General features: G+C 54.0%; 82 protein-coding genes, 1 tRNA gene and 1 pseudogene (1 of these 84 running past the window's edge). 48 read left to right on the top strand and 36 right to left on the bottom strand.

All coding sequences use genetic code 11. The features are described from left to right. The 3 genes from NITSA_RS09255 to NITSA_RS09245 form a co-directional block, all read left to right on the top strand. Window positions 1-297 carry the 3' portion of an Mrp/NBP35 family ATP-binding protein gene (locus NITSA_RS09255; protein WP_013554764.1) on the top strand. Its footprint begins 783 nt before the window's first position, so 297 of the gene's 1080 nt are visible here — the last part of the coding sequence; the start codon falls outside the window, past its left edge; it ends in the stop codon at window positions 295-297. A 216-nt stretch (window positions 298-513) separates the two neighbouring features. Then, window positions 514-765, top strand: a complete 252-nt coding sequence (locus tag NITSA_RS09250) for a type II toxin-antitoxin system CcdA family antitoxin (protein WP_013554763.1) — start codon at window positions 514-516, stop codon at window positions 763-765. Next, window positions 762-1037 (top strand): type II toxin-antitoxin system YafQ family toxin, encoded by a 276-nt coding sequence (locus tag NITSA_RS09245; protein ID WP_013554762.1) that lies wholly within the window; start codon window positions 762-764, stop codon window positions 1035-1037. Before NITSA_RS09250 ends, NITSA_RS09245 begins: the two co-directional genes overlap by 4 nt. Window positions 1038-1137: 100 nt before the next feature. On the opposite strand, the gene NITSA_RS09240 is transcribed toward NITSA_RS09245, so the two are convergent. Beyond that, window positions 1138-1551: a NifB/NifX family molybdenum-iron cluster-binding protein gene (locus NITSA_RS09240; RefSeq protein ID WP_013554761.1), complete on the bottom strand. Its 414-nt coding sequence runs from the start codon at window positions 1549-1551 to the stop codon at window positions 1138-1140. 228 nt (window positions 1552-1779) lie between these two features. Between NITSA_RS09240 and yedF the strand changes: the two genes are divergently transcribed. From yedF to selB, 5 genes are read left to right on the top strand one after another with little or no spacing between them, the layout of a single operon-like run. Continuing rightward, complete coding sequence (yedF, locus tag NITSA_RS09235; RefSeq protein WP_013554760.1) at window positions 1780-2373, top strand: sulfurtransferase-like selenium metabolism protein YedF; 594 nt, start codon at window positions 1780-1782, stop codon at window positions 2371-2373. Between the two features lie 11 nt (window positions 2374-2384). Next, window positions 2385-2741 carry a DsrE/DsrF/TusD sulfur relay family protein gene (locus NITSA_RS09230; protein WP_013554759.1) on the top strand — a complete coding sequence of 119 codons (357 nt, stop codon included), beginning with the start codon at window positions 2385-2387 and terminating at the stop codon, window positions 2739-2741. Window positions 2742-2753: 12 nt separating this feature from the next. Beyond that, window positions 2754-4088 carry an L-seryl-tRNA(Sec) selenium transferase gene (gene selA, locus NITSA_RS09225; protein ID WP_013554758.1) on the top strand — a complete coding sequence of 445 codons (1335 nt, stop codon included), beginning with the start codon at window positions 2754-2756 and terminating at the stop codon, window positions 4086-4088. Beyond that, a complete protein-coding gene (locus tag NITSA_RS11455) occupies window positions 4085-4240 on the top strand; it encodes a hypothetical protein (protein WP_169308541.1) in 156 nt (51 codons plus the stop codon). Before selA ends, NITSA_RS11455 begins: the two co-directional genes overlap by 4 nt. Then, window positions 4237-6063, top strand: coding sequence for a selenocysteine-specific translation elongation factor (gene selB / locus NITSA_RS09220; RefSeq protein WP_013554757.1), 1827 nt, complete (start codon window positions 4237-4239; stop codon window positions 6061-6063). The genes NITSA_RS11455 and selB overlap by 4 nt, the downstream gene beginning before the upstream one ends. 214 nt (window positions 6064-6277) lie before the next feature. Here selB and NITSA_RS09215 read toward each other — a convergent pair whose 3' ends face one another. The 23 genes and pseudogenes from NITSA_RS09215 to NITSA_RS10960 all read right to left on the bottom strand — a co-directional run bounded on the left by NITSA_RS09215 (window position 6278) and on the right by NITSA_RS10960 (window position 16945). Then, the gene (locus tag NITSA_RS09215; protein WP_013554756.1) at window positions 6278-6478 is read right to left on the bottom strand and encodes a helix-turn-helix transcriptional regulator; all 201 of its coding nucleotides are present in this window, start codon (window positions 6476-6478) and stop codon (window positions 6278-6280) included. Then, window positions 6479-6604: a hypothetical protein gene (locus NITSA_RS11730; protein ID WP_281031598.1), complete on the bottom strand. Its 126-nt coding sequence runs from the start codon at window positions 6602-6604 to the stop codon at window positions 6479-6481. It lies immediately after the preceding gene. 50 nt (window positions 6605-6654) lie between these two features. Further along, on the bottom strand, window positions 6655-6903 hold the full coding sequence (locus NITSA_RS09205; protein WP_013554754.1) for a hypothetical protein: 249 nt from the start codon (window positions 6901-6903) through the stop codon (window positions 6655-6657). Continuing rightward, window positions 6900-7277, bottom strand: a complete 378-nt coding sequence (locus tag NITSA_RS11805; protein WP_042203945.1) for a hypothetical protein — start codon at window positions 7275-7277, stop codon at window positions 6900-6902. The genes NITSA_RS09205 and NITSA_RS11805 overlap by 4 nt, the downstream gene beginning before the upstream one ends. A gap of 4 nt (window positions 7278-7281) precedes the next feature. Continuing rightward, window positions 7282-7916 (bottom strand): annotated as a pseudogene (locus NITSA_RS11800) (DNA cytosine methyltransferase). Next, complete coding sequence (locus NITSA_RS11450) at window positions 7909-8073, bottom strand: hypothetical protein (RefSeq protein WP_013554752.1); 165 nt, start codon at window positions 8071-8073, stop codon at window positions 7909-7911. Before NITSA_RS11450 ends, NITSA_RS11800 begins: the two are co-directional and overlap by 8 nt. After that, a complete protein-coding gene (locus NITSA_RS09190; protein WP_013554751.1) occupies window positions 8070-8315 on the bottom strand; it encodes a hypothetical protein in 246 nt (81 codons plus the stop codon). The genes NITSA_RS11450 and NITSA_RS09190 overlap by 4 nt, the downstream gene beginning before the upstream one ends. After that, entirely contained in the window at window positions 8275-8955 is a 681-nt protein-coding gene (locus tag NITSA_RS09185) for a hypothetical protein (RefSeq protein WP_042203944.1), read from the bottom strand. The genes NITSA_RS09190 and NITSA_RS09185 overlap by 41 nt, the downstream gene beginning before the upstream one ends. Window positions 8956-8965: 10 nt before the next feature. Further along, complete coding sequence (locus tag NITSA_RS09180) at window positions 8966-9154, bottom strand: hypothetical protein (protein ID WP_013554749.1); 189 nt, start codon at window positions 9152-9154, stop codon at window positions 8966-8968. Between the two features lie 87 nt (window positions 9155-9241). Then, window positions 9242-9439, bottom strand: coding sequence for a hypothetical protein (locus NITSA_RS09175; RefSeq protein ID WP_013554748.1), 198 nt, complete (start codon window positions 9437-9439; stop codon window positions 9242-9244). Further along, window positions 9436-10227 (bottom strand): DNA-methyltransferase, encoded by a 792-nt coding sequence (locus tag NITSA_RS09170; RefSeq protein WP_013554747.1) that lies wholly within the window; start codon window positions 10225-10227, stop codon window positions 9436-9438. The genes NITSA_RS09175 and NITSA_RS09170 overlap by 4 nt, the downstream gene beginning before the upstream one ends. 10 nt (window positions 10228-10237) lie before the next feature. Next, window positions 10238-10678, bottom strand: coding sequence for a single-stranded DNA-binding protein (gene ssb / locus NITSA_RS09165; RefSeq protein WP_013554746.1), 441 nt, complete (start codon window positions 10676-10678; stop codon window positions 10238-10240). Beyond that, window positions 10671-11261 carry a hypothetical protein gene (locus tag NITSA_RS11490; protein ID WP_013554745.1) on the bottom strand — a complete coding sequence of 197 codons (591 nt, stop codon included), beginning with the start codon at window positions 11259-11261 and terminating at the stop codon, window positions 10671-10673. Before NITSA_RS11490 ends, ssb begins: the two co-directional genes overlap by 8 nt. Next, window positions 11258-12130 (bottom strand): YqaJ viral recombinase family protein, encoded by an 873-nt coding sequence (locus NITSA_RS09155; protein WP_013554744.1) that lies wholly within the window; start codon window positions 12128-12130, stop codon window positions 11258-11260. Before NITSA_RS09155 ends, NITSA_RS11490 begins: the two co-directional genes overlap by 4 nt. Beyond that, a complete protein-coding gene (locus NITSA_RS09150; RefSeq protein WP_013554743.1) occupies window positions 12127-12705 on the bottom strand; it encodes an ERF family protein in 579 nt (192 codons plus the stop codon). The genes NITSA_RS09155 and NITSA_RS09150 overlap by 4 nt, the downstream gene beginning before the upstream one ends. After that, window positions 12702-13040: a hypothetical protein gene (locus tag NITSA_RS09145; RefSeq protein ID WP_013554742.1), complete on the bottom strand. Its 339-nt coding sequence runs from the start codon at window positions 13038-13040 to the stop codon at window positions 12702-12704. The genes NITSA_RS09150 and NITSA_RS09145 overlap by 4 nt, the downstream gene beginning before the upstream one ends. 456 nt (window positions 13041-13496) lie before the next feature. Beyond that, window positions 13497-13922, bottom strand: coding sequence for a hypothetical protein (locus NITSA_RS09140; RefSeq protein ID WP_013554741.1), 426 nt, complete (start codon window positions 13920-13922; stop codon window positions 13497-13499). After that, window positions 13915-14511 carry a hypothetical protein gene (locus tag NITSA_RS09135; protein WP_013554740.1) on the bottom strand — a complete coding sequence of 199 codons (597 nt, stop codon included), beginning with the start codon at window positions 14509-14511 and terminating at the stop codon, window positions 13915-13917. The genes NITSA_RS09140 and NITSA_RS09135 overlap by 8 nt, the downstream gene beginning before the upstream one ends. Then, window positions 14492-14710 carry a hypothetical protein gene (locus tag NITSA_RS11335; protein WP_148224974.1) on the bottom strand — a complete coding sequence of 73 codons (219 nt, stop codon included), beginning with the start codon at window positions 14708-14710 and terminating at the stop codon, window positions 14492-14494. Before NITSA_RS11335 ends, NITSA_RS09135 begins: the two co-directional genes overlap by 20 nt. Window positions 14711-15165: 455 nt before the next feature. Then, complete coding sequence (locus tag NITSA_RS09130) at window positions 15166-15534, bottom strand: hypothetical protein (protein ID WP_013554738.1); 369 nt, start codon at window positions 15532-15534, stop codon at window positions 15166-15168. Beyond that, window positions 15531-15740 (bottom strand): excalibur calcium-binding domain-containing protein, encoded by a 210-nt coding sequence (locus NITSA_RS09125; protein WP_013554737.1) that lies wholly within the window; start codon window positions 15738-15740, stop codon window positions 15531-15533. The genes NITSA_RS09130 and NITSA_RS09125 overlap by 4 nt, the downstream gene beginning before the upstream one ends. Then, window positions 15740-16225 (bottom strand): hypothetical protein, encoded by a 486-nt coding sequence (locus tag NITSA_RS09120; protein ID WP_013554736.1) that lies wholly within the window; start codon window positions 16223-16225, stop codon window positions 15740-15742. The genes NITSA_RS09125 and NITSA_RS09120 overlap by 1 nt, the downstream gene beginning before the upstream one ends. 15 nt (window positions 16226-16240) lie before the next feature. Further along, window positions 16241-16945: a S24 family peptidase gene (locus NITSA_RS10960; RefSeq protein ID WP_148224972.1), complete on the bottom strand. Its 705-nt coding sequence runs from the start codon at window positions 16943-16945 to the stop codon at window positions 16241-16243. A 111-nt stretch (window positions 16946-17056) separates the two neighbouring features. Between NITSA_RS10960 and NITSA_RS11330 the strand changes: the two genes are divergently transcribed. The 33 genes from NITSA_RS11330 to NITSA_RS08965 all read left to right on the top strand — a co-directional run bounded on the left by NITSA_RS11330 (window position 17057) and on the right by NITSA_RS08965 (window position 36320). Continuing rightward, complete coding sequence (locus tag NITSA_RS11330) at window positions 17057-17299, top strand: hypothetical protein (protein WP_148224971.1); 243 nt, start codon at window positions 17057-17059, stop codon at window positions 17297-17299. Continuing rightward, on the top strand, window positions 17296-17454 hold the full coding sequence (locus NITSA_RS11445) for a DUF5320 domain-containing protein (protein ID WP_013554734.1): 159 nt from the start codon (window positions 17296-17298) through the stop codon (window positions 17452-17454). Before NITSA_RS11330 ends, NITSA_RS11445 begins: the two co-directional genes overlap by 4 nt. A 220-nt stretch (window positions 17455-17674) precedes the next feature. Further along, window positions 17675-18160, top strand: a complete 486-nt coding sequence (locus tag NITSA_RS09105; RefSeq protein WP_013554733.1) for a phage regulatory CII family protein — start codon at window positions 17675-17677, stop codon at window positions 18158-18160. 196 nt (window positions 18161-18356) lie between these two features. Further along, a complete protein-coding gene (locus tag NITSA_RS11440; RefSeq protein WP_013554732.1) occupies window positions 18357-18524 on the top strand; it encodes a hypothetical protein in 168 nt (55 codons plus the stop codon). After that, window positions 18521-19276, top strand: a complete 756-nt coding sequence (locus NITSA_RS09100) for a hypothetical protein (RefSeq protein WP_013554731.1) — start codon at window positions 18521-18523, stop codon at window positions 19274-19276. The genes NITSA_RS11440 and NITSA_RS09100 overlap by 4 nt, the downstream gene beginning before the upstream one ends. Continuing rightward, a complete protein-coding gene (locus tag NITSA_RS09095) occupies window positions 19257-19802 on the top strand; it encodes a hypothetical protein (RefSeq protein WP_013554730.1) in 546 nt (181 codons plus the stop codon). The genes NITSA_RS09100 and NITSA_RS09095 overlap by 20 nt, the downstream gene beginning before the upstream one ends. Window positions 19803-19804: 2 nt before the next feature. Then, window positions 19805-20080 (top strand): HNH endonuclease signature motif containing protein, encoded by a 276-nt coding sequence (locus NITSA_RS09090; RefSeq protein ID WP_013554729.1) that lies wholly within the window; start codon window positions 19805-19807, stop codon window positions 20078-20080. Further along, window positions 20077-20460: a hypothetical protein gene (locus NITSA_RS09085; protein WP_013554728.1), complete on the top strand. Its 384-nt coding sequence runs from the start codon at window positions 20077-20079 to the stop codon at window positions 20458-20460. Before NITSA_RS09090 ends, NITSA_RS09085 begins: the two co-directional genes overlap by 4 nt. Beyond that, complete coding sequence (locus tag NITSA_RS09080) at window positions 20457-20861, top strand: DUF1064 domain-containing protein (RefSeq protein ID WP_013554727.1); 405 nt, start codon at window positions 20457-20459, stop codon at window positions 20859-20861. The genes NITSA_RS09085 and NITSA_RS09080 overlap by 4 nt, the downstream gene beginning before the upstream one ends. Next, window positions 20858-21391, top strand: a complete 534-nt coding sequence (locus NITSA_RS09075) for a phage tail protein (RefSeq protein WP_013554726.1) — start codon at window positions 20858-20860, stop codon at window positions 21389-21391. Before NITSA_RS09080 ends, NITSA_RS09075 begins: the two co-directional genes overlap by 4 nt. Window positions 21392-21545: 154 nt before the next feature. Then, a complete protein-coding gene (locus tag NITSA_RS09070; RefSeq protein ID WP_013554725.1) occupies window positions 21546-22121 on the top strand; it encodes a hypothetical protein in 576 nt (191 codons plus the stop codon). Window positions 22122-22258: 137 nt separating this feature from the next. Then, the gene (locus NITSA_RS09065) at window positions 22259-23959 is read left to right on the top strand and encodes a terminase gpA endonuclease subunit (RefSeq protein ID WP_245526296.1); all 1701 of its coding nucleotides are present in this window, start codon (window positions 22259-22261) and stop codon (window positions 23957-23959) included. 9 nt (window positions 23960-23968) lie between these two features. Further along, window positions 23969-24172, top strand: a complete 204-nt coding sequence (locus NITSA_RS09060) for a hypothetical protein (RefSeq protein ID WP_013554723.1) — start codon at window positions 23969-23971, stop codon at window positions 24170-24172. A 48-nt stretch (window positions 24173-24220) separates the two neighbouring features. Then, a complete protein-coding gene (locus NITSA_RS11435; RefSeq protein WP_013554722.1) occupies window positions 24221-24457 on the top strand; it encodes a hypothetical protein in 237 nt (78 codons plus the stop codon). Continuing rightward, on the top strand, window positions 24441-25832 hold the full coding sequence (locus NITSA_RS09050; protein WP_013554721.1) for a phage portal protein: 1392 nt from the start codon (window positions 24441-24443) through the stop codon (window positions 25830-25832). Before NITSA_RS11435 ends, NITSA_RS09050 begins: the two co-directional genes overlap by 17 nt. Then, window positions 25816-27735, top strand: a complete 1920-nt coding sequence (locus NITSA_RS09045; protein WP_013554720.1) for a phage major capsid protein — start codon at window positions 25816-25818, stop codon at window positions 27733-27735. Before NITSA_RS09050 ends, NITSA_RS09045 begins: the two co-directional genes overlap by 17 nt. A gap of 10 nt (window positions 27736-27745) precedes the next feature. After that, window positions 27746-28075, top strand: coding sequence for a DUF2190 family protein (locus NITSA_RS09040; RefSeq protein ID WP_013554719.1), 330 nt, complete (start codon window positions 27746-27748; stop codon window positions 28073-28075). 3 nt (window positions 28076-28078) lie between these two features. Next, a complete protein-coding gene (locus NITSA_RS09035; RefSeq protein WP_013554718.1) occupies window positions 28079-28336 on the top strand; it encodes a Rho termination factor N-terminal domain-containing protein in 258 nt (85 codons plus the stop codon). Beyond that, on the top strand, window positions 28320-28664 hold the full coding sequence (locus tag NITSA_RS09030) for a head-tail joining protein (RefSeq protein ID WP_013554717.1): 345 nt from the start codon (window positions 28320-28322) through the stop codon (window positions 28662-28664). The genes NITSA_RS09035 and NITSA_RS09030 overlap by 17 nt, the downstream gene beginning before the upstream one ends. Before the next feature lie 35 nt (window positions 28665-28699). Beyond that, window positions 28700-29131, top strand: coding sequence for a hypothetical protein (locus tag NITSA_RS09025; RefSeq protein ID WP_013554716.1), 432 nt, complete (start codon window positions 28700-28702; stop codon window positions 29129-29131). Window positions 29132-29145: 14 nt separating this feature from the next. Beyond that, the gene (locus tag NITSA_RS09020; RefSeq protein ID WP_013554715.1) at window positions 29146-29487 is read left to right on the top strand and encodes a phage holin family protein; all 342 of its coding nucleotides are present in this window, start codon (window positions 29146-29148) and stop codon (window positions 29485-29487) included. Continuing rightward, the gene (locus NITSA_RS09015) at window positions 29480-29728 is read left to right on the top strand and encodes a hypothetical protein (protein WP_013554714.1); all 249 of its coding nucleotides are present in this window, start codon (window positions 29480-29482) and stop codon (window positions 29726-29728) included. The genes NITSA_RS09020 and NITSA_RS09015 overlap by 8 nt, the downstream gene beginning before the upstream one ends. Window positions 29729-29950: 222 nt before the next feature. Beyond that, complete coding sequence (locus tag NITSA_RS09010; RefSeq protein WP_013554712.1) at window positions 29951-30343, top strand: baseplate assembly protein v; 393 nt, start codon at window positions 29951-29953, stop codon at window positions 30341-30343. Next, the gene (locus tag NITSA_RS09005; RefSeq protein WP_013554711.1) at window positions 30340-30651 is read left to right on the top strand and encodes a hypothetical protein; all 312 of its coding nucleotides are present in this window, start codon (window positions 30340-30342) and stop codon (window positions 30649-30651) included. The genes NITSA_RS09010 and NITSA_RS09005 overlap by 4 nt, the downstream gene beginning before the upstream one ends. Then, on the top strand, window positions 30638-31723 hold the full coding sequence (locus NITSA_RS09000; RefSeq protein ID WP_013554710.1) for a baseplate J/gp47 family protein: 1086 nt from the start codon (window positions 30638-30640) through the stop codon (window positions 31721-31723). The genes NITSA_RS09005 and NITSA_RS09000 overlap by 14 nt, the downstream gene beginning before the upstream one ends. Then, complete coding sequence (locus tag NITSA_RS08995) at window positions 31713-32345, top strand: phage tail protein (RefSeq protein WP_013554709.1); 633 nt, start codon at window positions 31713-31715, stop codon at window positions 32343-32345. The genes NITSA_RS09000 and NITSA_RS08995 overlap by 11 nt, the downstream gene beginning before the upstream one ends. Beyond that, window positions 32338-32859 carry a hypothetical protein gene (locus tag NITSA_RS08990; RefSeq protein WP_013554708.1) on the top strand — a complete coding sequence of 174 codons (522 nt, stop codon included), beginning with the start codon at window positions 32338-32340 and terminating at the stop codon, window positions 32857-32859. Before NITSA_RS08995 ends, NITSA_RS08990 begins: the two co-directional genes overlap by 8 nt. Next, window positions 32859-33791: a hypothetical protein gene (locus NITSA_RS08985; RefSeq protein ID WP_013554707.1), complete on the top strand. Its 933-nt coding sequence runs from the start codon at window positions 32859-32861 to the stop codon at window positions 33789-33791. The genes NITSA_RS08990 and NITSA_RS08985 overlap by 1 nt, the downstream gene beginning before the upstream one ends. A gap of 9 nt (window positions 33792-33800) precedes the next feature. After that, window positions 33801-34289 (top strand): hypothetical protein, encoded by a 489-nt coding sequence (locus NITSA_RS08980; RefSeq protein ID WP_013554706.1) that lies wholly within the window; start codon window positions 33801-33803, stop codon window positions 34287-34289. Then, complete coding sequence (locus NITSA_RS11430; RefSeq protein WP_013554705.1) at window positions 34261-34413, top strand: hypothetical protein; 153 nt, start codon at window positions 34261-34263, stop codon at window positions 34411-34413. The genes NITSA_RS08980 and NITSA_RS11430 overlap by 29 nt, the downstream gene beginning before the upstream one ends. Next, on the top strand, window positions 34413-35543 hold the full coding sequence (locus NITSA_RS08975; RefSeq protein ID WP_013554704.1) for a phage tail sheath family protein: 1131 nt from the start codon (window positions 34413-34415) through the stop codon (window positions 35541-35543). The genes NITSA_RS11430 and NITSA_RS08975 overlap by 1 nt, the downstream gene beginning before the upstream one ends. Before the next feature lie 12 nt (window positions 35544-35555). Next, complete coding sequence (locus tag NITSA_RS08970) at window positions 35556-36059, top strand: phage major tail tube protein (protein ID WP_013554703.1); 504 nt, start codon at window positions 35556-35558, stop codon at window positions 36057-36059. Window positions 36060-36068: 9 nt separating this feature from the next. After that, window positions 36069-36320, top strand: a complete 252-nt coding sequence (locus NITSA_RS08965; RefSeq protein WP_013554702.1) for a phage tail assembly protein — start codon at window positions 36069-36071, stop codon at window positions 36318-36320. Between the two features lie 72 nt (window positions 36321-36392). On the opposite strand, the gene NITSA_RS08960 is transcribed toward NITSA_RS08965, so the two are convergent. Continuing rightward, window positions 36393-36623 (bottom strand): hypothetical protein, encoded by a 231-nt coding sequence (locus NITSA_RS08960; protein WP_042203936.1) that lies wholly within the window; start codon window positions 36621-36623, stop codon window positions 36393-36395. 28 nt (window positions 36624-36651) lie between these two features. On the opposite strand from NITSA_RS08960, the gene NITSA_RS08955 reads away from it, so the two are divergent. The 7 genes from NITSA_RS08955 to NITSA_RS11795 are packed head-to-tail and all read left to right on the top strand — an operon-like array spanning window position 36652 to window position 41775. Further along, window positions 36652-39015, top strand: coding sequence for a phage tail tape measure protein (locus tag NITSA_RS08955; protein WP_013554701.1), 2364 nt, complete (start codon window positions 36652-36654; stop codon window positions 39013-39015). Continuing rightward, entirely contained in the window at window positions 39005-39412 is a 408-nt protein-coding gene (locus tag NITSA_RS08950) for a hypothetical protein (protein WP_013554700.1), read from the top strand. Before NITSA_RS08955 ends, NITSA_RS08950 begins: the two co-directional genes overlap by 11 nt. 13 nt (window positions 39413-39425) lie before the next feature. Next, window positions 39426-39596, top strand: a complete 171-nt coding sequence (locus NITSA_RS11180; RefSeq protein ID WP_083799874.1) for a tail protein X — start codon at window positions 39426-39428, stop codon at window positions 39594-39596. Beyond that, complete coding sequence (locus tag NITSA_RS08945; RefSeq protein ID WP_013554698.1) at window positions 39587-40492, top strand: phage late control D family protein; 906 nt, start codon at window positions 39587-39589, stop codon at window positions 40490-40492. The genes NITSA_RS11180 and NITSA_RS08945 overlap by 10 nt, the downstream gene beginning before the upstream one ends. Window positions 40493-40505: 13 nt before the next feature. Continuing rightward, window positions 40506-40685, top strand: coding sequence for a hypothetical protein (locus NITSA_RS08940; protein WP_013554697.1), 180 nt, complete (start codon window positions 40506-40508; stop codon window positions 40683-40685). Then, window positions 40682-41404, top strand: a complete 723-nt coding sequence (locus tag NITSA_RS10955; RefSeq protein ID WP_013554696.1) for an NlpC/P60 family protein — start codon at window positions 40682-40684, stop codon at window positions 41402-41404. The genes NITSA_RS08940 and NITSA_RS10955 overlap by 4 nt, the downstream gene beginning before the upstream one ends. Further along, window positions 41365-41775: a DUF1353 domain-containing protein gene (locus NITSA_RS11795; RefSeq protein ID WP_083799873.1), complete on the top strand. Its 411-nt coding sequence runs from the start codon at window positions 41365-41367 to the stop codon at window positions 41773-41775. The genes NITSA_RS10955 and NITSA_RS11795 overlap by 40 nt, the downstream gene beginning before the upstream one ends. Here NITSA_RS11795 and NITSA_RS08930 read toward each other — a convergent pair. From NITSA_RS08930 to NITSA_RS08885, 11 genes are all read right to left on the bottom strand, one after another. Beyond that, window positions 41717-42136, bottom strand: coding sequence for a hypothetical protein (locus tag NITSA_RS08930; protein WP_013554694.1), 420 nt, complete (start codon window positions 42134-42136; stop codon window positions 41717-41719). The two genes, NITSA_RS11795 and NITSA_RS08930, sit on opposite strands and share 59 nt — an antisense overlap. Continuing rightward, window positions 42133-42408, bottom strand: coding sequence for a hypothetical protein (locus tag NITSA_RS08925; protein ID WP_013554693.1), 276 nt, complete (start codon window positions 42406-42408; stop codon window positions 42133-42135). Before NITSA_RS08925 ends, NITSA_RS08930 begins: the two co-directional genes overlap by 4 nt. Window positions 42409-42765: 357 nt before the next feature. Then, on the bottom strand, window positions 42766-42984 hold the full coding sequence (locus NITSA_RS11790) for a helix-turn-helix domain-containing protein (RefSeq protein ID WP_042203934.1): 219 nt from the start codon (window positions 42982-42984) through the stop codon (window positions 42766-42768). Between the two features lie 151 nt (window positions 42985-43135). Further along, window positions 43136-43711 (bottom strand): hypothetical protein, encoded by a 576-nt coding sequence (locus NITSA_RS08915; RefSeq protein WP_013554692.1) that lies wholly within the window; start codon window positions 43709-43711, stop codon window positions 43136-43138. Window positions 43712-43974: 263 nt separating this feature from the next. Continuing rightward, entirely contained in the window at window positions 43975-45141 is a 1167-nt protein-coding gene (locus NITSA_RS08910) for a tyrosine-type recombinase/integrase (RefSeq protein WP_013554691.1), read from the bottom strand. A 183-nt stretch (window positions 45142-45324) separates the two neighbouring features. Then, window positions 45325-45423, bottom strand: a tRNA-Sec gene (locus tag NITSA_RS11325). A 163-nt stretch (window positions 45424-45586) separates the two neighbouring features. Then, entirely contained in the window at window positions 45587-45919 is a 333-nt protein-coding gene (locus NITSA_RS10950; protein ID WP_013554690.1) for a hypothetical protein, read from the bottom strand. Between the two features lie 16 nt (window positions 45920-45935). Then, window positions 45936-47165 carry an NrfD/PsrC family molybdoenzyme membrane anchor subunit gene (gene nrfD / locus NITSA_RS08900; protein ID WP_013554689.1) on the bottom strand — a complete coding sequence of 410 codons (1230 nt, stop codon included), beginning with the start codon at window positions 47163-47165 and terminating at the stop codon, window positions 45936-45938. A gap of 10 nt (window positions 47166-47175) precedes the next feature. Further along, on the bottom strand, window positions 47176-47739 hold the full coding sequence (locus tag NITSA_RS08895) for a 4Fe-4S dicluster domain-containing protein (protein ID WP_013554688.1): 564 nt from the start codon (window positions 47737-47739) through the stop codon (window positions 47176-47178). Between the two features lie 2 nt (window positions 47740-47741). Beyond that, window positions 47742-50138: a molybdopterin-containing oxidoreductase family protein gene (locus NITSA_RS08890; RefSeq protein WP_013554687.1), complete on the bottom strand. Its 2397-nt coding sequence runs from the start codon at window positions 50136-50138 to the stop codon at window positions 47742-47744. A gap of 306 nt (window positions 50139-50444) precedes the next feature. Further along, window positions 50445-51296, bottom strand: coding sequence for a peptide deformylase (locus NITSA_RS08885; protein WP_013554686.1), 852 nt, complete (start codon window positions 51294-51296; stop codon window positions 50445-50447). Window positions 51297-51317: the final 21 nt, after the last annotated feature.

Genomic DNA, 51317 nt, shown 5'->3' with positions numbered 1-51317 from the left:
GTGGAGAATATGAGCGGCTTTATCTGCCCCGAGACCGGCAAAGAGTATCCGATCTTCGGCAAAGGGACGACCCCGGAACTGGCGCAGCGCTACGCAACCCGGGTACTGGCGGAGATCCCCATCGAGCCGGCGGTCCGGGAGGGGGGCGATATGGGCATGCCCATCGTCACGCTCGCCCCCGGCTGTGAGACCACCCGCCGCTATCTGGAGGCGGCCGGGAAGCTTTGGGAAGCGATGCAGGAGGTCAATGCCGAAGGAGGCGTGGACAATTCGGCGATTCAGCCGACGATTTTCTAAGGGGGTGGGCACCCATTCTTTCCGGTTCCCACGTTGAACGTGGGAATCCATACACTACGTGCCATATATAAAGGCATATTCCCGATTCACTATCTCTGGTAAATTTGGCGTGGGAACGAGAGGAAACGAAACGCCATTGGGGGCTCTCTTTCGATACGGTGAGATTTTTGACAAAGGAGAGTTTGTTGCGTATAATATGCGCACAGGAGGTGCAAAATGGGTGTAACAAAAGTAAGAACCAATCTTTACCTCAATAGTGAATTGAAAGAGGCAGCGCAGGAAAAGCTCGATCAGTATGGAATGAATCTCAGCAGTTTTGTCAATGTCATGTTGGCTAAATTTCTTCAAAAAGATGTTGATATGTTACTTCCCCCGGAAACAGAAGCTGTGTTGCAGGATTTTGAAAAAGAGCGAAAGACCTTTGAAGAACCGATTGAGCTGGCACAGTTCATCGAGGAAGCAAGGTGAAATTGAGCCGTTCCAGGCAATTCAAAAAAGATCTCCGGAACTATGCGACGCAGATGGGGGATAAGCATTTTCAATCTTTGATTGAAGCTCTAAGCTGTCTCATGGAGGGCAAGCCCTTGCCCTCATACTGTCGAGATCATCCTCTCAAAGGGAGATTGGCCGGATATCGGGAGCTTCATATCGGCGGTGATCTTCTCGTGCTCTATACGATCGAAGATGAGGTGATCTATCTGATAAGGCTTGGAAGTCACGCGGAAATTCTGGGAATGTGAAAAGTGCCTGGATAGGCATTTCCACGCGCAGCGTAGGGAGAAGCGTTGATTTCAGCGACTGAAGTCGCTGCTCCTCAAAAGTTGTTTTTATACCTTTCTATCATTGCTGCTTGTTCAGGTAGTTTTCGACGACTTCATCGGAAGTCTCCCCGTCGGCTTTGCGGATTTTGACCACTTTGTGCCCCTGAAGCTCCAATGCCTCTTTCATATTGGGCCCTACGGCACGGGTGAGGACCAGATCGACATCGCTGATGTTTCCCAGGTCGCGGCGGTGGTGCTCCACCTCTTCTTTGGAATAGGGTTCGGTGTGGGGCTTCCCGCCGCCGTGCCTTTGGCCCTCTCCCTGATCTTTGCCGTGATGATGGCCGGTACCTTCCTCTTGATGGCTTTTGGCGTGGAGGTTTTCCCGCAGTTCCAGGAAATCTCCATTTTCATAGATGGCGAAAAAGGGTGCCTGTCCGATGCGGGTAAAGACTTTACGATTCTCTCCCTCTACGGGAACGAGGATTTTCATAATATGACTCCTTTTTTCGTTTGAATTATAATAATAATTTTTATCGATTATAATACTCCATCTTTTCCGTGTCAAGTGTGGGATACAGAATAAGAGATACTTTATTCAAAACGTTCTATAATCTTTCTATGCCACAGCGTTCGCGGTGCGAACAGACATGAAAGAGGCGTTTTTTTATCCCTTCTTTTCATCAGATATCCGTTGGTAAATCTATTTCGGAGCGACAGGATGCGTATCGATTGTTGTGATTTGGCGTGCCCGGAGCCGGTGCTTCGGACCAAAAAGGCTTTGGAGGAGCTGCCGGAGAATTCCATTCTGGAAGTCCTGGTCAACAGTGCCTCTTCGGTGGCCAACGTACGGCGTTTTGCCGAGAATCAGGGCTACGAGTGCCGCAGCGAAGCGCAGGAAGAGGGTAAAACCCTTATGACGATCATCAAAGGGTTCGCCTGTGAAATCGCGGAGGCGGAGGAGCAGGCTCCTTTTCTCGATCGGACCCTCTTCATCAAAGACGACAAAGTCGGCGAAGGGGAGCTGGGATTGATCCTGATGAAGGGCTTTCTCAAAACGACGCTGGAGTTCGAGCGCCTGCCCCGAAACATTGTCTTCGTCAATCGGGGCGTCTTTTTGACCACCGATGAGGCCAAACACGGGGAGATCATCGGGATCCTGCGCCAACTGCAGGAGCGGGGGGTCAGGATCTACAGCTGCGGGCTTTGTATGAACCATTACGGCATCGCCCCGGAAGCCCTCAAAGTCGGGGAGATCGGGAATGCCTACGATACGATGGATATGCTTTTGCATACCGACACGGTAACCCTCTAAAAGGATCGGAAATGAAAGTATTGATTGTCTTCAACCATCAACCCTACGACGGAAGCGATGTAGCCTGGAACGGTTTGCGCCTGGCGAGAAATCTCCACGAGCGGGGTGAAGAGGTACGGATCTTTCTGATGAACGATTCGGTGGATCTGGCTAGAGAGTGCACCCTCAAACCCGAGAGTTACGACCACGATCTGGTGGCGATGCTCAAGGAGCTCTACGCCGACGGTGTGGCGCTGAAAGTCTGCGGCACCTGCCAAGCCCGCTGCGGGATCCACAAGAACGAACCCTACTTCGCCCCCGAGGTCAAAGGGACGATGAACGATCTCTCCGATTGGGTCTTGGATTCGTACCGTGTGCTGAGCTTTTAGCGGAGAAAGCCGATGAATCCCTACCGCCAAATCCCCCAGATCGACAAACTGCTCCAGGATGAGGCTTTTGCCGGCTGCAACACCGTTTTGCTGACCCAGGCGGCCCGTGAAGCGATCGAGGCGCTGCGTTCCGCCATCGGGCGGGGCGAGGTGACGTCGGTGGACCGGGAGGCTCTGATACGGGAGATCCTGGAACGCTACCACGCCTTTCTCACTCCGTCTCTGCAACCCCTCGTTAACGCCACGGGCATCACTGTCCATACCAATCTGGGGCGCAGCCTCATCGATCCGGAGCTCTTCGAAGAGGCCAAATCGGTCGCCTGCAACTACTGCAACCTTGAGTATGACCTGGAGGCGGGACGGCGGGGAGACCGCTACCACCACACCGCCGAGGCATTGCGGCAGCTCTTCGGCTGCGAAGACGCCCTGGTGGTCAACAACAACGCCGCGGCGGTCTATCTGATCCTCAACACCTTCGCTGCGGGCAGAGAGGCGGTGGTCTCCCGGGGGGAGCTGGTGGAGATCGGGGGGAGCTTCCGCATCCCCGAAGTGATGAAGGCCAGTGGCGCGATCCTGCGTGAGGTGGGCACCACCAACAAAACCCACTGCCGCGACTACGAAGAGGCGGTCGGCGAAGAAACGGCCCTGCTGATGAAGGTCCACAAATCCAACTACCGGATCGAGGGCTTCAGCGAAGAGGTCCCCTTCGCCGACATCCGCGCCGTCGCCCGTACTCGTGGCCTGCTGGACTACTACGACCTGGGCAGCGCCTATCTGCCCGATCTCCCCTGGGGGCTCAGCGATTACGAGCCTTCGATCTTCAGAGTCTTGGCCGACGATCCCTCTCTGATCAGCTTTAGCGGTGACAAACTCTTCGGTTCCGTCCAGGCGGGGATCATCCTGGGAAAAAAAGAGCTCATCGCCCGGCTCAAAAAGAATCAGATCCTGCGGATGTTCCGGGTGGACAAACTGACCCTGGCCCTGCTGGAGCGCACGGTCCTGGCCTACCGCAAGGGAGAATACGACAAGATCCCCACCCTGCGGATGCTGCGGGAACCGATCGAAAATCTGCGAGAACGAGCCGAACGCCTCAACGGGATGCTGCCCCCCATAGAGGCAGAAGTCCGGGAGTCGGAAACCTACGTCGGCGGCGGCACCATGCCCGGCAAAAAGATTCCCACCGTCGTCCTGGCCCTGGAGGGAGACGCCGTGGAGCTGGAGCGGCAGTTCAGAGCCCGGCGCATCATCGGCAGGATCGAGCGGGACAGCTTCGTGCTGGATATGCGGACGGTGCGGGAGGAGGAACTTTCTTTGATCGCGGAAGCGGGAAAGGAGATTGGGGGATGATTTTGGATTTTGGATTTTGGATTTTGGATGTCGGTAAGCGTTGCTGGGCAACGCTCTTGTTTAAAATAAAAAGCTTTGCACAGCAAAGCTTACATAAATTCCTCATTCCTCATTCCTCATTCCTCATTCTTTCAGATGGAGTCTCCATATGAAAGAATTAATCGTCGGTACCGCCGGGCACGTCGACCACGGCAAAACCGCTCTCATCGAGGCGATGACGGGCTACAACGGGGATGAGCTGGCCGAGGAGCGGGAGCGGGGGATCACTATCGATCTGAGCTTCTCCAATATGCGTCGGGAGGGGGTCAATGTGGCCTTCATCGATGTGCCGGGGCACGAGAGCCTCATCAAAAATATGGTCAGCGGGGCTTTCGGCTTCGATGCGGCGCTGCTGGTGGTGGCGGCAGACGAGGGGATCATGCCCCAGACGCGGGAGCATTTGGCGGTGCTGGACCTGCTGCGGGTGGGGCGGCTGGTGGTGGGGCTGAGCAAGAGCGACCGGGTCAGCCCGGATCTGCTGCGAGAGCGTGAGGCGGAGGTCCGGGAGTATCTGGCCAAAGCCCATCCCGACCTGGAGATTATCGCGGTTCTTCCCACGTCGATCCACGACCAAGAGAGCATCGAAAGGCTCAAAGAGCTGCTCTTCGCCCTTCCCGCCCGGCAGGCGCCTGACGCCCCATTCTTCCGCTACTACATCGACCGGGTCTTCAGCCCCAGGGGGGTGGGGACGGTCGTGACGGGAACGGTGCTCTCCGGCCGGGTGGCGGTGGGGAGCAAAGTCCTGGTGGCCGAATTGAACAAAGCCGCCACGGTGCGCCGGATCCAGGTACACGGGGAGGACCGGGAGGAGGCCCATACCCACCAGCGGGCGGCCCTGCAGCTGGACATCCCCCATACCAGGCTGCGCAAAGGGTATCTGCTGGCCAGTCGGGGCTATTTCCGAGGCTTCGACCGTATCGATGTCTCGGTGCGTCAACTGGGGGACGACCCTCTGCCCCACGGCAGTGAAATCCTCTTTATCAGCGGGGCCAAGCGGGTAGGGGGCAAGATCCTCTACTACGCCGATGAGCGCTACGCGGCGCTGCATCTGAACGAGAAGGTCTTCACCCGATTCGGCGACCCCTATCTGCTGCTGGCTTCGGGGCGCGTGGCGGCGGGGGGAGAGGTGCTCATCCCCATCAGCGAACCGATACGCAAGAACCGTAAACTCCCGCTGCTGAAGGCGCTGGAGGCGCGGGATTTCCCCACGGCCTTTTCCCTGCTGCTGGCCAACCACCGCCGGGGCTTCGGCCTCATCTCCAGCGCTCAGCGCTTCGCCCTGAATCACGAAGAGGCGCTGGAGATCGCCCGCGGGATCGAGGGAGCCTTCCTCGACGAAGCCGACCTGGTGCTCTACCCCGCCGAAGCTCTGGGTGAAGTGGAGAATGCCGTGCGCCGGATCTACGAAACCAACCCCAGAGCGCTACTGGCTCCCGCTTCGGTAACTTTACGGATCAAATGGGCCAGCGCAGCGCTGGTGGAGCAGGTGATGAAACGGCTCGTGGCGGAGGGATTCCTGAAAGAAGCGCAGGGGGTCTATCTGCGCTCCGGTCTCGATCCGGCGGAACTGCTCGACACTCTTCCGGAGCGCATTTACCGTATATTGGAAGAGGAGGGGATGACCCCGGAGGCGCCCTACGACCTCTATGACCGTCTCGATCTCGACCGCAAAAAGGGAGATGCCGCGCTCAAATCCCTGACCAAAGCCAAAAAGGTGGTTCGCCTGGCCCACAACCTTTTCGTCACCTCCGAGAGCCTGCGCCAAACCCTGGCCCTGATGCGGGAGATCATGGTCAAGCACGGCTTCATCGATATCCGCACCTTCAAAGCGGAAACGGGGATGAGCCGAAAATACTGCATCGCCTATCTGGAATATCTGGATAAAAGCGGTGATGTGGTGCGGGAAGGGGAGAAACGCTTGCTCAAATTTGAATAGGTTTACAATGAGAGTTTAGCGTTGAGTGCTGAGAATATGAGAGTGAATAACCGAGTAATAAAGTACATTACGTAACACGTAGCACTTAGCACGTAACACAATTTTCTAACGACGAAATCTGGCGAGAGGGTGGAGGAATCGAAATAAGAGTAAGATTTGCGGAAAATTGGTGAGTTTTTAGAGATATGTTTTGCAGATGCCCCCATAGATGCCCTTATACTGCGAGCGGTAGGGAGGCTATCCAGCGGTCTATGTCGGACTCTCTCCAGCGCCTGGAGCGGCCCAATTTGACCGGGGGCGGGAACTCGTTCAGCTTGATCATTTCGTAGATCTTCGTTTGCCCGAGTGAAGTTTTCTCGGACACCTGTTTGATGTTCAGCAGCCGGTCAACCCGGCCCATGTATTCCAGACTCATCTATTCCTCCTCCTCTTCTTTTCCGTCCATATAGATACTGACAATATAAACCGCCTTGATCAGCATCCCCTCGATTGTTTCGCGGTCGAGCTCTTTGATTTTGGCCTCAATCTTGGCCCTGGACACATCTGGTTCGTTTGCGAGATCTACAAGATCACGAAGAGAGGTTGTGGCGCTCATTTCTTTGTCTCATTAATATTCTCAACCGGCACACGCTCAATCTCCTCGATGTAGCGTATGCACCTCTCAGCGCTCGATGTCCGCAGCATCAAGCGCGCCTGTTCGTAAAACTCCGCCTTACCGTGCTTTGACCGTTGCCCGGTCGAGATATGTTCCAAAACGAAGCGGTCCGACGGTTCGCGGCCTTTTGGCGGGGTTTCCTCTCTTATGCGGTAGCGGTTGCCGTTTACGGTTAGTTCTTTCATCCGATCTCCTTAATTCGATTCAACACCAGCCAAGCCAAAACCATCGCGTCCGGTACCTGTCCGTTGCCGATGGCTTTGATCCGCCTGGCTCTGTGTTCTCGTCGATGCGTGACTCTCTGGACGGCTCCGACGTCTGCCGGATCGGTCGCCCAGGTCCACGATTCATCGATCTCTTTTCTATTAATGTTTGTCCATCCGATCGGCCAACCCATCAGCCATTCGACCCAATCAGGATTGAGCCGCCCCGGTTTGCTGGACTGTGAGGCCTCCCGTTCAACCGTATAGTCGATCCGGTCGTTCGAGTCGGCCCGGTTGTGTCCGGGGCTCCAGCCCTTGTGAGCGGTAGCTGTGGGGGTTGGATATTTGGCTACCACATATTCATCCAGCCTCAGCCCCCCGGCATGCTCTGTCCGATAGGACTGGTTCGCCGCCGATGCGGTTGGAGTCGGGAATCTGACCGCCGTCGCCAATCCGGCGCCTCTTTTGGTTCCCTCTTTCGGCGCATTGTTGTTTCCGAATATCGTCGGAGTGGGCCAGTATCCAGATCCTCTTTCTACGATGCGGGGCTCCGGCATCGTCAGCTCCCACAACTCCCCACGTCGCGTCATACCCCATTTGGGCAAGGTCCGCAAGGACGCGATCGAGGCCTCTTGAAACAAGCATTGGGCTGTTTTCCACGAAGACGTATCGTGGTCGAACCTCGCCGACAATTCGCGCCATCTCCGACCAGAGCCCGCTGCGCGTTCCGTCCAGTCCGCAGACCCCGCAATCGAGATGTCCTGGCATGGAAATCCGCCGGTGATGACATCGACGACGCCCTTCCACGGCTTCCCGTCGAAGCTCCGTACGTCGTCCCAGATCGGAAAGGATTCGAGGTCTCCGGTGCGCTGTCGCTGGAGCAGGACCTCCCGCGCATACTCTTCAATCTCGACGGCGCATACGGTGTGCCATCCAAGGAGTCTGCTACCGAGGAGACCGCCTCCGGCCCCCGCAAAAAGTGCCAGCTCATTCATTCAACCTCCATTCCGATTCCTTCCCGCTTCCCAGGATCTCCTGTGCTTTAAGTACATGGTGTTTTATGGCAGCTGGATCGTCCTCGCGCTGGGCCATTGCTAGCCTGGCCTGGGCGCGGGCGAGCAACACTTTGGCTTCTTCGATCTTCTGCTTCATTTTTGTTTCGCCCCATAAATTTTCAGGATATCGAGCAATGATTTTTCGGTGGTCTCCAATATCGAGATAGCTGGATGCGGGACGACCTTCCCAGACATGTCTCTCACAACATGCCCCTCTTTTTCTATCCGTTCTTTGCAGTTGTCGGCTGTAAACAATTTCCGAGCGACTATCTCTACAATAGCTTCCGGTGTGGTCCTGTTACATGCATTTCGCGCTTTTTGTATCCATTTCTGTGTCATAGCTCGCCTCCTTGAGTGATGTTGGGGAGATCACGCCGGCTTCGATTTTTTTGAATCGGGTGGTATTTGAAAGGCCGCGCAGCTCCGGGATCTCCCCTCTCCCTTTGCCTGCTGGCACCTCTTTGAAAATGCTGTCGGCAATTTTTATAAAAAAATCAGCGAAATTCTTATCATCGCTGATTTCAAGATTTTCGAGTCTTGGATTTTCGTTCAGATTCATCGATGTTCTCACAACGATGTTCCATTCATCGTTTTTGACAACCAGAAATTTTGCGTGTGTAGTGATCTCCCTGAAACACTCTTCTCCAAAAAGCTCAATCATCCGTGCGAAATATTTTGGCTGCCTGGTTCGGAACGAGCGATCTACGATCATCTTCAGCGACCTGATGTTTTTGTCTTCCATCATCGCGGCCGTTTTGTCGAGATGTGCGGCCGCAGCCGTCCATGTAGACATGATCACATCAGCCGGACCAGTCTGCCGCAGAATGGCGATAAGAGCATCGATCAGTGAGAATTGACCGTATGTGAGGATGAACACATCTTGACCGTGTTCTATTTCCCCGATCGCCACGCTCGCGGACGCCGTGCGCTCCATCCTGATCTCGCGTTTTGATTTCTTTCTATGTGTTTTTGGCTTCATCCCCAATCCTTCATATTATCGCCCCCGCCTCGATCACGGAAATCGGGCGGCTCATCTTTGTGTCCCCGCGTGTGAGGAAATATGGGTCGATGAGGCGGCCTTTTTCGGTGGCGGTGGTTTCCCCGGCTCTTTTCGCCCTGATCTCCCTCAACTCTGTTTTCAGAGCCTCGATCTGCCGGTCGATGGCCTTGTCGAACACTGCCCTCTCCGCCGCAACCGGGAGAGCAGTAGCGCGTGTCTTTGCACTTGGTCAGGAAGTCTTTGCCGCAATTGCGGCATTTCCCCGTCATCTCCCACCTCCTACCCGCGGCTGCGGATGACAGCTCCACTTCACGCGCGTTGCCCGCTGGCCGCTCTCCTTGGCGGCTTTGATGGCAAGCATTGCGCGTCGGAGCAGGTAGTTTTTGTCGGTGTCCGTTACGTTCCGATGGAGCAGCTTGAGGGCTGCTTTGAATTCGGCTGTGTAGTCGATGTAGTCGATCATGCGGTCTCCTTTGGTAGCATTTTCTCGGTAGCCAATCTGTACATATCCCTTGATACCTCGAACCCATACCCGTTCCGGTTGAGCTCGAAACAGGCGCGCAGAGTAGATCCACTCCCTGCGACCGGATCTATCACCGTATCCCCCTCGTCGGTGAAGAGTTGGACAAGATGAGCCAAAAGGTTCACCGGCTTTTGTGTGGGGTGGATCTTCGGGATCTCTTTTCCGTCACGCCTCCACTCCATCCAGTTGTAGATCATCCTGCCCCGGTTGTTGAATTTCGGGAGCTTGTCGCGGTAGAGGATGACGGCGTGCTCTGTCGCGCCGACTATGCGCATATTCGCTTTCAGCACCTGGGCGGAGTAGTTTTTGATGAAAAACAGGGGGATGGAGTTTTTGAAACCGTGCTTTTTCGCATATTCCACGATTGACGGGATCTGCTCAAAGGCACAAAAGACGATCATGCACGGAGCCTTCCCCGCCTCTTTGGGCTCTTTGATCAGGAGCTTGCTGCAAAAGTGGAAAAACTCTGCAATGTTGAAGTTGTAGTCGGAGTTGAAAAACGCTTTCCCGGCCTTCTTGCTCTCCCCGTTTTTCCGGTCGCCGTCCTTGTACCACATCGGATTGGATGCGTAGGCGTTGTTCCCCAGATTGTAGGGGATGTCGGCGATGACGAGTTGTGCTCTGGGGATGTTGTAGCGTTTGAAATTCTGGAAATTGTCATTGAAGAGCCTAATCTTGATCTTTTTGTTGGAAAACAGATGGGCCTGTGGCGACAAAAGTGTGCTCATAGGCTCCTCCTCAAAAGGGTATTTCATCTTCATCAATGTCGATCTCTGGGACACTGGGCTGGGCGGGCTGACGTGGTGCCGATGCGGGGGCGTTCTGGTTGGTCTGGGGTTGTCCGCTGTTCTCACCGGGGCGATCCAGCATCTGCAGGTTGTCCACGGTGACCGAGTGGCGGCTCCGTTTGGTGCCGTCCTGGGCGGTCCACTGCTCCAGCACCAGGCGTCCCTCCACGAGGACCTTGCTCCCCTTGCGCAGATACTGATTGGCAATCTCGGCACTCCTGCCGAAGAAAGTCAGGTCGATGAACATGACCTCTTCTTTTTGTTGACCGCTCTGGTCTTTCCATTTTCGGTTGGTGGCGATGCCGACTTTGCCGATAGCACTCCCGCTGGGGGTGTAGCGGATCTCGACGTCACGGGTGAGGTTTCCCACCAATATCACGCGGTTATACATCCTCATACCTCTTTCTCAATTTGCGTTCATATTTTTTAGCTCTCTTTGAAACGGTCTCCACAAATTCCTTCGGACCCGTTCCGATCGCAATTGCCGTTCTTACAATTCCGTGGGCGCATCCCTTTGCAACGGTTTCCGTGTCGACCTTCTTCAGCAGAGCCCACGTATTTTCCGCCCCCATTTCCGGGATATAGACAGATACCAAAATAGCCCCGCGCTCTAATCTTTTTAGGAGGTCAACAAGATTGGCAACTTTGGCAATCAGGGCGTCGCAATCTTCTAAGAACTCGTCCTCATCACAACACTTGTCCTCCTGCTCGGTCGGTCCCCTCAGCTCGTCGGCCACCAGCTTGGCGTAGCCCGCGATATCGTCCCAGCTGTCGATGTAGTCGGGGTCGCCGTTGATGATTCGGCCGATCTTGTGGGCGATCATCTCCAGGGCTTCTTTTTGCGACGGGGAGAGTTCGCGCCAGCCGGGGTAGAATTTCATCGTGTCCTTGAGCGATTGGGTGACGGCGGCGTGCTTGTCAAAAGCCCCGTAGCGTTTGCCTCGTTCGGTCAGTATCTCGTCTATGTGGCTCATGCCGCCCCCTTCTCTTTGGCTACTCTAACCCCCCACGACGGGGCGCCGACCTTCACGAACTCCGGTGGCGGAGTGATACCCTCCAGTTTCGCCCACCTGCTCCATTCAATGGACTTTCTTGGCTTGATGGGGTAGACCGTCACGGGCCCGGCCTTCACGGATTTTCCGTCCGCTTTGGCGATCAGCTCCGCCTTGATGCGAGCCTGCTCCTCCTTGATCCGCTCGATCTCCTCTGCGAGCTGTGCATAGCGTGCTGCGAGCTCTACCGCGCCCGGGTCGTCGAGCTCCGTTACCCTGGGCTCTGCGGGCTCAACGTCGGCATATTTGGCAATATTTGCCAGGATGCGCTCTGCAATCTCATCGTCTCTCTCGATCTCTCCGCTGACCTCCACGGTGTCGGTATCGCGGCGATATGCGACCAGGCGGCTCTTTCGGATGCCGGAGACCATCATCTGGAACTGGAGCTGTGGGAGGTATTGATCCACAAGCTCATCAAGCGGCTTGTCTGATACCTTGATCTCGATATTCGTCTCATCGAACGGATCGGCCACGCCGTCGAGCGATGCCCCTAATCGGTATGTCTTTCCATTCAGCTCAAAATCCTGCTGAAAACAGGCGGGGACGATCACGTCGTCCAGCCTCTCCTCTGCGAGCTCTCTTGCGCGGTCCTCGTATTTGTGCCCGTCCCGCATCGCCTTGGAGTAGAATGGCGGGGGGAGAAGCCCCATCTTGACCGCTTTCAGCTCTGCTTTGTCGTGCGGATAGAACTGCGAGCAGTCCAACAGGGCCGCCGCTTCGGACGCGGTGAAGCTGCACGACTTGCGCCAATCAATCCATTCTGGAGTGTTCTGTTTTATGTTTAGTCTCATGCTGCCACCTTTTTCTTTTTCTGGATCATCTTCATAGCCTGCCCGTATCTGCTGGCAGGCAACTCCGACAGGTCCCCTATGCCAAAAAACTGGAGGAATTTATTTCTATCCACTCCGGCCGCGCCGATCTCGTGGTCAAGCGTTGCGGCCTGGTCATCGGTGATGGTCGGCTCTTGCTGGTCCCCCTGTGCATCGTTGTCTTCATCCGACGTGATCCCGAAGATTGTACTGGTCTGGTAGCGCTCCAGGTAGGTGAAACCGCTCCCAGCGCTCTGGTAATCGTTCATTCCCTTCATCGAAGCAAAGGGGAGGGAGCCGTGATACTCGATCCATTGCCCGCTCTCGTGCATGAGCAGAGACCGAAGCTCAATGGTGTTCGTTTCGCGATTGAAACTCTTAGAGTGGGTAAGCGAGAGCCCGTGCTTGGTCATCTTTGGGCGCACTTCGTCATAGACCTTATCAAGCGGCGCATACTTGTAGCCGTAGCCATCCGCGTTTTTGAACACGTCTTTGAGCTCTTTCTGACAGGCGTTGAGCGCCTTGGCAATCTCGTTGATCTGTTCGCTCCATTTCATGCCGCGCTCCTTCCGATTCTCTCGATGGCGTCCAGCACACCGTTGATGATCCGGTCGGTCTTCCTCTTTGCTCTCGTGAGCCATTCGACCTCTTCATCGAGGGCCTTCATCACCTCTTTGAACTCGTTGTGCTTGAGCAGCCCCCGGGCCCGCCGCTGAATCAGCTCTTGGCGAACGTCATCGGCGTAGTCGAGCGGGTTGATCCTCTTCAGCTTCTCTTCTGTGCAAGCTTCGCCGTCTGCGATGACCTCGTAGTTATCGGGTACCCACAGATCAAGCACGCCCTGGTCAATCAGCTCGTCGGTCAAGTATGTGATGGTCTCTTTGTTTTTCATGTCGTCCTCCTCTTGGACAGCTCAGCAGTAGCGGCGACCCGTCCGGTGAGGAGGATCGAAGCAGCCGCCGCTGCTGAACGCTTCGTGAGGCCCTGCTATAATTGCAAGGCACCTGTTTGGTGTGTTCCAGCCCCGCCGGGTGGCAGCCCATTGGCGGGGCTCTTCTGAAAACTTCGTGAAGTCCTCAAAAGATCAAGCCCTCGAACGATCCCCCGTGTCGCGATCATTTAGCCGCTTCATCGTCTGCGTAAAATCCAACATTCGAAAGGAGTGCCTATGGAAGACAGAGGTGCCGCATTTGAGCCGCCTGGCTCACGGGCTATCGTAGGGGATCGTGCGAGAGCTCTTTGATGTGGGGCGGGTCGGTCTTATCCGGCACACTTTGCGCCGGCTGCCGTTGTCTACCGCCCCACGTCAAAAAGCTCTTCATTTTTTTGAACGAAGCACATGGCTAAATCATGTGCTGCCGCGTTTGCGCTGGGATTTCATCATTTCGGCGCGTATGAGGGCGTGGTCGATGCCGTTCGCGTCCGGAGGCGAGTTGCGTCCAAGTATGATGGCCCTATTGAGCTTGGATTTGGCGGCCCGCATGTACTTTTCGATGATCGCCGAATGTTCACTGGGAAGCGCGATACGAAAATCTCCATTGGTGCGAAGCAGATATTTGCCTTTTCTCAGGAGGATGCTTCGGATAAACTCGATCCGGCTGAGTTCTGCGAGTTCGATCTGCTCAAAGTCCCGGCGCGATCCGCTTTCCGGATACTCTATCCCGATCATGCGTCGGAGATCGTCGCCGTTGATGTAGGTGCCGTAGTCCGTCCACCCCATCTGTTCCATATGCTCGACGATCTTTCTGAGCATGTTGTTGGATACCTTATTCATCGTGCGCTTCCATTTTGGCGCGTCCGTAGCTGGGGCGGAAGTCTCCGAAGCCTCCGTATTTGGCGCTATATTCGAGCAGTCCTATGAGCGTGCGCCGGTCGATGATCTCGTCATCGAACTCCAGGGAGAAGTCGAAGCTCCATTTGTGGAAGATCGGTGCGGCTTTCGATACCCGCACCTGTCCTTGGGGAAGGATGAGCTGAGTGTGGAATCGGCTGTTGCCCACCACATCCTCGATCTTCTTGACCTTGTCCATCCCGTCATAGTTGAGTTTGAGTTTAGGTTCGACGGCAAACACTCCAGCGCGAATCTCGGCTTTGGCGATCTTCGCTTTTTTGAACGACGTTTTCGCCAGCGCTGCCAGTATCCAAGTGGAGGGGACATAGACGCCGAGGTCATCATCCCAGTAGAGCTTCGTTTCGATTTCGAGTTTTCTCAGCTCCAGCAGGTCGTCATCCGTCTTTTTGCGCTTTGCAGTGATCTGCTTCATCGCCCGGCTGTATCGGTTGAACGGGTCAACCGCCTGGGGATTATTGAGAAGAAGAGGAGCGATTCCGGTGATCGTGGCTTCAAGATTTTGGATAGCCATTTTTGATCCTTTTTTGTTTGATGTAGTCGTCAAAGCGATCCATCCAAACCACCTCGATGGGCTGGTGCGTTGCTTCTAAATGCCTTGCTTTGCGATGCTTTGTCCCGCGATACTGATCTTTGCATTGCCCTGCGTCGGAGTCCCAAAGAACTCCATCCGCTCCACCTCGATGGAGCGGTGCAATTCTTTTAGCTGCCATGCCATGCTGTGCATTGCAGTGCTCTGCCGTGCCGTGCTGTGCACTGTGGTCGAAACCACCCCTATACGACTAATAGACGCATAGGGGTAGTGTCAAGCTCTTCTCCCTCTTTGCCTCGCTCGGGAGTTTCATAACCGGTTGCCTGGCACCGGCTGGGTTGTCAATGAGCTCAGAACTGATGTTCTGATAGTGTTATTCTACAAAACGGAGAATTACATAAAGCTTAAATATTCTACGATTTGAAGAATTTCCCGAAAAATCCCGCTACACTTACATTAAAGGAGCTGCTGCCGCTTATCGCGTATATGTAGCTTTTGGTAGTCGTTGAAATGGAGTTGAGAAGAATCTTTATTAAATAAGTATCCTATGATTGCTGTGTGATGTGCTAGGGCTGGGCGAGAAGAGGAGCGGGGAGGCAAGATGGGGAGAAATCCATGAAGCGGACATTTATGAAGTTATCGAATCGCCCGAATCTGAAGCTCCCGATTAATGATAAACAAATAGATCCCATACCTGCGGGCCAGCTTTTTGATCCTCCCAATATAGCGATTGTCCGCGCGCGTCTCCTGGATCAGCACGATCCCGGGCCGCTTCCCTGTCATCATCGCGTAATAGAGGGCCTGTCCGACGGACTCAAAGGCTTTATGGCCGAAGTCCACCTCAAAAGAGTATGTAGAGGTTTGGCAATCAACGCGGGTGCCGTCGCTTAGGCGATATTCCATTTGCCCGTGAACCTTGTCACAAAAAGCTTTCTGGTAATACTTTTCCAGGTGGGTATGCCGGGCGAAGAGCAGGGCCGGCAGAAGCAGGAGGAGAAGCCTCATCCCTTCTTTTTCTTCTTTTTGGGAGTCTCTTTTTTGCAAGGGCGGTGGCAGAGCTTTTCACAGGGGATGCCGTCGCGGTCTCGGTCGAGAGACTGGTATCCATCGGCGAGGTATTCGCAGGCCTCTGCACAGCTCTTCATCTGCTTGCAGGATACGCGGGCGTTGGAAGCGGTCAAGAGCAATGCAAAAATTATCAGGTATCTCATCATTCAGTCCTTGATATAGAGGTTTCTACCATCCCATCATTAACCAAGATCGTTAAAATAATATCTCCAATTTTTAAAGAAGATGTCCCCGCCTTCTTGGCTTTGAGAATGGCATTTTTGATTTTTGAAGATATTTGATCTCTAACCATCCAATTGCATTTTTTCTTGTGCTGTATCGCTAGAATGAACATTGTCACCTGATTGGCAACTCTATCTGCTGGCACCATATCAAACACACGATAATGATCTATTGTAATGGTTCCAGGCTCCATATTGCTACCAAGGTAAATATGGTATCTCGCCCACCTATCAAGCTGGATATCTATGGCCCTTCCTTGTGATCTCAACAACTTAGAATGTTCACTAAATCCGCACTTGTGAAATGTTCTAATTACAGACGAAACCAGCCCATCAGCAGACTTGTAAAGTGGGGTTCCTATTGTGATGGCAGTTAGCAATGCAAACGACAAGACGTATTTCTTCATTTCTCCTCCTTTTGATTAGATGATGCAGCGCAGGACTTTGCCCACGATCTGGAACGTGCTCTGGTCCCCCGGACGGACCTTCCAGCTCTTATACTCCGGGTTTTTGGAGATGATCTCCAGCACGTCCTCTTCCGGGTTGAACTGCAAGAGCTTGACCATCAATTCGTTTGAGTAATTGATGACATAGAGCCCGTCTACCGTGTATTCTATCGCATCTTCGTAGATCACCCAGCTGTCGGGGTAGAGCATAGGGACCATCGAGTATCCATCGACTTGCATCAGACGGATGGGGCCTTTGGGCGGGGCCTTGAAGATGATAGAGTCCAGGACCGCTTTTCTGCCGGTGGTGAAAACGTCGATGCTCTCGATGTTGTTTCCAGTACCTGCGGCTGCCTTGACGCTCATCACTTCGGCGGTGATCGCGTGCTTGAGCACGGCAGCGTCTTCGATCTCATCGAGGTACCGGAAGGGGTCTTTGCGGACCTCCTCTTTGGCGATCTTGTGACGTTTTGAGGGGTCGAAAAGATCCTGTTCCGTGACCCCAAGAGCACTGGCAAAATAGGGGACGAGCCATAGCTGTATACCTCGTCCTTCTGACAGCTTTGCATAGAGTGTCTTTTCTGCTGGTGGCTTCTTGCCATCTGCTTCAACCAACTCTCTCACTCGTGCGATCACATCCTTTTTGTTTCGGGGCGGGATCATCGCTTTAATATTTTTCACAACATCCATTTTGAAGCCTTTGGATAATTCTACAAATTGTAGCGTTTCAAATTCTCCGAAACAGAGAAAAACTTAAGCCCCCTCTAATTCTTCATTTCGTAGAATACACCTATGGAACAAAGAAAAATTATTTTTAACGAGCTTGTTCGTCACGGCTATTCAGACAAGGCTGCATATTCGCACCTTCGGGGTGAGAGGAAACCAAAATACAGTGTGATCCTCGATCTCCACCGTCGTGGGATCGTGCCTTTCGATGCCTGGCTCGACATCAGATCCTACTTGAATGGTAACGGATCACCCGCCAAACCCTCAAGAGCAAAGAGCCCGAAAAATACACCAAAGGACGCAGCATGAAAGAAGAAATCCGGGTGCTAGAGGCAAGGATCGAGGCGCTGGAAAAGCGTTTGGAGAAGTTGGAGCGGAGAGCCACGTCTACAATCACCCCGGAAGAGGTGAAGGCAGCGGTGGATAGGGCTATTGAGGGCTATCTGGAAAAGGAGTGTTCTTGATGGCCTCTCGTACTGCCTTTAAGACTTCGCTTCTTTGTTGGTCGTTCAGCGGCATTTCTTTGGCAGCAAATGCGGCCTCTACAGCTGCAATGGATGCCTCAATAGATAGCCGGGCCAAATATTCAACTATCTCCTTGTTCATTGTGTCCTCCTGTGGTTTTGGTTTGTGTGGCAGCTCCATTTTACCGCAGGAGAGCAGAGCGAACAGAAAGGACGCAGCATGATAGATGATCTCTTCGACACAGACGAGCTTCCGGTAGCCGAAATCTACCGCACAGCCCAACGGGTCGTAAAAGACTATATGAACCGCGAATGCAAAAAGATCGAATGGGTCGCGTCTCAACTCGGCACGACAAGGGGTTATCTCTATGCGTCTCTCGATCCGCATCAGACCCATAAGCCTCTGAGCGTGGATCGTGCGCTGGAGATTTGCCGGCTAACCGGAGACGCCCGCATAGTTGAGGCGATGGCCCGAGAGCTTGGCTACACCCTCTGCAAGCCTGGAGACCTCAGAGACAAGGGCGCCGAACCGATGGAGGTCGTCGTGACCGTGCTGGGGATGGAGGAGCTTCATGGAGACCTGGCCAAAACGGTCAAAGAGGCGGTGAAAGACGGCGTGCTTGATGAAGATGAAAAAGAGGAGATCAGAAAGCGGGCGTATGAGCTCAGAAAGCAAGCGGCTGAACTGGAGAAGGCTCTAGGCTGATCCGTCTCGTTGAGCTGCTTACGGGCGGCTCATAGGGCGGATACCCGGCACACGTCCTGCCAGACACCGGGAATCCTACACACCAAACAGGTGCTCTGTAATTTTACCAGAGCCGTCAACCGATACACGGGAGAGAGGGTTTTTGGGGAAAGGCTCTCTCCTCTTTCCCGTGTGTTCCTTCCCCAAAGGATTGAATATGACGACACAATCACAATCAGCAGCGATACTCAAACACATGATGGACGGGCGATCCATCTCCCAGATCGAAACCGAGATGGTCACTAACAAGATCACAGGCAAGCGTTTCGCCCGCTACTACATGACAGACGAAGAGATCGCGCGGGTCAAGGAGGCAGCGGCATGAGCATCAAATCGGTTATGAAGGCGCTCAATCAGCAGCCAATCGCATACTACCCGATCTATCGGAAAATCACCGGCTCTACAACTGCCGGAGTTCTCCTATCCCAACTTATCTACTGGCTTCAACAGAAGGACAAGATCTACAAGACAGATGCCAAGATAATGGAAGAAACGCTCCTGACAAAAAAGGAGCTTGAGAATGCCAAAAAGATACTTAAAACGCTTCCATTTATTTCGATTACCAGAGAAGGTGTTCCCGCAAAAACCTACTACGAAATTGATTGGGAAAAGCTCTATGAAGCGATCGAGGCTGGGGAAACAAGTATCCCCGAAAGGGGGAAACTAGATTCCACCAATGGGGGAAACTGTACTCCCCGAAAGGGGGAAACTATTAATGATAAATCTTTTGATAGAGACTACACAGAGACTACAGCAGAGACTACTCCCCCCAAATCCCCCCAGGGGGAAGAGATCCCCGAAAAGCTCCAGGAATGGATCAGCTATCGCAAAGAAATTAAAAAGCCGATCAAGGCCATTACCGTCAAAAAGCTGCTCGAGGATTACAAAGCCGATCCCGCAGGTTTTGCCGAAAAGGTGGATTTCTCGATAGCCAACGGCTACCAGGGGCTCTTTGCCCCGAGTAAGCCGACAACGAGCACTCAACACGGGGGACCGCAAAAAGGCTCACTCGGTTGGATGATTGAGAATGGGATGATCGATGAAGAAGGAGCGGCAGATGCAGAAGTCATTGATTAGCCTCGCCAATGTCGCGGGCCTCGATATCAACAATGCCCAGCACACCGTGGCTATTGCCGATGCAGTCAAAGGAATCTCCGACATCGAGGACTTCATTGAGTATGTCCGTGTACATAAGGCTGGGATCGAGTATGCGACAAAAACGGAGCGCCTGGACATCCTGGCCAGTCGATACAAGCAGGAAGCCGCAGCCGCTGCCGTGAGTAAAGACGCTGCGACATTCTCCTCCAGGCTCGCAGAGAAAGTGAAGATGGTCCGAACAGCGATCAAGAACGAGTGGGCCGAAGGGCGTCACGCGATGCTTGCAAACGTCCGCGACAAAGAGACGGGGGCCCCATTCTTCACGGACAAAGAGCTCCGGGCCCTTGTCGCAGTTGCCGGCTCAACACTGGCCGTCATAGAGATGTCTGAACGGGATACGTTGCAGGAGGCGCTTGAGCGGATGTTCATCGCGCGCAAGACTCAGAAGCGGATCGCCAATACAAGCGCAGCCGTGAGAAAGCTTGTTGAAAAGGTAAGGGCATGAGAATGAGCAAACAAGCCCTGGCCGACTATCGTGCGTGGCTATTCGACAATCACCCCGTCTGCCAGGTGTGCGGGATGGAGATGGCACAGGAGGCACACCATAGCAAGTATGGCTATTTCGGGGCCAAAAAGGACGACCGGAGCCTAGTGGCCGTATGCCGGGAGTGTCACTATCAGATCCACCACGGCCGGCGTGGAGTCTGCAAGAGCCGTAAAGAGATCGAGGAGATCGGAGAGGCGAATTGGACCGAATACCAGAATGCGGAGGCGATGGCGTGAAGATCAGCACACGATTCCAGCGCTTTTTCTTCGGAGTGGTTTGCCCCCAACTTAAGCGGGGGGCTATCGAAAGGTTCAAACAGACTGGAAAGGGAATGGGCTACGTGAACCCATATACCAAGGAGCGCATCTATTTCGATATGCGGAAAGTTGACGACGAGGCCGTCTACCAATTTCTGAAACTCGTCAACCCGAGCTACCCACGCGATGAAACCGGGATCACCCCAATGAGCACAAAGAGGATCGACTCGACCGAGATGACAAAGCACATCAACTGGATAGAGCGGTGGGCTGGGCTCAACGGAATAGAACTTCCATACGTGGCAGAAGAGTGGGAGAAGATACTCATTGAGGCTGGGATACAAAAGGAGGCGGCGTGAGACACAAATATCGGGCAAAGAAGATCACTATCGACGGCTACACATTCGACTCTAGAGCAGAGGGCAGACGCTATCAAGAGCTCAGGTTGCTAGAGAGAGCAGGGAAGATCCAGGACCTGCAGCTTCAGCCGGTGTTCTACCTGGCCGAGCGCTACAAGATCGCGACCAACACGACCAAGAACGGGAAGAGCACAGTCGGGGGGCTCAAGTACACGGCGGATTTCCAATACGTTCAGGATGGGCGCATGGTGGTGGAGGATGTGAAAGGCATGGTCACGACCGACTACAACATGCGCAAAAAGCTCTTTATGGCGAAGATGGCCGGGAAAGTTGACGTGTTCCGTGAGGTGAGGGGGCATACAGTGAATGAGTGGTATCTCGATACGGTGGAGGCGGTATGAATATTTCAATAGAACTTGAAGGAATCGAAAAGATCAAGCGGAGCTTTGATCCAAAGGTCTTTAGGAAAGCTCTGCGCAGCACGATGAGCGAATCCGGCAAGAAATTCAAGACCTCGGCCGTCAAGGATGTGCGCGAGATCTATAATGTGTCAGCTAAAGCCCTGAAGTCCAGAATCAGGGCCAAGCTTGTCACCCCCGAGAGGTATGAATTTGCCGTGCAGGGGCGTACTATCAACCTAATACACTTCGGCGCTAGTCGTCTCAAGCGTGGGGGGATATCTGTATTGGTGAGGAAAGATCGCGGGCGTAAGAAGATTAGGAATGCATTCATCACACGGGACAGTCACGGGTCACTACGTGTCTTTATGCGCAAAGGGGAAGCCCGTCTGCCCATCGAGGCAAAGAACAGTCTCTCTATTCCGCAGATGTTTAACGAGAAGATCGTGGAGAAAAACATTAGGGAGATAGAGGAGTTTTTCCCGAAACGTCTTATGCACAATATTGACTACCATTTGGGGAAGCTCAAATGAGCGGGTCCTCCTGTGTTTTGGGTCCCCGGCGGGGCTCGCGAACCCCGGAAAACGCGCAGTTTTGGCGCTTAAAAAACACTAAAGTTTCCCAGGGTGTGGAGGTACCCCTACGGGGTAAAACTTTAGCGGGGGTAAAGTTTTGAGCAAAAAGTTTATGACGGCTAAAGAAATTAGGGCGAAGCTCAAGGCCGACGGGGTTGCTGATTATAAGGAAAGCCGCTTCAGTCAACTAGTGGCGCAGGGTCGAATTCCGTACCACATCCCTCCCGGCGAAAAAAGGAAGCGATACATCTACGAAGAGGTAAAGCGGGCAGTCCTCGGCAACTGCACTCCGAAGACTGAGCTCAGGGCCAAGGCCGCCCCCAAAAAGCATGAGGAAGAGATAGCGGAGGCCAAGAAGCTGAAAGAAGAGGCCGAGCTTGCTGGCATCCTTGATGTCGCGATAGACCTTGACACCGCCACGCTTAATGAGGTCAAGATATTCAAAGAATATATTTTGGCTCTAAAGAATCGAGCTGAATACGCTGAAACAGTTGGGGCCCTGGTGAGAAGAGAAGAGGTTAATCGCCACGTAATGGAGGCTGGGATCTCTATAAAGTCGGCCCTTATGTCTATGCCGTCACGGCTGGCATCACGATTAGTGGAAATTGACGACCCCAGAGAAATGGAAGCGGTGCTCATGGAAGAGGTTGTGGATGCGCTCTCCAATCTATCTAAGGCATTCTTGTGAGCAAAGAGCTAGTCGAAAACGGGTTCGGTATTTCATTCAAGCCGGACCCAATCATTCCAATAGACGAATGGTCCGATACATATCGAATCCTTCCGTCCGAATCCAGCGCAGAGCCTGGGCGATATCGAACAGATCGAATGCCATATCTCAAGGAAATTGCCAGAGAGCTGTCCCCCCAATCCCCAACGCAGCGGGTCAGCGTGATGAAGGGGGTTCAGCTGGGGTTCACCGAGCTGGCAAACAATATGATCTTCACCTATGCCGACCTCTACCCCTGCCCGATGCTGATGATCCTGCCAACGGAGTCGCTGGCGCAGACCCACGCGTCGGATAAGCTCTGGCCCTCTATCGAAAAGACCCCCAGGATCGCCGAGAAAATCTACCCAAGGAAAAAAGACGGGGGATCTTCAAAGCTGGATATTCGCTTCCCAGGCGGGAACCTACGGATCGCCTACGCGTTCACCACTTCCACTTTTGCCTCTGTGTCCCGCCGGGTCGTGATAAAAGACGACCTCGATCGTTGGCCGGACGACGTAAAAGGGGAGGGGAACCCTTCGGCCCTGGCTGATAAGCGGGCCGATGCGTTCCCCAACAAGAAAATTTATGCCAACTCATCGCCTACACTGCTCAAGACATCGAAAATCTACCGCGAGTATATGGATGGCTCCCAGGCAGTTTATGACGTGCCGTGTCCGCATTGTGGGGAGATGTTTGACCTAAATAAAGATCGTTTTGTCTATGAGTGGGACACAGAACACTATAAGCTCACCGGGGCGGTGATGTGCGAGTGCCCTCATTGCGGGGAGAAGATCCCCGAAACCAAAAAGCACGTGATGACGAAGGACGGGAAGTGGCGCCACAAATATCCGGATCGGCTCCATAAAAGCTACCGCATCCCGTCGTGGTACTCCCCGTTTTTGCCCTGGACAGACATCGTGCAGGAGTACTTGACCGCGCTTAAGGTGCAGGACGAGGGCATCGTTGACGATATGAAGACCTGGGTGAACACCCGGGAAGCGTGGGTCTGGGAAGAGGAGATCCACGCCACGCAGGACATCGAGATATTGAAACTCCGGGCAGATACGCCTGAGGCGGTGGTCCCGCCGCGTACTGCGCTCCTGACAATGGCGGTGGATGTGCAGGTGGATCACTTCTGGTTCGAGATCCGTGCCTACCAATACGGAAATGCGAAACGGACGATCCGATATGGGAGGGTGGAAACATGGACCGACATCGAGGACCTTTTTCGTGCGCACTATCTTGACGAAAAGGGTCAGCCCTATGCGGTGAAAGTCTGTGCCATCGACTCGGGATATCGGACGGATGAAGTGTATGAATTTTGTGCGATGAACCTTGATGTAGCGATCCCGGTCAAGGGGGTAGAAAAGATGACGGTCCCCTACAAGGTGACGACGGTGACGAAAGAAAAGGACGGGCGGAGCTTCACCACCGGACTGAAGCTCTACCTGCTCAATACGATGTACTACAAAGATATGTTCGATGCTCAGATCAAGCGTTCCCTGGCTCTGGAGGAGAAGGGGCAGCTCCTAAGCAGTGATAACGTCGTAACGCTCCACTCCGAAGCGGACGGGACGATCGCGGAGCAGTGGACCAGCGAATACAAAGCGGAGGAGGTGAACAAAAAGACGGGTGCGGTGAAGATGTCGTGGAGGAAGATCAGGCCGAAAGCCCCGAACCACCTGTGGGACTGCGGGGTCTACAACACATTCCTGGGTGATTTGATGGGGGTGAAGTTTTTGAGGCCGAAGCCTGTCGTGAAACGGGAGAGAAAAGCGCGGGCGAGTAATCCCGCATCCAACTACATGGACGAATTTTAAGGAGGGGAAATGGCGAGACCGAGAAAGAAAAACATCTGGGAAGGGAAAATCTCAGCACACATCACGCTGAGAGAGGACACAAACCTCGTCATCGTCGAGCTTGCGAAGGATCTCAATATCTCAAAAGGGGAAGTCGTGGAGCGGGCGATCGTTGACGCCGATATGTTTAGGAAGAAGATGGAGGAGCTCAAAGAAAAAGGGTTTTTTACTTAAGTATTTTTTTTCTCATAAAGTCGGGATACTACGAAAAAAGGGGCAATAGTGGCGAGGACTCTCGGCGAACAACTCGATAACGTCCAGGAAGCCATCTTCAAATTGGAGAGTGGGCGGGCGGCATCGTATGAGATCGAGGGTCGGAAAATGACCTACCACGATCTATCTACCCTGTACCGTCGGGAATCCGATCTATTGCGCCGCATTGAAAAGTATGGCCGCGACTATATCCCCGGCCAGAACGCCAAACCACTATCGAGGATCGCGCTTGTCTCTTTTTCGTAGGCTCTTACCGAAGCGATGGCAGAAGCGCGCCTTCTACGAAGGGGGGCGCGTCACCCGCGCCAACCGTGATTTTTGGAATGCCACCAGCCCTTTCGAGGTGACGGCCTCTCCCGACCGGGATCGGCTTCGGGCACGCGCCAGATGGTTGAGAGCCAACAACCCCATTATGGCCAACATCGACCGGACCATCGTCAACAATGTCGTAGGCCACGGGATCGGGTTGCAGTCAAAGACCGGGGACACACGGGTCGATAGTGAGATCGAGGCGAAATGGAAACAGGCGGCGGGCCGTGGCGGGCTCGACATAACCGGCAGGCTCACTCTAACCGATATGCTTCGTCTCATCGTCGAAACGCGAATGGTGGACGGGGAGATCCTGGCCTACAAGCGCCTGAGTAAAGATCGAGCCAGGCCGTTTACTCTCCAACTCATCGAGGCGGACCGCTTCAATAAATTTCACGCAGATATGAACATCATCGACGGAGTGGAGATCGACGACGACGGCCGTGTCGTCGCTTATCACATTTTCGACGGCGGGGATTATCAACAGACGAGTTTTTCAGATGTCGCCCTGCCGGCAGAAGATGTGATCAACTACTACAAACAGGAGCGGGCCACCCAGTATCGGGGGATCAGCGAATATGCCCAGGCGATCATCGACATCAAGAATTTTTCAGCCTATCAGTCGGCCACTGTAGCGGCGGCCAGGGCACGGGCGAATATCGCCTACTACGTGGAGAAAGAGGGGCCCATTGGTCCATCCATAGGCGTGCATGACGACCCGGACGATACTGACCGCAAGATCCAGGAGATCAACGGGGTGATGGTTCACTACCTCGATCGCGGGGAGAAGATCGGGAAACTCGACCCGGATATGGTGGGCGACAATTACGCTAATTTCGTGCGTATGACGGTGCGGATGCTGGCCAACGCACGGAATATCAGTTATGAGCTTGCTTTCCGCGATTTCTCCCAGGTCAATTTCTCAAGCGCGAGGGCCTCTATCATTCAGGACAACAAGCGCTTCGATGCGGAACAGCGGCACCTCGTCGAGTATTTCCTCGAGCCCGTCTTCGAGGCGTGGGTCGAGGCCAATGTGCTGGCTGGCAATTTCCGCTCCATCACCCCGGCGGCCTGGGCGCGGGACAGCTCCAGATTTGTCAAACCTCGGTGGGTGATGCCAAAGCGGGAGTGGGTCGATCCGCTCAAAGATATGAAGGCAGTAGAGCTGGAGCTCAAACTTGGGCTGACGACGCGTACCGAAGTGGCCGCCAGTCGAGGTATGGACTTCGAGGAGCTGCTGATGCAGCAGAAAAAAGAGCAGGAGCTCATGAGCAAATACGGAATAGGAGGCGAGAGTGCCCAGGAGAATTGACAAGAAAAAACTGACCGAAAAGGCGATGGAGCGGCGGGCAGGTTTCGATGCGTCGTTGATCGACGTGGAGAACCGGACGATCCCGTTTATCCTGATTTCACGCGATAACGCAGGAGAGCGGGTGGACTGGTGGAGCGGTGAGACCTACATCGAACAGCTCGACCCCAACGGGGCGAATACCGAGCGGCTCAAGACCTTTTTCAAGGACCACAACCGCTCCGTGGATTCGGCGATCGGGAAAGTGCAGAACGTCCGCGTAGAAAACGGGGAGCTCAAAGCCGATGTGGTCTTCGGTCCCTCTCCCGAAGCCGAGGCGGTCTTCGAAAAATATCGCGACGGCATCCTCACCGATGTCTCCATCGGCTACCGGGTCAACACCGTCACCCTCGAAGAGCGAAAGGACGAGCCGGACATCGTAACGATCACCGACTTCGACATCCTCGAGCTTTCGGCGGTGGGGGTCGGTTTCGATCAGGGCGCGACCGTGGGTCGTCAACTCAATACACAAGGAGAAAACATGACAAAAGAACAGATCGAACGCCTCCGTGATCTGGAGGCGATGAAAGAGCGCAACGAGGAGCTGGAGCGTGAGCTCCAGAGCCTCCGCGCATTGGCCGCAAAATCCGAAGAGGGCGACGATCAGATCCGTGCCGAACTGGACGAGATGAAGCGGCGCGAAGCGATCCGCGACATCGCTACCAAATTCGCGGCCGATCAGGAGACCCTGGAGCGGTTTTTGAGCGACAAGACCAAAACCGCCAACGACCTGAGCATGCACCTGCTGGAGCAGCGCTCCGCCCAGCAGCCCAGAGTCCACGCCGGACGCAATAGTGATCAGCGCCACGACGATATGGTCCGCGCGATGGCTGACGGCCTGCTGATGCGCCACGGTGTCACCCCCAAAGACGCGCATAAAGACGCAGAGATGTTCCGGGGAATGAGCGTGCAGAATATGGTGCGCCAGATCTCCGGTCTTGGACTCACCGCGAGCGAGCAGGATCTCGTCCGGGCAATGACCACCAGCGACTTCCCCAAGATTTTGGCAAACGTCCAGAACAAGGTGGTCCAGGAGTCCTTCGAGTCCGCGCCCGTCACGTTCCGCGAGTGGACGCAGGCGGTCGAGTTCCGGGACTTCAAACCTCGCACCGAGGTCAGAAAGGGTAGCTTCGGCGCAGACTTCAAGCGGGTCAAAGAGCTGGGTCGGACACAGTATGTCGAAAAGGGCGAAACCGGACTGACCTGGGGGATCGAGAGCTTCGGAGCCCGCTTCGCGTTTACCCGGGAGCTGCTTATCAACGATGATCTCTCTATCTTCATCGACGATCTGCGCGATATGGTCGAGCAGGTGGCCGTGTTCCAGAACCGCCGCGTCTACCAGATGCTTGAAGGCACCGGCGAGTACAAGGACTACACGATGGAGGATGGCAAGCCGATCTTCGATGCAGCTCACAACAACTATGATGCCAGCGGTGCCGCCCCAAGTGTCTCCACCATCTCGGCTGCGCGTACCCGGATGATGCGGCAAAAAGATTTCGACGGTCGCCAGCTGCGCATCCTGCCCAAATTCGTCATCGTGCCCCCCGAGCTCGAGACTGCGACCTACCAGCTGCTCAACTCCACAGCCAACCCCGAGGCGAACAACTCCGGCACCGTCAACCCGGTCCGCAACCTCTATACGCCCATCACGGATATGGAGCTGAGCAATCCCGATGCCTGGTACATGGCTGCCGCACGCAAGACGATCAAAGTCGGATATCTCCAAGGCTCCAATCAGCGGCCCATCGTCGAAGAGGTTGGGCGCAGCCCCATCGACGGTATCGAGTATCAGTTGGTCTTCGACTTCGGCCTTGTCGCCGAGGATTTCCGTGGACTCTACAAGAACGCAGGTACGTCAACCAAATAAGGGGTGAAAGATGACAAAACAAGCACGAATCACACAGCAGGCTGATCGCGTCCAGATGACGCTGAACACCGACGTAGCCGTCGGGGATATGGTCGCCATCGGAGCCGATCGGATCGCCGTTGCGGGCACCACCGCCCTGGCAGGCGAAGAGAATGTCTACTACGTGGGCGATGTGGTCGTAGAGGCCACCGCTTCCGAGGCTATCGCCGTTGGGGATACCGTCTATCTGACATCTGACGGGAAAATCTCCAAAACCGCTGACGGCAATACCCGCGCGGGCTTTGCCGTTTCCGCTGCGGCCGCTGCAGGGGATAGCGTCTCTTTTGTTCTGAACGGATAAGAGATGCGTACCGTAACGCTCAAAGAGCCTCGCATCATCGCGGGTCGGGAGATGTCGGGCGTCGTCACGCTCCACGACGATCTGGCCGCGCGGCTCATTTTGGCCGGGCTTGCTAATGATGAAGTCATCAAGCCTGGTGACGGCTTGGAGGATCTGACCGTCAAAGAGCTCAAGGCCCTGGCAGAAGAGCGGGGCATCGATCTCAGCGACGCCAAAAAGAAACAAGAGATCATCGAGGCCATCCGTGGCGTTCAAAGATAACCTGGGAGAGGACATCGACACATTCCTCTCCCCCGACGATTTCGGTGAGAGCGCCGCAATCGACGGCAAAACGGTCAACGTCCAATTCTTCGAAAAGAGCGATCTTCTTTTTGAATATCGACAATCCAGCTACGACTCACCGAGCGGCGGGGTTGAATCCGCCTCCCCATTCATCCTGGCGAAAAGATCGGATATCCCGGACATAAAAACCGGGGACACGATCACGGTCAGAGGCACGCAATACGCGGTGAATGACATCCAGTATAAGCGCTCCGACATTGTGAAGCTGGTGCTAACTGAGAGACGGGACAAACCGTTTAATACTTAAGTATTTTTTTTCTCGAAAAACAGGGAGAATAAACAATGACACGACGGCAAGAGGTGATCGACGCGATCAAGACAAGGATCTCGGCGATCAGTCCAGAGGCTGGAAACAGCTACACGCCCAAAGCTTACGAATGGATGGTGGGCCCGCTGGAATATGCGGACCTTCCGGCGGTCATTGTCCGGGATACGTCAGATGACGTGAGCGACAACGGAGACGGCTCGATGGGCCACTCCCTGAAAGTGGAGATCGAGCTCTATGTAGCCGATGCCGACGCTGAGCGAATGCGCGGAATGGCCCAAGAGCTGCTGCGCGCTTTGAGGGTCGAGGATTTCGGCGATCCGGTGCCGGTGGGCGACTTTTTTCAGCTCACCGGCGTGGAGATGGAGCTTGAGCAGCTCGAAAAAAAGGTAGGTGTCGTTCGCATCGACACTACTGTGAAATACCAGACCCTTGATTGGAGTCTGTAATGGAGAATGGATCAATGCCTCACAAGGACCCCACATCATATTCCTGGATCACTTATGCCTGGGTTATCGCCCTAGCGACGTGGGGCGGCGTAACGCACAACATTCGCAAACTTCGCACAGGGATGATTACCAGATTCAGTATTTCTGAACTCGTCGGAGACATTGCAATCAGCGGGTTTATCGGAGTTTTGACGTTTTGGCTCTGTGAAGCGGCTGGGTTTACGGAGCTTTGGACCGCTTTTTTGGTCGGCATCACGTCGCATATGGGCACCCGCGGGCTTATGGCCCTCGAAGATATGGCGGCGAAAAAGATCGGAGTGAGCGCCCCACCCAGAAAGGACGGGGAAAATGATTAATCTCCGGCTACTTATGTATGGAGTAGCCGCTACGATCATTTTTGCTATTGCCGGCCGCTATATGTGGCTCAGCCACGAGGTGGAAGAACAACGCAAAAACAACGAGGCGCTGAAGCTGGACCGTGACAATTCGGTCATTTCCGCCAGGGCAAAAGCCCAAATCGAGGCAGAAGACAAAAGGGTGAGAGATGAGATCAATCGCACTATCGGTGATCGGGTTGATTATGACCGGCTGTGGTAATACTCCGCGCCCGGTCCTCCACCCCGTCGTCCCAAAACTTCGGGGTCCCGTCAAATGCGGCGATATCAGAATCGAGCGGCAGAATGGGCATGTCGTCGTCAATCAAGACGACGCAAAGTGCATCGACGCGGCCCTTCGTGTTTGTATCTCTGACCGCAAAAAACTCATCTATGCAAATAGAGCAAATGTTGCGCAAATGAAGCGCGCGATGGGAAAGCGATAATGTTCGGAACCGTCTGCGAGATCGACAAAGAGCGCGGCTTCGTCAAGCTCGACGTGCTGGGCCGGGTGACGAATTGGCTCCCCTGTGTCCAAAGCACGCCTGCTATTGGGCAGCAGGTGGCGTTCATCGAATATGACAATGACGGCACCGGGGTCGTCCTGGGCTCTCTTTCCCGCACAGACGGCTCACCTGTGTCTCTCCACATCGGGGGGATAGACGTGAGCATCGACGGGGCGACGATCACGGTAAAAGCAGACACCAGCTACACCGGGGATATCGCCATCAAAGGCAATGTGAGCATCGACGGCGATCTCACACTCACCGGCGGGGTTACGGATAGCCGTGGCGACCTGACAAACTTTAGCACAACAGATGGAGCGAAACGAGCATGATGATCGATGTAGTGGGTGCCACGCAGCAAGCCGGATACATCATCGACCCTGCCGAGGAAATTTGCAGGGTGCTCATCACCCGCAAAGGCTCCATCCCGATGAATCCCGGCTATGGCTCCGATCTATGGAAATACCGCGACCGGATGCCCATCGGTGAGGTGAAACTCGGGATCATCGCCGAAACCTACGAGGCGATCGAAGCCAACGTCTCACGCGTGCGGCCGATCCGTGTGCAGGTCAACGGCGACAGCTCCGGTAAATGGTCGCTGAAAGTCTGGGTAGAGGAGGTGCGCAATGTCGCTGCCTGATCTGGTACCTCCTCTCAGCTATGAAGAGATCCTGGAGGCGAATGTGCGCCGGGCCAAGGAGATGCTGCCCGGATACATCCCCGCGCAGGGGGATGATGTGATGCTTGTTCTCCAGGCGTTCAGCTATCGGGAGCTTCTGCTGCGCAATTTGATCGATCAAAACACCCGGGCGAACTTCCTCAGCACCGCAGAGGGGGCCTATCTGGATCATCTGGCAGAGACCCGCTACGGGCTTTATCGGCTCCAGGGCTCGAAGCCCTACACGACGGCGACATTTTCGCTCTCTAAGCCCCTCGATTACGACGTGGTGATCCCAGAGGGCTATCAGCTCACCGAGGATGGTGGGATCTATTTCGCTCACACCGCGACCGAAGCGGTCATCAAAGCGGGGGAGACGGAAACCACGGTGACGGTGATCCTCGACAAAGAGGTTGCGTCCAGCCCGGTGAAAACAGAGATCCCCGTGTCCCCGTTGCCCTATCTCTCCGTCAAACAAAACGGCGACTACGACCACGGCGGAGATCCTGAGACGGACGAAGAGTTTAGAGAGCGCATCCGCGTAAGCCTCTCGGACAAATCAACAGCCGGGGCGAAAAACACCTACATCAGCTACACGCTGGGAGCCGATGAGCGAATCAGCGACGTGACCGCCTATATGCCCTCTCCCGGGGTGGTGCGGGTGATCTATTATGCGCCGGAAATGGACAGCGTGATGCAGAGCCGCGTTGTCGAAGCACTCAACGCCGACGACGTGCGGCCTCTCACCGATCAGGTGCAGGTGGCCTCCGCCACGGTCGTCACCGTTGATGTGACCGCCAAACTCTACACCCGCCGCAATGTAGACCGGGCCAAAGCGGTGGCGGCGGCTACGGAGAGTGTCACCGCGCTTTTTGCCAATCCCCAGATCGGGCGGGACGTGCCCATATCTCGGATCATCCGGGCATTGATGGTGGATGGTGTGGAGGATGTGGAGGTCACGGCCCCATCCGGCACGCTGACAATCGGCACGGAAGAGGTGGCGGTGCTGGGAAATGTGGGCATATCAGCAGAGGAGAGTGGCGATGTGTACTGATCTGCTGCCTCTCAACATCGACCCGAGAATCAACACGCTTGACCGTTTGGGCTGTGAGCGGCTCGAAGCTCTCCAGATCGCGGCAGATGAATTGCTGAACATCGGCGATCCGATGCGGGTGGACGCGCGCTATCTCGATGCTCTGGCTGAAGATATGCAGACCTATTTTCTCACCGGGGAGGAGGCGGAGGATCAGAAGCGTCGGGCGATCGCCAATAGCTTTCAGATCCACCGCAAAAAGGGCACGCCGTGGGCGCTGACGCAGGCGTTTGGAGCGCTTGATATGGGGGCGAGAATCGAGGAATGGTTTGACTACGACGGAGAGCCCTACCATTTTCGACTCGATTTGTCACCAACCGACAAACAGATCACGATCGAATTGCGCGACAAGCTGCTCGAATCGGTGAATGACCTCAAAAATGTTCGTAGCACCATCGATGAGCTGGTGCTCTCATATCTCAATGTCCATACCGTTGCAGTATCTGCTGGGGCCGTCGGGGAAAGTTGCTCGACCGCTGAGCCAATCAATGGCTACACAATAGAAGCCGCTTCCACCCTGAGCGCCTATGCCGGCGCGGTGGGCGAGGCATCAATTACAATCCGAGGAGGAGCCTATGAGTAACCCAGTCGGGCAGACATTGATCACGGCGGACGGGATTAACGCGCTTGAGCAGGCGCACGGAACGGGGAGATCGATCAAGCCCAAATATTTCAGATTTAGCGACGTCTCTGTCTCGGCACTCGATCCGATGATGAGCGCCGCAGACTTCAACGGATGGATCACGCGGGACATTTCGCTCTATCGCCAGATCGCCGACGATACGATCGAATTTGTCCTGGATGTGGAGCCGACCGAGGCGGCGTATTATGCGAAATTGGCGGGGATTTTTCTCGATGACGGCACACTTTTTGCGATTGCGAAACCTCCGTTCCCGTTCCCGCCGATGCTGCGTCAGACCTTCAAGATTCAGCTCAGCTACCAGAACGCCAGCGAGCTGATGGATTTTCGGTATTTGCCCCACTATGAGACGGAGCAGGATCTAGCCCTGCTCGACGTGTCGGTCACGCTGGGGCTTCAGACCATTGAGAACGCCCGTGAGATCGGGCTACTCAAATCAAAATTAGGAGCTAATTGATGAATCTCGTGGATTTGCAGCAAAAAATCGACAACTACGTGAGCGTTGTCAGCTCGTGGGTGAGGAATGTGGGGAAATTGTATTTTTCCTCCACCCCGGAAAATGTCGATGTGAAGCTCATCGACGATAGCGGTGCGGTTGTCACTAGAACAATGCCCAATGTGGCTCAATTCAGGAAACGCGTGTGGGACGATGTAGGTGGCGCGCTGGGACAGTTCGATAGGACGTTCTATGTAGATGCGGCAAACGGCAGTGACGACAATGATGGAAGTAGCGGCACCCCCTTCCAAACCATCAAAAAAGCTTGTGACAGTGTGCCGGTCGGGGGGCACGGCAGAATTGTTTTGAGAGAAAAACAGACTCATTATATTGCTGAGGGCATCGTTACGACGAACAAAATCCTCGAATTTGCCACGTGGATGGAACAGTCTGATAGCAATGACAATGCGTGGATCGAAAATATCCCGTCAGACGACGGGAATGGCAATACCCGGACCACCGGATTCATCCAAAAGGGCGGGTGCCACATTTTTGGGAACGTCAACATCCGAACCGCAAATTATGCCGACGGCACAACCGGGTTGAGCATTATTGAGGGACTATATAGACGGGCCGACAACGGAACGTACAACACTATGTTCTACGACTGTGCGATCGAATTGGGTGATACAAATCTGATTCACGTGCCCACGGGTCCGAACGCCACGACTCATGCATATTTGTATGGCTCTGAAATCACAAGGAATGGGCCGAATAGAGATGCATATTTGATCCAGAATGACGCGGGGAGCATTGTCGTCAACACACACGCCTCTTCGTACAAACTGAGTGATGGCAGTGATGGAAGTCTGGTGGATTTTGTGGCGGGACAAATTGTCAAAGATGCGAACGGTGTGCCGCTGAATATCGTGTCAAACGTAAGTTTTGAATAAGGAGAGGTAATGATTAAAATCATCAAAATCGGCGATCTCGTCTATCAAAATATCGGGGTCGAGTCCGGTGAGGGAAATGGGCAGTGGAATATCCCGAAAGAGCTGGAAGAGCTGAGGGGCTGCACAATTGACACGATCAATTGGCTGATCGGTCAAGAGGTGAAAAAGGCGTCCGGCGGGGAGTTTGTGAAAATGAGTGCGGCTAACTCAAAAGCGATCACGCTCATCGTCAAAGCGATTGACGGAGCCGCCGACAAGAGCAATTTCACCAAGAACGAGAAGGTGGCGTGGGATGCGATGCTGTCATTGGCAGAAGGAGGGTATTCGGATAGTGAGCTACTTGTGCAGAGTTTGACAGCAGTGACAAAAAACATTCAGATCTACTCGCAAAAAATCAAGCAGGCGCTGGCCGCAACTACAATCGACGAGCTGATCGAAATCCTGGAAAATCTTCAACAAGGGGGGAGAAATGAAAATAAAACTGAAAAACCCGTTTAGCTTAAACGGGCAACGGCTGGAAGCGGGAGAGCACGAGCTGCCCGATCATATCGCCCAGGCGTTGATCGAGCGGGGCGTGGCGGTGGAGGTAAAGCCTCCCAAAAAAAACAGAGGAGGTAAATAATGGATCTCAATTTTGGAATCAACGGCGGGATCTCCGTTGAAGCGGCCCGCCCGGTCGTCGTCGATAGCAAAACGCCGATCGGGGTGGTCATCCCTATGGGCAGCGCTGCCGATCTGACCTACTACAACGGGCCGAAGGAATGGAAAGACTATCTGATCAGCCAGGGCAAAACCAGTGACGATCTCGTCTATCAGACCGCCGCAGCCCTTGAGTTGCAAAACGTCAATGCGAAGATCATCGTCGCCTATGTCGCCGAAGATTCGGACGCGGCGACGCAGAAACAGAACATCCTCGACGGACTGGACCTGCTCAAGTCGTCTCCGTATGACGACCGGGTGCTCGATCGCCCCGATCTGATCATCGTGCCCCAATACTCCTACGATACGGATGTGGCGGCGAAGATGGACTCTGTGGCGGCGAAACTCCGGGCGACCGGGATCGTGGATGTCAATGCCAAAGACGAGGCTGAAGCCACGGGCTTCAGCCAAAATTTCGGCACGCGGCACCTGACTTTTTACCGGGGGCCATATAAGGTCGAAGGCAAGCTCTACCCCGCCTCTGCACTTATGTCTGGGCTGATCGCCTATTGGGACGCTGGCGGGGACAACGGTTTCGACGAGTTCGGCTATGCGCGCTCCCACTCCAACCGGATCGTCAAAGGGGTATCCGGTTCCGAGGTGCCCATTGAGTATTTCGACGGGCAGGACTGCGAAGCGCGGCGCCTGCGTCAAAAAGGTATCGGAGCGATCGTCCAGGATGTCGGTTGGAGGAGCTACGGTTTCGAGACCACCGACATCGATCCCATTTGGCAGAGCCTGGAGCGGGTGAGGACGTTCTACCGCTGGCTCGATGCGGTCATGAAAGCCAACAAGTGGGCGCGGGATAGAAGCGCGGATCAGCTGATCTGGGTCAAGAAAACCTGTAGCGAGTTCTTCAAGAAGCTCACGGGGGCAAATATTGCCCTGGGTTACGAGATCTATCTCGATCCCAGCCGCTGCGACGTGACCGCCGGGAAGTTCACCTTTGTTCTCAAGACCGCCAATATGCCCGCGATCCGCGAGCTGAACTTCGAGCTTGTCTTCACCGACCAATACAACGACGCGCTGATCAACTGGATCAACGCTGCTTAAAAGGAGAGCTAAATGGACAGAGCAAATCTGAGACACATTCTGCGGGGACGTAACGTTTTCGTGCAGGGGGTCGGTTTCGTCGGTACCGTCGGGGACGTTGAGCCTCCGGTAGTCAAATTCAAGCAGGCAGAGGATGGCAACCTGGGGCGGAACATCGATTCCGGGCTGCTGGAGCCGATGGAGTGCAAGCTGACGATCTTCGATCTCAACCCGGTGATCTTCGAAGCCGTGGGCAAACGTCTGGGAGAGCTGGCTTCTTTCGTCATCAAAAGTTCCATCGTTTCCGGGAGTAAAGAGATTCCCGTTTATTTCGAGGTGGGAGCCCACGTGACCGAGCAGGAGTGGGAGAACCTCAAAGAGACGGGCAAAGAGACCGGGATCAACCTGACGCTCAACGTCGTCCAGTACAAGCTGGAGATCGACGGCAAAGAGCACTATGACATCGATGCGGACCGCTACATCTGCAAGATCGACGGCAAAGATCATTTCGAGAATCTGCGTAAGCAGATTATGTAAGGAGACACTATGGGAACAATCAAGGTATCACTGCCGGAGCCGATGACAATCGACGGCAAAGAAGTGCGAGAGCTGGAATTTCGGGAACCCCTTGGGGCGGATATCGAAGGGCTGATCGGGACTGAGAGTCTTGGAAAATCCGTGACGAAGCTGGCATCTTCCCTTTGTACCAATATCCCGCTGAGCGAAGATGAGATTCGGGCGATGAGCGCCAAGAACTATCTGTCGGTTTCTGAGGTTATGATGGGTTTTTTGGGATAGATTGGGTGGAGTTGAGCGGAGTGATTGGGCACGTCCTGCATTTTGACTATGCGTCGATGCTGGGGATGTCTCTCACACTCCTTCTTCAGTTCTATGAGAAGGCCGGGGAGATAGTTCGTGCCAAAACTGAACCGTCCGATATATAGCGGCGATCACTCCATAGCCGAGAGTGCCCCAGAGCACCCAAACACCAACGGTGTCCGATCCAGTCGCCCAGGCGGCGATGGCCATAAAGATAAAGGCCAAAATCAGGATCGTGAACCAGAGTGCGAACAAATCAAAAATGTATCGAATAGCTTTCATTCGATCAGTATAGCATAGAGGAGGATATATGAGCAAAATGATGGCTCTCGGAATCATTCTAAGCGCCAAGGATATGGCCTCTTCTGTGCTAGGGAAAACATCCAAAAACATTCTCAAGCTCCAAAAAGACAGCGAAAAGTTCAAAAAGAAGTTTGGCTCTATCGCTAAAACGATGGATCAGCTCAAGCACAAGCTCCAGGAAGTGGACCGTGCCCGAAAGCTTTTGGGGAATAGGCAACTCAGGCTCAAGCAGGATCTCGACGCCGGGAAGATTTCAGCCGAGCAGTTCGCTCAAAAGATGCGGCGGCTCAATCAGATAGAAAGTATACTCAATAGCCGTCGGCTTAGGCTGACGAACGAGCTCAAGAAGGCCAGGAACGAAGCCGGTAGAGTTGACCGGAAAATGAAAGATCTTCAGCGCCGGATCAAGATCATCAACGGACTTGGGAAAGCATCCAGAATCGCCACCTGGGGCGGGACGGCTGCCCTGGGAGTCGGAGCCGCCACAAAAGGATGGTCCGAAGCTCCCATTCGGGCTTTCACTGAGTTGGAGGACGCGCAAACCCAGCTCAAGATCGCCCTGATGAACAAAAACGGCAACGTCTCGAAGAATTTTGCAGAGATCAACAAGCAGGCGCTTGAGCTGGGGAACAAGCTGCCCGGCACCACCGCCGACTTTTACAAGATTGCCACGGTACTCAAATCGTTAGGGGTTAGCGAAAAGAGTATTACAGGGGGCGTGCTGAAATCCTCGGCATATCTGGCTGTCGTACTCAAGGGAATGGGGGTGAGCTATGAAGAGGCGGCAATGTCGGCTGCCAAATTCAAGCAGGCTCTTGGGGTTGACGATAAAAATATGCTCAAGTTTATGGACGATATCCAGCGCATGAGCTATATGGGGGTCTCCCTGACGGAAATGCGCTACGGCTTCTCAAAAATGGGGGCGGTTCTCCAAGGACTTGGGATCAAGGGGCTGAAAGCTGCCAAAGACATTGAGCCCTTTGTGGGAATGTTGATCCGGGCAGGATACAGCGGGGAGACGGTCGGAACGAACCTGGGAGCGGCAATCAAGCGGGCAGTATTGCTCAGGGGGAGCAAGCTCGAAAAGAAAATCCGTAAAAAGTTCCACATTCGTTTCCACTTCACCGACCATAAGGGCAAATTCATCGGTATGCACAAAATGCTTGAGCAGCTCGAGCGGAAAATGCGGCACTTGAACGCCACGCAGAAACAGCAGCTTATCAGCATGTTGTTCGGTACCGGAGAAGCTGGATCGATGTTTTCAAAGATCCTCGCTGAGGGAACAGAGGGAATACGGAAGTTCGAAGAGGAAATGCGCCGACAGGCCGACATCAGGCAACGCACAGAAGCCGGCTTACGAACACTCTCCGCGAAGTGGGAAGCCTTTACCGGAACGATGGAGAATGTCCTGGCAATCATCGGCGAACAGGTCTCCCCAATTCTCAAGAAGATCACCGATAGGCTTGGGGAATTTGCCGATTGGCTTACGAAGCTCAAAGATACAAGCCCCGGGCTGGTGAAATGGGCCTCGATCGCTGTCGTGGGATTCAGCTCCGCCGCTACCGCTCTCGGGGTTTTGGGGCTGGGTATCGGGTTGGTACTCAATGGGCTCAAAACGATCGCCGCACCGATTTCCGGGACGGTGGGGCTCATCCGGCGGCTCATCGGGCCTGCAAACGCCGCAAAGGGTGCCACATGTGCTCTTGGCGGGTGTGCCGGAGAAGCCGCCGGAAAAATGGGCAAACTTAACAGTAAAGTCAGGACAGCACGTGGGCTCTTCTCCAGCCCGCTTACTCTGACCGTAGCATTGGTAGGTGCTACAGCCGTCATTGCAGGGCTAAATAAGATCGCAAAGAGTTCCCACCAGGCAATCATGGATAAGCGGAGCATCGCTCCCAGAGCTGCAAACATCAAAGCGCTCGAAGAGAAATACAAACGGCTCAAGGAGAGGCTGGCGGCCGCGAAAGGCGAGGACGGCTTCCTTACCAGGCTGGGCGAGAGCTTCCTCCACGGGAGCAATGACAATGCAAAAATCAAACAGCTTGAAAAACTGGTAGAGCGAACGAAGCACAATCTGGATATCGCGCGTCAGGCGGGCAAAAAGATAGCTGCTCCTGCCGCCGTGGTTACAGCCGCCGTAGCAAGTCCGCTCCCCCCATCGCCATACAAACCTGCACCGGTTGTACAGCGTGTCGCTGCAAATATGGGGCGAGCACCGAAGCAAGTGCAACACAATGAGAATCATACGTACAACATCTCCGTAACGATTCACGGCTCGACTATCACAAAATCTGATGTAGAAGCTGCCATAAGCCGCGTAATGAGAGACGCCGCCTACCACTCCAAGCAAAGGACAATGAGTGATCTGTAGCATCGGAGGATTCGTTTTTGAAGCGCACGACGTGACGGGACTGGGGATGTCGAGTAACGCCCACTTTGGGGAGTACAAGCCCTATGGCGACGATCCCCACTACCACAATACCCAAGGCTCCACCAAGACCATCGCGATGTCCGGGCGGTATGTCGCCGCCTCGAACTCCAGGGCTCTGGCGCTCGAATCGATGCTCAAATCCAAAAACCCCACCCGCTTCACGATGGCGACGGGGGAGAGCGAGCGGGTGATCATCACCGACTACCGGATTAACCGAAAGGATTTCGTCAGTCATTCCGGCGCGGTCTCGATGGATATTTCGGTAACGATGAAGCGGGTCAGCGGCGGCGGGCTGGGAATACTCAGCATCTTGGGAGGGCTCCTTGCGCTGGTATAGATTGGATTACGACATGAGGGCGGATCAGGTCTCGATGGATGTTTTCGGCACGGTGGATTACACGGAGAAGATCCTCCGGCTCAACCCCGAGACCCACAAGATGCCTATCATCCCGGCCGGGACGCTCCTTAAACTGCCCGAGAGAGAGGAGAAGCAGGCAAAAGGGGTGAATCTATGGTCGTAACTCCGTTTATTCAAGTGCTGGGGGCCTTGGTAGCCACCGGGGTCTCGGAGGTTTCGGTGACGGACAACATCGACGACGAATCCGACAGCCTCTCCGTTGTTTGTGAGTTTTCCAGTGCGACGATCGCCCAGGAGATGACCGTTACGGCGCTGGCAGGCTATCAGGAGGGCGCGTTGTGGCCCCTGGGGAGCTACAACCTGCAATCGATCGAGCCGGAGAATGATCGGGAGCGGCTGATCTTCACTAGCGCGGCTTTTTCCGACGAGATGAAAAAGAAGCGCGACAAGAGCTATCAGAAGCTCACCCTCAAAGAACTGGTGGGCAAAGTGGCGAAGCGCTACGGATTGCAAGTAAAGTGTGATATGACGCATCAGCTCGAACACGTGGACCAGAAGAACGAGAGCGACGTGGCTTTGCTCAAGCGGTTCGCCGACAAATACAACGCCATTTTCAACGTCAAAAACAGCACGCTGATTTTCCTCTCAAAGAAGTCCGATGCCCTGCCTTATTTTGTGATCAACGCAATGCAGGCGGAGAAGTGGCATTTTCGACAGTCGCGGAAATTTTATTACAACTCGGTCCGGGCCAAATACCACGATCCGAAACGGAACAAAAAGGTTGAGATCGTGGTAGGTAAAGGAGCCCCGGAATATCACATGGAGATCCAGGCGAAAAACAAACAGGAGGCCAAAGACCTGGCGACGGCTAAGCTCGAAAAACTCCAGGCAAAAAGCCGCACCGGGTCGGTGACGATCGAGGGGCAGAACATCATCGCCGGAGGGAAGGTGACGTGTGTGGGGTTCGGCAAAGCCGACGGAGAATATCTCATCACAAGGGCCGTGCATAAAGTGGGTGAGAAATTCACTTCGACCGTTGAACTTGAATGGGCAATCTAAAGCAGGAGGCAATATGACGAGCGTAGTCAATCAATTCGGGCGGTACCTGGACGGGCGGCATCGTGACGAGATCATCGCAGCTTGGCAGAAAGGGGAGAGTGCGGTAGTCATCGAAGGGGTGCGGCTCGATATCGTATCATCCGATAGAGATGCTGCCGGGAATCTGGTTATCAGGGTGGAGGTGTGCCTATGAGCCTGATCGAAACGCTCCATAACCCTGGTAGCCGTCTACTCGTGGAGTGGGGTGATGAGGACAAAATCCGGCTGATTCAAAAAGCGCTCAAACTCCTGGGCAAAAACATCGCCATCGATGGAGAGTTCGGTCCGATAACCGCCGCCGCTATCAAGAGCGTGAACAACCGCGCCCTCTGGCAAACGATCTGGGAGATCGAGCATCCTCCCGACGTGCCGGGGCATCTTCCTACGTGGCTCCAGATCGCCATCAAAGAGATAGGAGTCAAAGAAATTCACGGCCCGACCCACAACCCGCGCGTACTGGAGTATATGCACGCCACGAAGTGGGGCAAATGGGTCAAGGACGACGAGACCCCCTGGTGTGCCGGTTTCGTCGGCTGGGTGATGGTGCAGGCGGGATATGGCGATCAGATCCCGGATTACTCTTTGGGAGCCAAAAGCTGGCTCCATTTCGGAAGGTCGGCCCACCGCCCTGTACTTGGGGCTATTGCGGTCAAGAGCCGCAAAGGAGGCGGACACGTCGGCTTCGTCGTCGGGGCAACGCCTGACGGCAAATATCTCTACATCCTGGGAGGCAACCAGAACGATGCCGTCTGTGTCAAAAAATACCCGGCTCACGTATGGATAGATTTTCGCATCCCCGATGACTACCATCCCGAGAGCTTCGAGCTCGCAGAGTGGCACGGGGTCGCCGGGCTGGGAGGCAAGGAAGCGTGAGCCCCTACGAAAATCTCCACATCTGCCCGCTCCCTGGCCACCGCTACAAACTGCTGAAACCGTTTGACTGGCTGGGGGTCAGCGTCCCGGCCGGGTACCGCACCAATGGCGCCGATGTTCCCCGGCTGTTATGGAGCATTTGGCCGCCAAATCAAAGCGACTATCTGCCGGCGGTGGTCCTCCACGATTACCTGTGCGACCTGGGCGAATACGAGAGAGCGGATCGTGTGCTGTATCGTGCTCTGAGGAGGTTGGGAGTAGGAGCGTGGACGGTGAGGTTGTGGTATGCGGCGGTGAGAGGGTATCACCGTGTCAAGTATGGGCCGCGCCCCACTTGTCAAGATCAAACGCATCCCCAAGCTGACTCATAAGCCGAGCCAGAGATTTGCCCCCGCCTTTTTCCGCTTCTTTCCAGAGACTTTTGTCAATCTCAAGCGGGGCGACATAAAAATGGCGCACTCCATCGTCGTCTTTTTTGTCGAACCCCAGGGAAACCATCTTGTCGCAAATCAGAAATGGAGCGGTCGGCTCTTCTGAGATTTTGACCACGATATTGGGATGGGTGGCCTTGCCGCTCTGGTAGTCGATCTCCCAACCGCGATGCTGGCGCTCGTAATATTCACGCATCGCATAGTAGCGGCGCTGCTGCTCTACGCTCCCCTTTTTCCATTTTGTGATTGTGTCTTCGGAAAGCCCGAAATATCGGGCGATGTCTTTTTGTGTGATTTTCATATAGCAACCTTTCTCAAGGCTTTCCGGGCCTGCTCTTCGCTCAAACCGCCCTTTACGCTGGCAATCGAGAATTTGGATATACGCTCGATCTTGTTGCCATACTCATCATAAATCCTTGGGTAGTCTTCGGCATGGATGACATGGATATAGGGGCTGTATCCGTCGCTCTCTTCGAGGATATAGTAGGCCCCGTCCTCAGTCTTATACCCACGGTAAAGCCACTTGTCCTCTTTGCCGTAACCCAGGCGATCTTTATTGCGAATCAGTTTCATCTCATCTCCTTTATTCTTTATATACCGTAGTATATCCTATATAATCGGATTTGTCAAGTGAAAATCAGATAAAATCGGAAAATATTGTAAAAAATCTGAACATATGGGATTGTTTGGTGGGGTTGGCACAATGTGACCAAATTGTGACTATCCCAGCCCCTCCAACCACTGAGCCCACCATTCTACCAATTTGCGGCGCTCATCGAGATATTCGGCCCGGTTGTAGGCCCGACTAACCTCGGAGCCGATGTTCCCAGGCTGTTATGGAGCGTGTGGCTACCAAATCAAAGCGACTATCTTCCCGCCGTGGACTGTGAGGCTGTGGTATGCAGCAGTAAAAGGGCATCATCATATATACTACAAGTGAGACTCCACTATACGTATCGCTTCTGTCAACTTCGATAGTTTTTGCTGACATTTGCATAGATCAAGCAGTGCCTCAAGGTGTGCTTTTGCATGTGGCGGCAGTTCCTCAGCCCAACGGCGTAGAGTCGCCGGGCTGACACCCATCTTTTTTGCAAGCTCGATCTGGGTAAGACCGAGAGCCCCTTGTACTTCCTTTATGAGGCTTGACATAGTTCTCCTTTTTTGATATCATTTCGCTACGCATCCGGGTTCCCTATGGGATTTGGAACGAAAACGCGCGAACATTGCGTTCCGCCCGGATGCGATCAGCCTTCGGGCCAACCGGGTGCAAAGCCCGGGTAACTTTTTCCGAATCCTCATATCACCAAAGAATCGCGTCTATCAACTCAGCCAGATTTTCATCACTCATACTCTGGTCATACTTGCTCATGAGCTGACATCTTGCAGGACCATAATTTCTGTCAGACTCGTAGCATCCCCAAAAATCATCGCCGTCCCGGGCGACAAAATATCTGTCGTCTTTTCCCTCTATTTCTCTGACAATTTCGACGTCAGTAGAGAAATTGAAAAACTCTTCCTTCCAGTTTGATCCATCCCAGTATCTGATGCCAATATTGTCGTAGTCCCAGAAATAGGGGTCGTCCCCGACCTTAGAATCGCTATCGTCTGTGAAAATCACGATATATTCCCCTTCTTTTGGCTCTTCAAAATAACCTTCAAATGGGAATTCTTCTACGTTAATGGCATGTTCCATCATGATGTTGTCGATCTCATCACGTGAAAGCCTGCCAAGGTCCTCCGCCTGCAACCCAGCTCGATTCAGATCCTCTTTTTTGGCTATGACAACCTCGTCCATGTCATCTGCCCAAAACGCTCTCTTGGGGTCGTCGCAGAAGACCCCTCTATCATCATTGTAACAAATCGTTCCCTTCATCATCACCTCTCCTTTAATTTATTTATACCCTAATTATAGCTCAAAATGAGCTGTATGTCAAGGGGAAAACATTCAAAATGCACGAAAAACAATAAAAAAGCGGACGTTTTGGCTTTTCGAGCCTGTATCCTGATTAGGATACAGGCACACTGTGACCAAATTGTGACTATATTGTGTCGGCTATGGTCACATTGATTTGATCGTGCCCCGAGAGATCGGGGGGGCTTGGGAGGGTGCTTACAGTCTTGGGGTGGTAGAGGTCGCAACTAGGCCAGCCCCTCTAGCCACCCAGCCCACCATTCCACCAGTTTGCGGCGCTCATCGAGGTATTCAGCCCGGTTGTAGGCCCGGCTAACCTCGGAGCCGGTAGCGTGGGCCAGCTGTGCCTCAATTACTTCGTGAGGGAATCCGCTCTGCTCGTGTGCTATGGTCGAGAACATCGAGCGCAAACCGTGTGCGACGAGCTTGTCCCCATAACCGATGCGCTTGATCGCTACATTGACCGTGTTGTTGCTGATTGGCCGCGTCTTGGAAAAAGGGGAGGGGAATACAAACTCGGAATCCCCGCAGAATCCCCGCATCTCTTCGATGATCTGTCGGGCCGGGACTGAAAGCGGCACGGTGTGGGGGCGTTTCATTTTCATTCGATGGGCCGGGATATGCCAGAGATCACCGTCGATCTCATCCCAGCGCATCCCCCGCGCTTCTCCCGGTCGAGTGGCGGTGTAGAGTTGCAGCAGGAGCGCGCGGCTGGTGACCCAATACCCGGGGTACTCTTTGACTGCCTGGACAAAGTGCCCGATCTCTTTCGGGTTGGTGATCGTGCGCAAGTGTTTTTTCTCTGGCGGCGGGATCAAGGTCGCGCGGTCAATATCCGCTGCGACATTGTGCTCGATCAGCCCTCTGGCCACCGCGTATCTCAGGACCGACGTGATGATCGAGTGCAATCGCCCGGCCGTCTCCTCTTTGCCTGCGGCGTAGACCTCCGTCAGCACCCGCGCCACGTCCCGCCTCGTGATCTTGTCTATCGGCAGATCGCCTATCCGGGGATTGATATGGTTGTCCAGCCGCCCGCGCTGGAAACGCCTATGTTTGTTGCCGATCTTTTGCAGATCCAGCCACTCGGTAGCCAGATCCCGAAACCTCACCTCTTCACCGGCCGGGCATTTGGGATCGAGCCCATCTATCAATGCGGAGCGTACCTCTTCGCGCATCTCCCTGGCCCGTTTGAGTGAGATGCCGGGGTAGAGGCCGAATGTGATGGTCTGGTCTTTTTTGGTTACCGGATGCCGATATTTCATCCTCCAGCTCTTTGCCCCTTTCGGTGACACATAGAGATAGAGCCCACCTCCATCGAAAAGCTTATACGGTTTCTCTCTAGGTTTCGCCTGCCTGATCTTCGTATCGCTCAAAGGTACCACCCCGCGTGCCATTGTCGCCCTCCTAGACTGGTTTTAGGGGCATCCGGTTCCCCCATTGCCCAAAATGCCCCTATTATACCCCTAACTTTTTTTAATGGTGGCGAAATTTGGCGAAACGCAACGAAAGAAAACGGAGATTAAAACGTCGATAAAATGGGATAAAAAGGGGAAATACGAAGAACTATGAAGTTATCGTGGCGAGAGGGTGGAGGAATCGAACCTCCCTCCGGACGGTCATCCGCCCGGACGATCGGGTTTGAAGCCCGCGGTGTCCACCAGGATCACATACCCCCCATTCTCATAGGGAAATCGAAACGACATTATACCTCAGTCGATCCCGAAAAAGTAAACTATCGAGCGATATGAAAAAGATTTTTTCCGGGAGCTCATCCCGGACTTTGAAGATGAAGTTGACAAACTTCCGTATGAGCGAACCTCGCTCCTGCTTGTCAACTTATCAGGCGGGCACGCCGCCGCTGTCGTACGCATAGGTGCTCAAATAATCGTAGACATCCTTTGCGTATTTCTTGTTTGTGATCTTCGGAAGGGGTTCTTTTTTATGGCAGAGTTTTTGGATCTCCTCTTCCATTTTCCCTTCTTTGTAGATCTTGGCCCACTCGGCTACTGAGTGGGCCATAGCGACACGTGAAGCGGGGATGGGGCATCCGCCGGACCGCATCAAGAGCTTGTCGATGATCTTTCCACCTTTGCTGGGATCGGCAGAACCTACGGCGCTAAAGAGCGTCAGGCCCAGACCGACCGCCAGCAGAAAACGGGTCACGTTTTTCATTTGGCCATTTCTCCTTTCAATGCTCGGGTTCGGCATCAAGATTGAACAGTTTGGTCCCAATGTAATAAAGCAGGATACAGAGTCCCAGACCGCCCAGAGAGATCATGATCTCAGTGGCGCTGGGGGTATAGTGTACCCACTCGGGAGGCAGCATATATTCACGGGTTTTCATCATTTGCAGCGGTTTGAGCTGGGTATCGTGTACCAGGTCATAGCGCATGAAGAAGATACCGACCATACCGATCAAGGATCCCCAGAACATTCCGGTGACATTCTTGCCGTAGCTTTTGAGAATGATGATAAAGGGAATCAACATACCAAAGATCACTTCACACCAGAAGGTCCAGGTAGTCAGGATATGCTCGGCTACATCGGAGCGTCCCGGAACGCCGCCGTAGATGGCAGTCAGCATTTTCCAGGTTTCGAAGAACATCAGGATAGCGATGAGCAGCCCCTGGATTTTGGCCAGGTTGACCAGCATCTTTCTGATGTTCTCCGGGAAGTTCAGCCGATAGCGGAATCCCATCATAATAAAGGCCAGATAGATTCCGGTGATGAAGGCCGTCAGGATGAAGTAGGTCGGATAGAAGACCCCCTGGGAGATCAGACGGGCATTGAGGAATCCAAATACCCCTCCCAGGTTGGAGTGGGCCGCCAGACCGACCAGCAGACCGATCAGACCGAAGATCTTGGCTTTCTTCATATCATGCTTGAGCAGGAAGACAAACTCGATGATCATAAAGGTCAGATAGAGGCCGTAGAGGGTTCCCATCCACCAGATCGCCGAGCGCAGGCCGGGAGTGAGGACGTTCCAGATCATCATGCGGATCGGGTGGCCGATCTCAAAGGCGATGACGGCAAATCCGGAAAGAATCGTCACGATCGACCCGAAGATCGCCCGTTTGGAGATCACTTCGTAATCTTTGAAACCGAAAACGTCCCCCAGTGAGCCGACGATACAGAGCCCCGTGGAACTGACAACGAAGAAGATATAGACGGCGATCAGCAAACCCCAGGGGTGCTGCCGTGTGACGCCGTAAGCCTCATGCCCTTCGACAAGATAGATACCGATACCGATGACGTAAAAGGCCAGGAAAAGGAGGGTCATCAGCACAATAAAGGTGCTTCCGGGCTCTTTGGGATAATTCAGAAGATCCCTGATCGTGATTTTGTTATAGGGGATGGTTGCGAGAAAGGCTTTTACCTTTGCCACAAATCCCTCATTCGTTGTTACAGCTTCAGCCATCACAGCCTCCTTAGGTTAGATAGAAGAGTTTGGGCTTGGTACCCAGATGCGATTTGAGACTGAAATGCTCCCGGGTTTTGAGCAGGATGCTGATCTCACTCTCGGGGTCATCCAGGTCACCGAAGGTCCGGACTTTGGTCGGGCACGTGTTTTGACAAGCGGTGGTCGTTTCGCCCCTTGCCAGACGGGTGTCGGAACAGAACGTACATTTGTCGACAGTCATCGTACGGTCGTCGACGTAGCGGGCGTCGTAGGGGCAGGCGTTCATGCAGTAGCTGCAGAGAATGCATTTGTTGCTGTCGACCCGGACCACGCCGTTTTCGTCGTAGTAGGTGGCGTGGGTGGGACAGACCTCCTGACAGGGGGCATTGTCACAGTGCTGACACTGGCTGGGGAGGAAAGTGCTGGAGACGATATCCAGCAGCGGCCACTCTCCCTCTACCTCGTTGACCCCGACCCAGATACGGTGTTTGTCCGCCCCGAGGAGGACACCGTTTTCCTCTTTACAGGCGACTTCACACGCCTTGCAGTTGATGCAGTTTTTATAATCCAAAGCCATTCCGTATCGTGCCATGGTTACACCTTCCTTATTTCAACGTTGGTACTGTGCATAACGGCAGCGCCAAAGACCGGTTCGAAATCGTCTTTGATGATGGCGGCGTCGTTGCAGCCGTTGCCGTAGGCCAGCTCCAATCCTTCGCTCTGGCTGCCGAATCCGTGGAGCATAAAGACCTGGTTAGGAGCGATTTTTTCGGTGGGATAAGCCAGGAGTTGGCCTTTGCCCACTTCGCTCTTGATTTCGACTTTGTCGCCGAATTCGATTCCCATTTTCTTCGCGGTGCGCTTGTTGATCCAGAGATAGTTGGTGGGGATCAGGTCACGCAGCATCGCGTTGTTGGTCGTTCCGCTCTGGGTGAATTGGGCATGGCGTCCGGTGATGAGACGGAATTTGCCCTCCGGAACGCTGAACTTCCACTCGTCATGCCAGGTCGGCATAGGGTCGATACCCCGGGTTGCCAATCTGTCGAATTTGCAGACGACCCGTTTTTTGTCTCCCATCGTCGAGTAGAACTTCTTGGATTTGGGATAGTACTGATACTCGTTGGGATTGAGCTGTTTGAAGTACTCCTCCATATGGGGGTAGTAGACCCCTTTCTCATCCAAAATCTCCCACGCTTTGGGGCCGAAGGCTTTTTCGATGATCTCTTTGTTCTTCTCATAGACAGGGAGTTCCCACGCGTCGGCGAGATTCCATCCGTCCTCTTCGAAGACTTTCTTTTCGCCACGGAGTTTGATCTGCTCCTGGAGATCCTTGTCGTACTTTTTGCTGATCTCGAAAAGGGGTTTGGCCAGTTTCTCCGCCAATTCTTTGTAGATTACTTCGGGCTCTTTGGTTTCGTAGAGGGGCTTGATCGCCGCTTTGCGCATGACCACGGCCGGCTCGAGGAATCCGTAGGCTTTGACGGGGGAAGTACGCTCCAGGTAACTTGCCTCGGGCAAAATGACATCGGCGTACATGGCGGTATCGCTGGGGAGGATATCGATCATGACGTTGAGGTCCATCTTTTTGAGGAACTCTGCAGTCTTGGCGCTGTTGGGAACACTCATCATCGGATTGTGTTTGCGCATGAACATCACGCGCAGCGGATAGGGGTTTTTACCCTCGAGCACCATGTTTCTAAAGACAATCCACGAACCTGATTTGAGTGTGGGGAAAGCGATCCCTTCGGTATCGAAGCGTTCTTTGGCCTGGTCGTAGATCGGTGCGTTGACGTATTCGGGCGGGAGCATGATCGGATTGCCGTAGATGTAGCCGCCCTTTTTGTCGATGTTGCCGCTGAGGGCCTGGAAGATCGCCATGGCCCGGCGGAGTTGATAGTCGTTGGGGCTGAAGACGGAGCGGCGACCGGGATAGTAGACGGGAGCTTCCGCCTGCATGAATTCCCGGGCGATGGTGTAGATATCCTTCGCTTTGATGCCGCAGATCGGCTCCGCCCACTCCGGGGTATATTTGTGGGAGAGGATGTGCTGTTTGTACTCCTCATACCCGACCCCGTATTTTTTCATAAAGGCTTCATTCTGGAGATTTTCGTTGAAAACGACCCAGGTCAACGCCAAAACGAAGGCGAGGTCGGTCCCCGGGTTGACTGGGAGCCATTTGTCCGCTTTGGCGGCTGTATTGGTGAAGCGGGGGTCGATGCAGACCGTCTTTTTGATGCCGCGGCGCTTGGTATGCTTGAACATATCCTGGGTATCGGGGGTGATGATCGCTTCGGCCCGGTTGGCCCCGGAGATGATCAGGTAGTCGGCATGCTCGAAGTCGATCTCGGGATAGACGCCCAGAGTCGCGAAGAAGCCGGCGCCGGCGGTTTCGAGACAGATACTTACCTCGTCGACATAGTTGGGGCTTCCCAGCTTCTGCCCGACCAAGGTTTCGAAGCCCTCTTTGGAGAGGCCTTCGCCGTTGCAGTATCCGATCGTGGCCCGGTTGTCTTTCTCCTCATCGAGGATCTGTTTGAGGCCTTTGAACTTGTCGGTGCCGTTGAGAATGGCATCGTAAGCCTCTTCCCAGCTGATCCGCTTGAATTTCCCCGATCCGCGTTCGCCGACACGGATCAAGGGGTACTTCAGCCGGTCGGGGTCATAAGTGGTCTGGATCCCTGCGTTTCCGCGGGGACAGAGCATATTCCGTGATTTGGGGAAATGGGGGTTGGGGTCGAGTTTGGTGATGATCCCATCCTCTACCCGGGCATACCCCGCACATTTATTGACACACATTCCACATAGGAACGGTACCTTTTCGGCTTCCCCGGTCCCGGTCTTGGTGGTGACCGTCTTGGGAATACGGGGAGAGGAGGAGTTATGTTTCTCCTCTCCTCCCGAGAGCAGCCCGGTACTCACTGCCGCTCCGCCGAAGATCGTCATAGCGACGGTGCCGCCTAGAAATCTTCGCCTGGAAACTTCAACTTCCATCTGCCTTCTCCTTCATCAGATTCGGTCTATAAATGAGAGTAAATCTCTCTTATTTATAACCTTGCATTATATGATACATCTAAAAGCTTTATTTACTCTTGTTTTTTGGCAAAAATTGACGTAGAAAATAGTTTTTACGCCACTTTTTGCATACTTGGGGAATTGATTGATCATGTTTGGGAGGAGGAAATTGATGAATATATGATGACTGTATACGGAGGATTCTCTCTTTGTCGAGAATGTCGGGTGGAGGATACCTCCGGCTCATCGACTGAACCGGAAAAGGGGTAAATGTGTGGTGTGAACTTATCGAAAAAGAGGACTGTGGGGATTGACGAGCAGCCATGCTCCTACAGCGAAGGCGAGGGCGGCGACGAAGCGTTTGATGATGATGCCGATCTGGTTTCCGATTTGGCAGGAGCTGCACTGACGGTATTTTTTCGCTTCGTATTGAGCATAGATGAAATAGATCACCAGAAGAACGATGACGAAAGGGAAGGCGAATTTGTCAAAGGCATAGATTTTTGCCACCGTCGTTTCGGACCAGCTGAAGAGTTTCGCCGCCAAAGGGGTCAGGAGAGAAAGCCCCATCAGGAAGAGGATTTTGTCGGTGAAACTTGTGATGTAATCTTTGCGGCTAAAAGTGGGGCAGACATCGCCAGGCTGAGGCATAAGTCCTTTGTTGGCCAGGGCGGTGAGGACCTTTTCCCGGTAATTCTTGTCCACACGGTCGAGTGGGGTTCCCCCGGCGAGAAAATCCATCTGCTGCTGGATCAAAGCCGCCAATTCCCGATCTTCGATTTTGATGCTGTGCGGTTGGCCATTGCGATCTTCATAAATGAGGTTGATCTTTTCGTAGCGGGGAACGGTCAATTCGATATCGGGATAGTAGGAAGTACTCTCCTGGTGCTCGAAACGCCCCTCTTTTTTGAGGATACGCGGATTGATCAGTTCCCAGTAGCTGCCGTCCTCCTTTTTGATGACGATGATATTGAAGGGGTGAGCTACCTGCATCGCAGTCAGGGCGTTGAGCCCGTGGGCTTCCATCGTCTCTTCGATGTCATTGAGGAGACGGGGAAGGCTTTCATCCCTGAAATCCCGGACATCAACGCAGGAGAGGATGCGGTCATCAGGATAGACAACGAGCTCTTTAACCAAAACAGATCCTTTGATATGAAA

It is taken from the genome of Nitratifractor salsuginis DSM 16511, from assembly GCF_000186245.1.
Lineage (GTDB): Bacteria > Campylobacterota > Campylobacteria > Campylobacterales > Sulfurovaceae > Nitratifractor > Nitratifractor salsuginis.
This window is presented reverse-complemented; position numbering and strand designations above follow the sequence as displayed.

What these genes read in the sequence shown, in the direction of transcription:
- NITSA_RS09250 (WP_013554763.1), top strand. Translation starts at nt 514, where the DNA reads ATGGGTGTAACAAAAGTAAGAACCAATCTTTACCTCAATAGTGAATTG.
- NITSA_RS09240 (WP_013554761.1), bottom strand. Translation starts at nt 1,551, where the DNA reads ATGAAAATCCTCGTTCCCGTAGAGGGAGAGAATCGTAAAGTCTTTACC.
- yedF (WP_013554760.1), top strand. Translation starts at nt 1,780, where the DNA reads ATGCGTATCGATTGTTGTGATTTGGCGTGCCCGGAGCCGGTGCTTCGG.
- NITSA_RS09230 (WP_013554759.1), top strand. Translation starts at nt 2,385, where the DNA reads ATGAAAGTATTGATTGTCTTCAACCATCAACCCTACGACGGAAGCGAT.
- selA (WP_013554758.1), top strand. Translation starts at nt 2,754, where the DNA reads ATGAATCCCTACCGCCAAATCCCCCAGATCGACAAACTGCTCCAGGAT.
- NITSA_RS11455 (WP_169308541.1), top strand. Translation starts at nt 4,085, where the DNA reads ATGATTTTGGATTTTGGATTTTGGATTTTGGATGTCGGTAAGCGTTGC.
- selB (WP_013554757.1), top strand. Translation starts at nt 4,237, where the DNA reads ATGAAAGAATTAATCGTCGGTACCGCCGGGCACGTCGACCACGGCAAA.
- NITSA_RS09215 (WP_013554756.1), bottom strand. Translation starts at nt 6,478, where the DNA reads ATGAGTCTGGAATACATGGGCCGGGTTGACCGGCTGCTGAACATCAAA.
- NITSA_RS09205 (WP_013554754.1), bottom strand. Translation starts at nt 6,903, where the DNA reads ATGAAAGAACTAACCGTAAACGGCAACCGCTACCGCATAAGAGAGGAA.
- NITSA_RS11450 (WP_013554752.1), bottom strand. Translation starts at nt 8,073, where the DNA reads ATGAAGCAGAAGATCGAAGAAGCCAAAGTGTTGCTCGCCCGCGCCCAG.
- NITSA_RS09190 (WP_013554751.1), bottom strand. Translation starts at nt 8,315, where the DNA reads ATGACACAGAAATGGATACAAAAAGCGCGAAATGCATGTAACAGGACC.
- NITSA_RS09185 (WP_042203944.1), bottom strand. Translation starts at nt 8,955, where the DNA reads ATGAAGCCAAAAACACATAGAAAGAAATCAAAACGCGAGATCAGGATG.
- NITSA_RS09175 (WP_013554748.1), bottom strand. Translation starts at nt 9,439, where the DNA reads ATGATCGACTACATCGACTACACAGCCGAATTCAAAGCAGCCCTCAAG.
- NITSA_RS09170 (WP_013554747.1), bottom strand. Translation starts at nt 10,227, where the DNA reads ATGAGCACACTTTTGTCGCCACAGGCCCATCTGTTTTCCAACAAAAAG.
- ssb (WP_013554746.1), bottom strand. Translation starts at nt 10,678, where the DNA reads ATGTATAACCGCGTGATATTGGTGGGAAACCTCACCCGTGACGTCGAG.
- NITSA_RS11490 (WP_013554745.1), bottom strand. Translation starts at nt 11,261, where the DNA reads ATGAGCCACATAGACGAGATACTGACCGAACGAGGCAAACGCTACGGG.
- NITSA_RS09155 (WP_013554744.1), bottom strand. Translation starts at nt 12,130, where the DNA reads ATGAGACTAAACATAAAACAGAACACTCCAGAATGGATTGATTGGCGC.
- NITSA_RS09150 (WP_013554743.1), bottom strand. Translation starts at nt 12,705, where the DNA reads ATGAAATGGAGCGAACAGATCAACGAGATTGCCAAGGCGCTCAACGCC.
- NITSA_RS09145 (WP_013554742.1), bottom strand. Translation starts at nt 13,040, where the DNA reads ATGAAAAACAAAGAGACCATCACATACTTGACCGACGAGCTGATTGAC.
- NITSA_RS09140 (WP_013554741.1), bottom strand. Translation starts at nt 13,922, where the DNA reads ATGAATAAGGTATCCAACAACATGCTCAGAAAGATCGTCGAGCATATG.
- NITSA_RS09135 (WP_013554740.1), bottom strand. Translation starts at nt 14,511, where the DNA reads ATGGCTATCCAAAATCTTGAAGCCACGATCACCGGAATCGCTCCTCTT.
- NITSA_RS11335 (WP_148224974.1), bottom strand. Translation starts at nt 14,710, where the DNA reads ATGGCAGCTAAAAGAATTGCACCGCTCCATCGAGGTGGAGCGGATGGA.
- NITSA_RS09130 (WP_013554738.1), bottom strand. Translation starts at nt 15,534, where the DNA reads ATGAGGCTTCTCCTCCTGCTTCTGCCGGCCCTGCTCTTCGCCCGGCAT.
- NITSA_RS09125 (WP_013554737.1), bottom strand. Translation starts at nt 15,740, where the DNA reads ATGAGATACCTGATAATTTTTGCATTGCTCTTGACCGCTTCCAACGCC.
- NITSA_RS09120 (WP_013554736.1), bottom strand. Translation starts at nt 16,225, where the DNA reads ATGAAGAAATACGTCTTGTCGTTTGCATTGCTAACTGCCATCACAATA.
- NITSA_RS11330 (WP_148224971.1), top strand. Translation starts at nt 17,057, where the DNA reads ATGGAACAAAGAAAAATTATTTTTAACGAGCTTGTTCGTCACGGCTAT.
- NITSA_RS11445 (WP_013554734.1), top strand. Translation starts at nt 17,296, where the DNA reads ATGAAAGAAGAAATCCGGGTGCTAGAGGCAAGGATCGAGGCGCTGGAA.
- NITSA_RS09105 (WP_013554733.1), top strand. Translation starts at nt 17,675, where the DNA reads ATGATAGATGATCTCTTCGACACAGACGAGCTTCCGGTAGCCGAAATC.
- NITSA_RS11440 (WP_013554732.1), top strand. Translation starts at nt 18,357, where the DNA reads ATGACGACACAATCACAATCAGCAGCGATACTCAAACACATGATGGAC.
- NITSA_RS09100 (WP_013554731.1), top strand. Translation starts at nt 18,521, where the DNA reads ATGAGCATCAAATCGGTTATGAAGGCGCTCAATCAGCAGCCAATCGCA.
- NITSA_RS09095 (WP_013554730.1), top strand. Translation starts at nt 19,257, where the DNA reads ATGCAGAAGTCATTGATTAGCCTCGCCAATGTCGCGGGCCTCGATATC.
- NITSA_RS09090 (WP_013554729.1), top strand. Translation starts at nt 19,805, where the DNA reads ATGAGCAAACAAGCCCTGGCCGACTATCGTGCGTGGCTATTCGACAAT.
- NITSA_RS09075 (WP_013554726.1), top strand. Translation starts at nt 20,858, where the DNA reads ATGAATATTTCAATAGAACTTGAAGGAATCGAAAAGATCAAGCGGAGC.
- NITSA_RS09070 (WP_013554725.1), top strand. Translation starts at nt 21,546, where the DNA reads ATGACGGCTAAAGAAATTAGGGCGAAGCTCAAGGCCGACGGGGTTGCT.
- NITSA_RS09065 (WP_245526296.1), top strand. Translation starts at nt 22,259, where the DNA reads ATGCCATATCTCAAGGAAATTGCCAGAGAGCTGTCCCCCCAATCCCCA.
- NITSA_RS09060 (WP_013554723.1), top strand. Translation starts at nt 23,969, where the DNA reads ATGGCGAGACCGAGAAAGAAAAACATCTGGGAAGGGAAAATCTCAGCA.
- NITSA_RS09040 (WP_013554719.1), top strand. Translation starts at nt 27,746, where the DNA reads ATGACAAAACAAGCACGAATCACACAGCAGGCTGATCGCGTCCAGATG.
- NITSA_RS09035 (WP_013554718.1), top strand. Translation starts at nt 28,079, where the DNA reads ATGCGTACCGTAACGCTCAAAGAGCCTCGCATCATCGCGGGTCGGGAG.
- NITSA_RS09025 (WP_013554716.1), top strand. Translation starts at nt 28,700, where the DNA reads ATGACACGACGGCAAGAGGTGATCGACGCGATCAAGACAAGGATCTCG.
- NITSA_RS09020 (WP_013554715.1), top strand. Translation starts at nt 29,146, where the DNA reads ATGCCTCACAAGGACCCCACATCATATTCCTGGATCACTTATGCCTGG.
- NITSA_RS09015 (WP_013554714.1), top strand. Translation starts at nt 29,480, where the DNA reads ATGATTAATCTCCGGCTACTTATGTATGGAGTAGCCGCTACGATCATT.
- NITSA_RS09010 (WP_013554712.1), top strand. Translation starts at nt 29,951, where the DNA reads ATGTTCGGAACCGTCTGCGAGATCGACAAAGAGCGCGGCTTCGTCAAG.
- NITSA_RS09005 (WP_013554711.1), top strand. Translation starts at nt 30,340, where the DNA reads ATGATGATCGATGTAGTGGGTGCCACGCAGCAAGCCGGATACATCATC.
- NITSA_RS09000 (WP_013554710.1), top strand. Translation starts at nt 30,638, where the DNA reads ATGTCGCTGCCTGATCTGGTACCTCCTCTCAGCTATGAAGAGATCCTG.
- NITSA_RS08995 (WP_013554709.1), top strand. Translation starts at nt 31,713, where the DNA reads ATGTGTACTGATCTGCTGCCTCTCAACATCGACCCGAGAATCAACACG.
- NITSA_RS08990 (WP_013554708.1), top strand. Translation starts at nt 32,338, where the DNA reads ATGAGTAACCCAGTCGGGCAGACATTGATCACGGCGGACGGGATTAAC.
- NITSA_RS08985 (WP_013554707.1), top strand. Translation starts at nt 32,859, where the DNA reads ATGAATCTCGTGGATTTGCAGCAAAAAATCGACAACTACGTGAGCGTT.
- NITSA_RS08980 (WP_013554706.1), top strand. Translation starts at nt 33,801, where the DNA reads ATGATTAAAATCATCAAAATCGGCGATCTCGTCTATCAAAATATCGGG.
- NITSA_RS11430 (WP_013554705.1), top strand. Translation starts at nt 34,261, where the DNA reads ATGAAAATAAAACTGAAAAACCCGTTTAGCTTAAACGGGCAACGGCTG.
- NITSA_RS08975 (WP_013554704.1), top strand. Translation starts at nt 34,413, where the DNA reads ATGGATCTCAATTTTGGAATCAACGGCGGGATCTCCGTTGAAGCGGCC.
- NITSA_RS08970 (WP_013554703.1), top strand. Translation starts at nt 35,556, where the DNA reads ATGGACAGAGCAAATCTGAGACACATTCTGCGGGGACGTAACGTTTTC.
- NITSA_RS08965 (WP_013554702.1), top strand. Translation starts at nt 36,069, where the DNA reads ATGGGAACAATCAAGGTATCACTGCCGGAGCCGATGACAATCGACGGC.
- NITSA_RS08960 (WP_042203936.1), bottom strand. Translation starts at nt 36,623, where the DNA reads ATGAAAGCTATTCGATACATTTTTGATTTGTTCGCACTCTGGTTCACG.
- NITSA_RS08955 (WP_013554701.1), top strand. Translation starts at nt 36,652, where the DNA reads ATGAGCAAAATGATGGCTCTCGGAATCATTCTAAGCGCCAAGGATATG.
- NITSA_RS11180 (WP_083799874.1), top strand. Translation starts at nt 39,426, where the DNA reads ATGAGGGCGGATCAGGTCTCGATGGATGTTTTCGGCACGGTGGATTAC.
- NITSA_RS08945 (WP_013554698.1), top strand. Translation starts at nt 39,587, where the DNA reads ATGGTCGTAACTCCGTTTATTCAAGTGCTGGGGGCCTTGGTAGCCACC.
- NITSA_RS08940 (WP_013554697.1), top strand. Translation starts at nt 40,506, where the DNA reads ATGACGAGCGTAGTCAATCAATTCGGGCGGTACCTGGACGGGCGGCAT.
- NITSA_RS10955 (WP_013554696.1), top strand. Translation starts at nt 40,682, where the DNA reads ATGAGCCTGATCGAAACGCTCCATAACCCTGGTAGCCGTCTACTCGTG.
- NITSA_RS08930 (WP_013554694.1), bottom strand. Translation starts at nt 42,136, where the DNA reads ATGAAAATCACACAAAAAGACATCGCCCGATATTTCGGGCTTTCCGAA.
- NITSA_RS08925 (WP_013554693.1), bottom strand. Translation starts at nt 42,408, where the DNA reads ATGAAACTGATTCGCAATAAAGATCGCCTGGGTTACGGCAAAGAGGAC.
- NITSA_RS11790 (WP_042203934.1), bottom strand. Translation starts at nt 42,984, where the DNA reads ATGTCAAGCCTCATAAAGGAAGTACAAGGGGCTCTCGGTCTTACCCAG.
- NITSA_RS08915 (WP_013554692.1), bottom strand. Translation starts at nt 43,711, where the DNA reads ATGATGAAGGGAACGATTTGTTACAATGATGATAGAGGGGTCTTCTGC.
- NITSA_RS08910 (WP_013554691.1), bottom strand. Translation starts at nt 45,141, where the DNA reads ATGGCACGCGGGGTGGTACCTTTGAGCGATACGAAGATCAGGCAGGCG.
- NITSA_RS10950 (WP_013554690.1), bottom strand. Translation starts at nt 45,919, where the DNA reads ATGAAAAACGTGACCCGTTTTCTGCTGGCGGTCGGTCTGGGCCTGACG.
- nrfD (WP_013554689.1), bottom strand. Translation starts at nt 47,165, where the DNA reads ATGGCTGAAGCTGTAACAACGAATGAGGGATTTGTGGCAAAGGTAAAA.
- NITSA_RS08895 (WP_013554688.1), bottom strand. Translation starts at nt 47,739, where the DNA reads ATGGCACGATACGGAATGGCTTTGGATTATAAAAACTGCATCAACTGC.
- NITSA_RS08890 (WP_013554687.1), bottom strand. Translation starts at nt 50,138, where the DNA reads ATGGAAGTTGAAGTTTCCAGGCGAAGATTTCTAGGCGGCACCGTCGCT.